Raw genomic sequence first — 51,170 nt, forward strand, 5'->3', positions numbered from 1 at the left:
GCAAGTAGCAGTCCTCACGCAGTTGGCAGATCGTATTACGCGTTGCACGCGTCCGCGAGGAACAAAGGGCTATGCCCGCATAGTGACAACCACCAGCTTCGCTGGTGGATGTGTTCATTGGTACTTTACCGAACGCCGTAGGTCTCCCACAGCGCCAGGGTATTCTGATTCATGAGTTTTTCCCCAAACAACTCCCGGAACTGAGCCGTCTTCTGCTTTCCCTGGGCCTTCAGGGCCTCCATTTTGGCGGCGATCTCACTCTGACGGGCGATCAGGCGCTCATAGGCATTCTCGAAGGCGGCCAGACGGGCAGCGGCAGCTTCGCTCTGCTCCAGTGGGATGATCCAGCGGCCGGAGGTTCCCTTTTCGGTGATGCGCTCCATACCTTACTGGGGATTGACGGTGTAGTTGGGGGCTTCCTTGGTGATATAGATGTCGTGGGGATGGGACTCCTTCAGGCCGGCGGCGGTGATCTGCATGAACTGAGCCTTGGTATGCAGCTCCTCGATGCTGTGGCAGCCGGTGTAGCCCATGCCGGCCCGCAGGCCGCCGGTGAGCTGATAGATGGTGTCGCCAGTCAGTCCCTTGTAGGGCACGCGGCCTTCCACGCCTTCGGGCACCAGCTTCTTGTTGTTCTGCTGGAAGTAACGGTCCTTGGAGCCGCAAGCCATGGCGCCCAGAGAGCCCATGCCGCGGTACACCTTGAACTGACGGCCCTGATAGACCTCGGTGTCTCCGGGGGACTCCTCACAGCCGGCCAGCAGGGAGCCCAGCATGACTACGTTGGCGCCGGCGGCCAGAGCCTTGGCGATATCGCCGGAGTACTTCACGCCGCCGTCGGCGATGATGGGAATGTCGTACTCGGCAGCCACACGGGCAGCGTCATAGACGGCGGTGATCTGGGGCACACCGATACCGGCCACCACGCGGGTGGTACAGATGGAGCCGGGGCCAATACCGATCTTCACACAGTCGGCGCCCGCCTCGATAAGGGCACGGGTGCCCTCGGCGGTGGCCACGTTGCCGGCGATCAGCTGCACATCGGGGTAGACGGCCTTGATGCGGCGGACGCAGTCCAGAATGTTGTGGGAGTGGCCGTGGGCGGAGTCCAGACACAGCACGTCGGCACCGGCGTCCACCAGAGCGCGTACCCGATCCAGCACGTCGGGAGTAGCGCCGATGGCGGCACCCACCAGCAGGCGGCCCTTGTCGTCACGGGCGGAGTTGGGATACACAGTGGCCTTCTCGATGTCCTTGATGGTGATGAGGCCCTTCAGACGGTACTCGTCGTCCACGATGGGCAGCTTCTCGATCTTGTGCTTGCGGAGAAGCTCCTTGGCCTCCTCCAGAGTGACGCCCTCCTTGGCGGTGACCAGGTTGTCCCTGGTCATCACGTTGTCCACCAGCTGGCTCATGTCGGTCTCAAACTTCATGTCACGGTTGGTGATGATACCGATGAGCTTGCCGTCCTTACAGATGGGCACGCCGGAGATCCGGTACTTGGCCATCAGGGCGTCGGCCTCGGCCAGGGTGTGGCCGGGAGCCAGCCAGAAGGGGTTGGTGATAACACCATTCTCACTGCGCTTGACCATATCCACCTGCTCAGCCTGAGCGCCAATGGACATATTCTTGTGGATGATGCCGATGCCGCCTTCACGGGCAATGGCGATGGCCATGCGGTACTCAGTCACCGTATCCATGGCGGCGCTCATCAGGGGCACATTCAGCCGGATCTTGCGCGTGAGTCTGGTGTGCAGGTCGATGTCCGCGGGCAGAACGTCGCTCTCCGCCGGGATGAGCAGTACGTCGTCAAAGGTAAGGCCCTGCTTCAGAAACTTCTGGTGCTCGTCAGTGTTGACCATAGTGCATCTCCTTTTTCTTTCTATGAAATTTTATCTATTCTACTTGATTGTAAACACTCTGTCAAGTGGCGTCAGGGCAACCGCGCCTTCAAAGCGGCTTTTTCCCGCCGCATCAGCGCCCCGGATATATCGCAGGCCATCCTGCTCCCCGGTAAAGAGGGTAATGGTCTCCCCCGCCATGCACTCCGCCAGATAGTCCACCTGAAGGGCAGAGACATAAAAATCCTGCCCCAGCTGGTCCATGCGGATGGCGTCGCAGATGAAGTCGGCATAGCGGACATTGTTCACATGGCCGTTAATGTCGGTATCGCTGTAGTGCATGGCCCGATGATCCGCGGCCGCCATTTCCTGAGGCAGCTTGAACCGGGAGAGGGTCTTGTCCTTACACAGCTCGCCGCCATCGGTACCCTGGAACTCCTCTATCTTGCTCATACGGGCCAGGCGGTGGGTATCCGCGTCAGCCAGCACCCACACGGACACAGCTTCACCTACCGGCTTGCCGTCCACAAACAGGTCAAAATCCCGGTAGCTGGAGGCGCCGCCGCCGCCCCGGTGCCAGGTGCGGATGCTGAGGGTCTCATTCCACTTCAGGGGCCGGTCCAGCCGGTACCACATCCGGGCCAGCATCCAAAAAAGACCGTACTTGTCCAGCATTTCCTCCCGGGACGCATGGAGCTCACAGGCCGCGGCCACCGCCGCCTCCTGCAAAATACCCATCAGGCCGGAGGGCCTACAGTGATTCCAGGGGTCTACGTCCCGGGAATCAATGGGGTAGTCGCCCTCAAAATACACCGCTCATCCCTCCTTTTTGCCACGGATAACCAGTTTCGTCTTGCAGCAGATATCGTCAATGTCGTTGTCGGTGGCCGCCGGGATACGCATGGCAGCTCCGCAGTCGGCGCAGAAGAGATCGATGGAACTGTAGTTGACCTGAAGCTTCCAGCGGTGGGACCCGCAGGTGCAGGAAATGCCGTCCCGCTGGGCGATCTCCTTTAACTCGGAGAGTACCTCATGCATCACCAGCTCATCCAAAAAGGCGCCTTTCTCCTCCCCTTCCGCCCGCTCCAGCTTGTCGGCGGCGGCCTCCAGCCGCTGAAGGGCGGCAAACACCGGTCCTTCTTCCCCCACATAGCAGCAGTCCAGGCCGGACTGGGCACAGGAAAAGGCCAGCACCTTCTGGTGCAGGAACGCCTGGGTGGAGCAGGTCACGGTGTGGTCCCGGCCGCAGGAGAGGCAGGGCACCGTCAGTTTGACCCGATCCCCCATCATCTCCACCCGGAGGGCGGACTTGCCGCAGGGGCAGGGCAGCTCGTTGGCGGATGCCGCCAGCTGAAACACGGTGCGCTCCACCGCCACACTCTGGTGGCAGGAAGGGCACAGATAGGCCAGGGTGCGTTTGGATCGTTCTTCCATAGCGGACCTCCCGTTCGGCCCGTAAGGCCGGTTGTGCCGGTGACCCGGCAATATATGTTACATTATAACGCAAACAGAACGGATTGACCAGCCAGTCCGCCTACAAAATCCAGAGTCATATTTTGCGTACTTTTCGTTCAAAATAGTATTTGTCAGGCGGACAGCCGCCCAAGCTAACAGAGGTGAGGATATGGCAAACAAAAAACTGGGCCGTCAGACCGTGGCCCTTCAGGACCCGCCTTCGGTCATCGGCAGCGCCGCCGTGGTGGGTAAAAAGGAAGGGGAAGGCCCTCTGGCCGCCACCTTCGATCACATCAGCCAGGACGATTCCTTTGGAGAGCGGAGCTGGGAAAAGGCGGAGAGCGCCATGCAGAAGCTGGCCCTGGCCGCCGCTCTCAGCAAGGCCGGCCTCAGTGTATCCGGTCTGGACTACCTGCTGGCGGGAGATCTGCTCAACCAGTGTATCGGCTCCGGCTTTGCCGTTCGGGGGCAGGACGTCCCCTTCTTCGGGCTGTACGGGGCCTGCTCCACCATGGCGGAGAGCCTGTCCCTGGCCTCCATGCTGCTGGACGGGGGATATGGCACAAAGATCGCGGCCATGACCTCCTCCCACTTCTGCTCCGCCGAGCGGCAGTACCGCTCCCCCCTGGAATATGGAGGTCAGCGCACCCCCACCGCCCAGTGGACGGTGACCGGTTCTGGCTGCGTCATTCTGGCCGACCAGGGGCCTGGCCCCTATGTCACCCACGTCACCACCGGCAAAGTGGTGGACAAGGGCATCAAGGACGCGGCCAACATGGGAGCTGCTATGGCGCCCGCCGCCTACTCGACGCTCTCAGCCCATTTTCAGGACACGGGCCGCAAGCCCTCCGACTACGATCTGATCGTCACCGGCGATTTGGGTCAGCTGGGCCGGGACATTGTTGCCGACTGGTTTCACCGGGACGGCATGGACCTGAAAAATTACAGCGACTGCGGCACCCTGATCTACGATCTGGAGGGGCAGGACGTCCACTGCGGCGGCTCCGGCTGCGGCTGCTCGGCGGTGGTGCTGGCGGGGATGCTCCTCAACGGCATGGCCGGAGGCCGCTGGAAACGCATCCTGTTCTGCGGCACCGGCGCTCTTCTCTCCCCCACCTCCTCCCAACAGGGGGAGAGCATCCCCAGCATCTGCCACGCGGTGGCGCTGGACATCAGAAAGTGAGGTATATCCATGGAAATTTTCTGGACCTATGCCCGGGTCTTTCTCTGCGGCGGGACCCTCTGCCTCATCGGGCAGATCCTCATTGACAAGACCTCCCTCACCCCCGCCCGCATCCTGGTCTCCTATGTGGTGGCCGGGGTAATTCTGGGTGGACTTGGGATCTATCCCTGGCTGGTGGAGTGGGGCGGAGCTGGGGCCACCGTGCCCCTCACCGGCTTCGGCTATCTGCTGTCCAAAGGCGTGGCGGAGGCAGTGGCGGAAAAGGGCGCCCTGGGTATTCTGACCGGCGGTCTTACCGCCGCGGCGGGCGGAGTCACCGCGGCGGTGCTTTTCGGCCTGCTGGGCGCTCTGCTCTTCAAATCCCGGCCAAAATCCTAAAAGAGGGCCTGCTGCAGGACTGCAGCAGGCCCTCTTTCTTTTATTACAGCGCGGCAATCACCTGATACATCATCATGAAATGGAACAGGGAGCCCGCCAGGATAAACACATGGAAGATCTCGTGGCAGCCGAACCTGGGGTTATTGCGGCCGGGCCACTTAACGGCATAGAGTACGCCGCCGATGGTATAGAGCACGCCGCCGCCCAGCACCCAGAACATTCCCGCCCCAGGCAGCACCTGCATCAGGGGCACCAGAGCGACAATGGCCAGCCACCCCATGGCGATATAGATGCCGGAGGTGAGCCAACGGGGCGCGGAGAGCCATACCAGGGTGAGCACCAGCCCCGCCAGAGCCAGCCCCCAGATCACGCCGAAGAGGCTCCAGCCCCAACCGCCCATCTCCCGCAGCGCCACCAGACACACAGGGGTGTAGCTGCCGGCGATGAGGAAATAGATGGAGGCATGGTCATATTTCCGCAGGGCAATACGTCCGGCCACACTGGTATTGATGCAGTGGTACAGGGTGCTGGCAGTGTACAGGCCCACCATACTGATCCCATAGATCAGGAAGGAGACCAGATGCCACACACTCAGCTCCTCCAGCAGGCAGCGGGCCACCAACAGCACCGTGCCCACAGCAGCCAGCGCCGCGCCCATACCGTGGGTAATGGCTGACCAGGGCCGCAGGCCGTCATAGGGGTCCCGCTCCTGTTTCACCTTCCGGACCGGACGGGCCTTGGGATGATAATAGAGGGCGGAAGGGTTGCCTCTTAAAATGTTCTCCTGATTCATACCATACACCTGCCATTCTGTCAAAGCTGATAGGAGGTATCCTTCCTCCTCTTATAGTATAACTTTCATCTTATAATATTGTCAATATCAAAAGATGATATAATTTTTAAAATTATATCATCTTTTCTGTACAGGATGTCTGTAGCATACCCTTTTCTCCCCTGTCCTATCCTCTTCTCAGAAAAGGCAGCAAAAAGCGGCGGTTTTTACAAAAAACCGCCGCTTTTGATTCAAATCCAATTAACCTTTTTTAATATCCCGGGTGGCGTAAGCGTTCAGGTCCATGCCACCCCGCTTGCCCGCCAGATATTCATAGTAGCCCTGGCAGCCAATCATGGCCCCGTTGTCCCCGCACAGGGACAGAGGAGGCAGGAACAGCTGATCGCCGGACTGACGGCAGGCCGCTTCCAGATCGGCCCGGATACGGGAATTGGCCGCCACACCGCCCGCCACGGCAATTTTGCCATAGCCGCAGCGCTTGGCGGCCTCCATGGTACGGGGCACCAGGGTATCGCTGACGGCGGCGGCAAAGGAGGCCGCCAGACCCTTCATGTCCAGCTCCTCCCCCTTCTGCGCGGTGTTGTGAGCCAGGTTGAGCACTGCTGTTTTGAGTCCTGAGAAGGACATATCCAGAGGGGCGTCCGCCACATGGGCCCGGGGCAGCTCGTAACGGGTATCATCACCGCCCTGGGCCAGCTTGTCCATAGGAGCGCCGCCGGGATAGCCGATCCCCAGCACCCGGGCCACCTTATCAAAGCACTCCCCAGCCGCGTCGTCCCGGGTGGTGCCCAGGATCTCCATGTCGGTGTAGCCCTTTACGTCCACGATCATAGTGTTGCCGCCGGAGACACAGAGGCACACAAAGGGGGGCTCCAGGTCGGGGTGGGCGATGTAATTGGCGGCGATATGGCCCCGGACATGGTGGACCGGGATGATGGGCACATTGAGACCGTAGGCCACCGACTTGGCGAAGTTAACCCCCACCAGCAGGGCGCCGATGAGGCCGGGGGCGTAGGTCACCGCCACGGCGTCGATGTCGCTCCGGGTGACCCCCGCCTGCCGGAGGGCCTGATCGCCCAGACCGGCAATGGCCTCGATGTGCTTGCGGGAGGCGATCTCAGGCACCACGCCGCCGTAAATAGCGTGCATATCCGCCTGGGAGGCGATGGCGTCGGACAGGACGGTGCGGCCGTCCCGCACCACCGCCACGGCGGTCTCGTCGCAGGAGGATTCAATGGCAAGAATATTCATGGTTCATTCCTTCTTTCCGCAGTGAGCCGCCGGAATATGGATCATCCGGCGAAACAGAACAGGGGGCATCTGGCTCTGATACAGCCCCCGGTGGGTCTCCTGGAGGGTCTCTTCGTCCAGTACACAGGACTCTGCCCACACCAGCATGGCATAGCGCACACGGAAAATATCCGCCTGATAAGTCATCAGCCGGAACCCCGCCCGCTGGTAAAAGGCCAACCGGCGGCGGCGCACCCGGTCCTCCTCCGGAGGAAGCCCCGGCTCCGGCGCCTCCGCCTCTGCCAGCAGGGTACACGCCGGTCCATACCGGGCTTTCAGCAGTTCCAGCGCCTGGGTGCCCAATCCCCGGCCCCGTCCCTCAGGACACACAGCCAGATAATCCAGCAGGGCACAGTTACCCTCCGCCGTCCGCCATAAAAAGGCATAGGCCAGCAGCGCATCCCCCTCAAAGACACCCCAGGTATCATAACGCCCAGCCCAGCGGAGGCTGCGGATGGAGGTAAGGGGCCGCCGCTCGCTGCGGGGAAAATCCCGCTTCACATGGACCCGGTAAACCTGTCGCAGCTGGCTGTCGGTGAGCAGACGCAGTTCAGGCATGGTCCCCAAACTCCACCGTCATCAGCAGGGCATCCTCGTGCTCCTCCCGGTAGTAGTTCTTCCGGCGGCCCACCGTCTGAAAGCCCAGCTTTTCATACAGGGCAATGGCAGGAGCATTGCTCTCCCGCACCTCCAGAGTGAGGAAGGCCAGGTGGGCCTGCCCAAACCGGATATAAGCGCCCAGAATAGCCTCTGCCACCCCCTGACGGCGGTAAGCCGGAGCCACCGCAATTTTCTCCAGGGTACCCTCGTCCAGCACGGCCCGCACCTCGCCGTAGCCCAGCACGGTGCCGTCCTCCCCCTCGGCCACCACCAGGGAGATCATATCGTTGTACAGTTCCTGCTCCAGCAGGGCCTCCGACCAGGGATGGGAAAAGCACTCCCGCTCGATGGCCGCCACCTGGCTCAGGTGGGACTTGTCCATGGGGACCAGTTTATAGTTCATGTTGTACTCTCTCCTTCTTTCATCCAGCCCGGTGGGCCGGGCGGCAACTCATCCGGCCCCAGGGGCACCTTCACATCGGTGCGGGCAGGGCCGTAAATAGCCTTATGCAGGGCCATCACCGGGGCCAGATCCGCGGGAATTTCCGGCAGAAAGGTGGTAAACCGCATCCCGCAGGTGGCCATATCGTAGGCGGGCACAAAACCGCACCGCTCATAGAAGGCCAGGCGGCGACGACGGAGCGCATTCTCCACCGGGTCGTCCCCTTCCACTGGCCGCTCCGCCTCGATGAGCAGCATGGACTTCCCCGCCAGCTGCTCCGCCAGCATCCGGACGATCTGACCGCCCAGGCCTCTGTTCCGCCGGACGGCGGTCACCCCCAGATAGTCCAGCAAAATGCAGCTTTTGTCCCCAGGTTCCATCCAAAGGGTGGCGTAGCCCAGCAGGGTGTCACCGTCAAAGAGGCCCCATACCTCATAGCGTCCCCGGTCCATCAGGGCCAGAATATCCCCAAAGGGCTTGCGCTCATTGGGCGGAAATGCCTCGGTCAGTTCCTGTTCATACCAGGGGATCAGCTCCCTGTAGGTCAGTCTCCTCAACTCCACAGCAGGCTCCTTTCAGCCCTTGGCCTCCGCCCAACTCTTCCCGGCATAAGCTTCGGCAATGAGAGGCAGGGCCAGCTGCACCACCTGCTCCATCTCGTTCTCCAGCAGGTTCTTGACCCGCTCGGTCTCCCCCTCGGGGCACTCCACGATGAGTTCGTCGTGGACCTGTAGGATGAGTCTGGCCTCCAGGCCCTCGGCACGCAGCTTGTCCGCCACCCGGATCATGGCCAGCTTGATGATATCGGCGGCGGTACCCTGGATGGGCATATTCAGGGCCACCCGCTCCCCGAAGGAGCGCATATTGAAGTTGGAGGATTTCAGCTCCGGCAGCCACCGCCGGCGGCCCATAAGGGTGGACACATAGCCGTCTGCCTTGGCCTGCTCCACCACCTGGGTCATATAGGCGTGGACGCCGGAATACTTCTCGAAATATTTCTCCATATACTCCTTGGCCTCCGCCCGGGTAACCCCGATATCCTGGGACAGGGAGAAGTCGGAGATGCCGTAGACGATACCGAAGTTCACCGCCTTGGCCCGGCGGCGCATCTCGTGGGTCACTTCATCGGATGACACCCCAAATACCTGGGAGGCGGTGACGGTGTGGATGTCCTCCCCGGAGCGGAAAGCGGATATCATATGCTCGTCCCCGGCGATGTGGGCCAGCAGCCGCAGCTCGATCTGGGAGTAGTCGGCATCCACCAGCATCTTCCCCGCCGGAGCCACGAACATCTTCCGCAGCTCCGCCCCCAGCTCGGTGCGGACGGGGATGTTTTGCAGGTTGGGCTCAGTGGAACTGAGCCGCCCGGTGGCGGTGACGGTATTCTGGAAGGAGGTGTGGATGCGCCCGTCGGCGGCGATCACCTTGGTAAGGCCGTCCACATAGGTGGACTTCAGCTTGGCCAGCTGCCGGTAGTCCAGCACCGCCTCCACGATGGGGTGCTTGTCCCGCAGCTTCTCCAGCACCTCGGCATTGGTGGAGTAGCCTGTCTTGGTCTTTTTCACCGGGGGCAGGCCCAGCTTGTCAAAAAGGATCTTGCCGAACTGCTGGGTGGAGTTGATGTTGAATTTCTCCCCTGCCAGCTCATAGATCAGGGTCTCGTCGGCCTTGATGCGCTCGTCCAGCATCTCGCCAAAGGCGGTGAGGGCCCCCCGGTCCACCAGCACTCCGGCGTGCTCCATCCCGGCCAGCACCGGACACAGAGGAAGCTCCACCTCGTAATAGAGCTTGTCCATGCCCAGTTCGTGCAAACGGGCGGCCATGGGGTCCTTCAGCGCGTCGATGAGGGCACAGTGGGACAGCATGACGCCCAGGGCCTTGGTGGAATCCCCCAGAGGGCTGAAGGCATCCTTGGCCAGGTAGGTGTCCTTGGCCTTGAGAAATTCGTGGTTGAACCACCGCATACCCAGAGTCTCCAGTTCGTAACTGCCGTCGGTTGGGGCCAGCAGATAGGCAGCGATGGCGGTATCAAAGACGAATCCGCCCCCCTCGATGCCCTCATCCAGCAGCCGGGACAGCAGGGTTTTCACGTCGTGGGCGTTCTTCTTGATATCGGGGGCGAAGAGGCCCTTCAGGACCTCGTTGTACCCCTCCAGCTGATCGGCCCTGAGGATGGCGGCGCGACTGTCCCGTTCGCTCTCCCAGTGCTCCACCACCACCACGTCCAGGGAGGGCAGGGCCAGCACATCCACACTGTCCTGCTGCCGCCAGATGGCCAGCAGTTCCTCCGCCCGGGCGCGGTCGGTGACCTCCTCGCTGGTGCAGGTGCCGGTAAATTCCTCCTCCTGCTGTACCTCCCCCTGGGGGGCGCTGAGGCCCAGCTTGTCGATGAGTTTATTGAACTCCAGTTTGAGGAACAGCTCATAGAGGACAGGGGCATTGGGCTCCTTCCGCAGGTTAGCCTCCGGGGTAAAGTCAATAGGTGCGTCACAGTGGATGAGGGCCAGGTCATAGGACATTTTGGCCTGATCCACTCCCTCGGCCAGCTTCTTGAGCACGGCAGGCTTGGCCTCCACGCTGTCCAGATCCTGATAAATGGTTTCCACGCTGTGGTAGCGCTGGATCAGATCCATAGCGGTCTTTTCCCCAATGCCCTTGACGCCGGGGATGTTGTCGCTGGTATCCCCCATCAGGGCCTTCAGGTCCACCATGTGGATGGGATCGAAACCATAGGCCTCCCGGAAGGCCTCGGGGGTCATCTCCTTGGTGGTGGTCTGACCCATGCGGGTGGACACCAGCTTCACCCGGGTGGTGTCGGTGACCAGCTGGAGGGAGTCCTTGTCGCCGGTGACGATGACGGTGTCCCACCCGGCGGCTGTGTCCTTCATGGAGATGGTACCGATGAGATCGTCGGCTTCCCAGCCGTCCAGCTCGTAACGGGGAATATTCATGGCCTCCAGCACCTGCTTCAGGATGGGCAGCTGGGCAGCCAGTTCCTCGGGCATTCCCTTCCGCTGGGCCTTGTAGCCCTCATAGGCCAGATGGCGAAAGGTGGGGGCCTTCCGGTCAAAGGTGACGCACAATGCCTCAGGCTGCTCCTCGTCAATCAGCTTGAGCAGGATGTTCACAAAGCCATACACGGCATTGGTGGGGGTACCGTCCTTGGTGGTGAGCAGCCGGATGCCGTAAAAGGCCCGGTTGATGATGGAATTGCCGTCAATGACCATGAGCTTCATGAAAGGACCTCCTGCCGTCCGGTTTCTGCCGGACATAAAATCTCAGGTTATAGTATACCAGCTTTCTCCGCCCCATACAAGAGAAAAGCCCGCCGGCCCCCATTGGGGACCAGCGAGCTTTTGCCCTCTTTATTTCCGTTGATTATAGAGGCAGTGGAAAAATTCCCGCCGCCAGCTCCAGGTCCTCTCCGCCGGGTCCAGCCACAGGGTCACGTTGGCGCCCGGCGGCAGCGTCAGCCTCAGCCGACAGACACACCGGCAGTTCCGGTCCAACCCCAGCAAATACCGCCCCGGCGGAAGAAAGCCGAACAGGCTCTCCCCTACCGCGGGCCGGCTCCAGCTGCTGCACCCCTTCCAGGGACAAAGGGTCAGCCAGTCGCCGGAACAAAGGGGCCGCACCAGCACCCGTACCGCGCAGAGTGTATACCCCGCACTCAGGCAGAAATTATCCTCCCGCTCCTCCTTGTTTTGCAGGCAGAACGGGGTCCCCCCAATTACCGCTCCAGCTTGGCCTTGACCAGGTACTGACCGCCGGTAACGCCGCCAAAGAGGTATTTCCCCTCGGCATTGGTCTTGGTGGTGGCGATCAGAGTCTCCACCGCAGCGGAACCGATTCCGGTCACCTGATACAAACCCACGAAACATCCGGCTACAGCCGCGCCCTTCTGATCCCGAATGATGCCGCTCACCGTACCGCTGTAAGTGCGGGTGTCCACTGTCAGGGACATGGTCACGTTGGCAATGGACCCGCCGGTAATGGTGACCGTCATGGGCGCCGAAGTCAGGTAGCCCTCAGCCGAAGCCAGCACAGTATAGGTGCCGTCAGCCACATCGTAGAACAGGAACTCACCGTCATCCGCCGAATAGGTGGTGGCTACCACAGTATCAGAACTGTCTTTCAGGGTCAGTTTGGCTCCGGCCAGCGGGGTAACAACGGAACCCTCCGTGGTGGTCAGCACACCCGCAATGGTGCCCAGAGCCAGTGTAGGCTCGGCAATACAGGTCAATGCGATCTGGGTGGTAGAACTGTTGGTCAGCGAGATCCCCCGAGGCACGCTGAGCAGATAACCATTTTTGACCGCACTGATGGTGTAAGTGCCCGCCGGAACATTGTTAAGGGTATAGTTTCCGGCCGCATCAGTCAGGGTATGCTGGAAAGGTGCTCCGGTGCTGTCAAACAGCTTGACGGTGGCATCGGCCAGCGGGTCTGTGCCGTCGGTCACTGTGCCATATACGGTGGCGGAACCACCCGATACCGGAGGCAGCTCCAGATTGATGTCCGCCTCCTGGATGCCTTGCAGCGTAAAGCTGGCGCTGTACTCCAGGCCGAGAAGGTCCTGCTTGATATCCGCCATAACATATCCTCCTGTATGATGGTCTGATCCAATCAGTTTGTGCGCTGCCGGGCAGCACACATCCCATACTATCCAGGAGCAGGCGGAATGGTTCCCACGCTAGGCACGGGTCTGACTTTCGTCTCGTCCATCGGCCTGAGCCCAATAGCGCCGCATATGCCGGCGCACCGATTTACTCAGCGCCGGGATACCCAGCAGCTCCAGCCCGGTCTGCCAGGTACAGCCCGCCTGCCCAAACAGTGCATCCAGTTCCCGGGGCAGTTCCTCCCGGCTGGGAGGCTGACCTGCTTTCTGCACCGCCGCGCAGTACTTCCCCAGTTCCCGCCGGGCGTCCTCATCCAGGCATATCCCCCGGGACGCGCACCGCTCCAGGAAGGGCAGAATATCCACCCGTTCGGGCCAGTCCGCCGGCCACATCCGCTCTGCCGCCTGTTGACGGCTCCGGCCCCGGGCCCGCCAACAGGCATGATGGAGGGAGCCAAAGCGCTTTTCCAGATACCAGCGGTAGACGCACAGCAGCCGCTCCGGACGGGGCGAGCCATTTCGCCCCTCCATGGTCTCCACCAGCGGCGCCAGTAATTCTTCATCGGAAAAGCTGGTATACACCTGTCTGCCAATAGGACATTCCGGAGAAAAATAGAGGGTCAGATCTCCATCCAGCTGCTGAGACAATCCAGGCGTATCAGTCATCTCCTCCTCCAGTTCCATCAGCCATTGACGGTATCCGTTCAATTCCCGCTGGGATAATCTACTCTTTCTAATCTGTTCCATGGCCTTGTTACCTCCCTGCCACTGCAAATGGATTTCGGCGGGGATGTCTCTGGCCCAGGCCGCGGCAAAAGAAAAGAGTTTCCCGGACGGGAAACTCTTTTTCATCGGCTCAAATGCCTGTGCTGCTATCACGCGCCGTTTCCCCGCCGAACACGCGCGTTCTCTGCGCGGCTGGCTGGTCTCCTGGCTTGGATTCCACCTTACGCCCGTCTTCCCATCCGTGCACCGGACAGTGACCTTATGAGCGCTCGTCATCCTTACAGTAGAGAGGGCTGCTGCGGACTTGCACCGCATTCCCATTGAAAGCTCCGCCCATGAGGGCGGACAGCTACCAACCGCTGATTGGATTCAGTTGTTAGTCCTATTATATCATCTCTGGCCGAAAATACAATGCCTACTTTGGTCACATCCCACCGTAGGGTCCGTTCCAGCTACCGGGCTGGGGCTGTTGAGGAAAGGCCCCATACACCACCCAGTTATAAAAATTGGCATTGGCCGCCCCCATATAGGGACCGATCCACAGGCTCAGAATACCCAAGGTGAAGGGAGACAAAATCAGCCATCCCAGAAAGGACAGGTCCTGTACAAACAGTTCCATGATATTGCCCCGCATGGCGCTGCGGCTATGGCCAATGGCCTCCAGGGCACCCATCTCCGGGTGGTCTAGAAGAAAATAGACCGCCAGCCGGTAACGATAGGATATGGCAACCATCCAAACCAGCATGATCAAAGCGCCGATAAGGATCAGGGTGACGCTGTGTGTCAGATAGGCCAGGAACACAAAGCCCGCATAGACCGCCATGCCGATAAGTCCCCACAGGAACACAAACAAAGCGGACAGGAAATTCACAGCCAGCGCCCGGCCCATGGTGTAAAAGCCGTCCAGCAGATTGCGGTAGCTGGGGCCCTCCCGCCGGGCCAGCCGCAGGCAATAGGAGGTATATCCGTAATCCATGACCCAACGATACAGTGCCAGCAGCAGTTCCATCACCAGAATCACCGTGATCCGCTGGGGGGTAAAGATGGCGGTCAGAATCTCTTCCACCTCATAATTGGTTTCCGTCAGATAAAAATAGGCGGCCTGAAAAGGCTCGGCCACAAAATTCAGCACCACACTGCCCAATACGCCGGTCAGCAGCACATACACCAGCGTTACCAGCATAGGGTGGGGATAGGCTCCCCGCATGGCGTCCCGGGCCAGCCACTTGGACTGAGGACGGTTATATCCCATGGTATTCCCTCACAATCACTTTCATATTGTCGAGGAAATGATACCACATCATGTTTCCGATTGCAACCCGGGCAGCACCACCGTAAAGGTCACGCCTCCCGTACGGTTGACCGCCCAGCAGCGGCCTCCGTGGGCCTCCACTACTGCCCGGACAATGGCCAGGCCCAGGCCGGTACCTCCGTCCGCCCGGCCGCGGCCCGCATCTTCCCGATAGAAGGGCTCAAACAGGCGGTCCAGATGTTTTTGCGGAATAGGCGCGCCGTCATTATCCACCGTCAGCGTGATCCGCCGTCTCTTTTGGGCCAGGGCAATGGTCACCGCGCCGCCGGGGGTACAGTGGCGCATGGCATTGTCCGCCAGATTGTCCACCACTTCCTCCAGCCTCAGCCGGTCCCCCAGCATGGACGCCGGGGTCAGTTGGGTACGCAGTTCGATCCCCTTTTCCTCCGCCAGCAGGGACAGTCGGGCAGCCCCGTTCGCCACCAGGGCGGCCAGATCCAGCGGCTCCCGCTCCACCCTGCCGCCGCTCTCCAGCCGGGCCAGGTCCATCAGGTTCCCCACCAGGGCCGCCATCCGGTCGCTCTCGGCCACCACGGTGTCCAGGTACTGGTCCCGTTTGGCGGGGTCAATATCCTCCCGCAGGGCCTCGGCGTGGGTACGCAGCACCGCCAGCGGGGTCTTGAGTTCATGGGCCGCCGCTCGGGTAAAGGCCCGTTCCCGCCGGATGGCCCGGGTCTCCAGCCAGGCGGTGAACAGCGCCAGGGCCACCGCCGCCCCCAGGGTAATCAGAGCAAGGGGGACCATGCCGTAGAAATAATAGCCTTCGGGTAGCTGATAGGTGATGGCCAGGTCCATCTCTCCACAAGTACTCATGGTGGTCACACCATCCCCCAGCACCATGGCACTTCCCTGATGCTCCTCCCAGAACACCTCCAGCTGGTCCAATTTCTCCTCCATGGCCCGGTATGCCTCCAGCCGTTTTTCCGGCCTGCCCGCCCCCACCAGGGCGGCATAGATTTCCACGTCAAGAGCATGATACTCCGTCAGCTCCTTGCCCCGGAAAAAGTCGCTTTCCGACTCCATCAGGGTGACAGGGCCATCGGCAAAGTTCAGTACCACCTTTTGGGGATAGAGCACTGTCCCGTCCTGCCAGCCGGTAATGTCCGCACCGTCAAAGCTATCCCGCTCCGGGTTGCCGTAGGATTCCGACCCGGTGAGCCAGGGGTGCTCCTCCAGGATGCGGGCCGCCGCCACCTGCTTCTCGTCCGTCATCACCGGGTCAAAGAGCAGATCATAGTCCTCAAAACGCACGGTATCGCCTGGCTGCTCCACGGTGATCCAGGCGGTGAGCAGCTGGCTCTGGCCCAGCAGGCTCCCCTCCTTGTCATAGGCCCGGCTCACCAGCTGTCCCCCATAGCGGCCCAGCAGATAGGTATTCCGGCTCAGCAGTACATCTGCCCGCTCCGGGTCCCAGGTCCCGAAGTACACCACCCCGGTATGAGTCCCCGGCGACCAGGTCAGCTGGCTGTTGCGCTGGAACCCTATGCGATATTCATTCATGCGCCGGGAGATATCTTCCCGGCTCCACTGGCTGTTCCGCCAGACGGCGGCCCCCATGACCGCCCCCCACAGCAGCAGAAAGATGCCCAGCATCAGCACAAACCGTTTCAGCAGGAGCCGTCCGTTCTTCATATCAGTTCTCCTCCATTCGATACCCCGTTTTGAACACTGTCCTGATCTGTTTCCCGGCAGTCCCCAGAGCGGAGCGCAGACTCTTGATGCGCACATCCACCGCCCGCTGGCCCCCTTCAAAGTCGATGCCCCACACCTTGTCCAGCAGCTGATCCCGGCTGAGCACCTGGCCTCTGTTGCGGATGAGGCAGAGCAGCAGATCGTACTCCCGGGGCGTCAGGTCCACCGGCTTCCCCGCCACGGTGCAGATATGTCCCGCCAGGTCCAGGGCGATGGCCCCGCACCTCAGGGTCTCACTGTCTCCCACTCCCCGGCTGCGGCGGATCACCGCCTTTGTCTTGGCCAGCAGCACCGCCAGGGAGAAGGGTTTGGTCACATAGTCATCCGCACCCAGGGCGTACCCCTGAAGCACGTCCTCTTCACTGCCCAAAGCGGTGAGAAAGAGAATGGGCAGCTGACTCTTGGCCCGTACCGCCCGGCAGACCGAAAAACCGTCCAGGTTTGGCATGAGTACGTCCAGCAGCATGGCGTCGTAGTCGTGGTCCCGCAGCAGGTCCAGCGCCTCCTCCCCGTCCCGGGCCAGATCGCAGTCCAGACCGTGGGCAGCAAAGTAGTCCCGGATAATATCACGGATACGGGCCTCGTCCTCCACCACCAGAATATGGTCCGCCATGACTCTCCTCTCCTTTCATCCACAGGATAGCAAAAAGATGTGTCCATCTGATGTCAAAAAAGGCGCTGCAATGATATTGCAGCGCCTTTTGGCGTTTCTCAATCAACCCCGCAGCTCCAGCAGCTTTTGCTTCAGCTCGCCCTCGATGCGGCCCAGCTCCGCTTCGGCCTCCCGACGCTTCTGGGCGCCCTCCTGCTGGATATTCATGACCTCATCCAGGGTGGAGATGAGCTGCTGGTTGGTATGCTGGAGGGTCTCCAGGTCCACCACGGAGCGCTCGGCCTCCCTGGCAGTCTCAAGAGTGCCCATCTTCAGCATATCGGCGTTCTTTTGCAGCAGTTCGTTGGTCATGTTGGTCACCGCGCTCTGGGCGGCGGTGGCCTGACGGGAATGCTCCAGCCCCAGGGCCAGCACCATCTGACTCTTCCACAGGGGGATGGTATTGACCAGAGAGGACTGGATCTTCTCCAGCATCAGCGTATCGTTGTTCTGGATCAACCGGGTCTGGGGTCCCATCTGGATGGAGATCATCCGGGTCAGCTCCAGATCGTGGATCTTCTTCTCAAAACGGGTACACATATTGGCCAGGTCGTTGTAAGCCTGGGCATCCTCCTGGGCGCCGCTCTGAGCCGCTTTCTGACGCAGCTGCTCCAGCTCTCCGGCGCGCACCTGGGCCAGGCGCTTCTTGCCCGCCAGGATATACATGGTCAGTTCCTTATAATATTTGGTATTGAGGTCGTACATCTGGTCCAGCATGGCGATGTCCTTCATCAGGGTCACCTGGTGGGCTTCCAGCACCTCCACAATCTTGTTCACATTGGTCTCCGCCTTGGAGTAGGAAGCCTTCATAGCCTCCAGCTGGTTGCGCTTCTTCTTGAAGAAGCCGAAGAAGCCTTTCTCGTCCTCCTCGCCGCCAAAACCTTTCAGTTCCACCACCAGAGAGGACAGGGCCTGTCCCACCTCGCCCAGGTCCTTGGTACGGACCGAGTTGAGGGTGCTTTCTGAGAAGCCGGCAATATTCTTCTGGGCCGCAGCACCATACTGGAGCACCAGATTGGTATCGGTCAGATCGATCTTTTGGGCAAAGTCATCCACCATCTTGCGCTCAGCTTCGGTGAGCTGGCTTTCATCCAGCTGAATGGCCTTGGCCTCCTCACTGGAGTTGGGGTCCAGGCTCAGCTGAGGCGCGGCAGGCGCTTCCGCCGCGGCGGTACCCAGATCCGGAGTCAAAGTCAGCTCCGGGGTAAAATCCATGTTGTCAGCCATGACTGCGTCCCTCCATATTCCATATTCCATACCGGCAACGCCGGCTTGTTCTTCCAAATCATTGTACCGTTCCCCCATTCCCCTGTCAAGAACACGTTGACTTTCCCTCAAAAAGTCAGTATCATTAAAAACACATTTCGATATTCCGTTTTGAGAGAGGAAGTCTTGCCCCATGCTTACCCTGAAAGAATTTAAGGAGGCCCGCAGCGTGCTCTCCGGAGTCATCCGGAACACCAGTCTGGTCTACAGCACCGCCTTTTCCAAGGCAACCGGCAACCATATCTACATCAAGCCGGAAAATATGCAGGTCACCGGCGCCTACAAGATCCGGGGCGCCTACTATAAAATCAGCACCTTGACCGAGGATGAAAAGACCAAGGGTCTGGTCACCGCCTCCGCCGGCAACCATGCCCAAGGCGTGGCCTACGCCGCCCAGCAGGCCGGCGTGAGCGCCACCATCGTCATGCCCACCACCACTCCCCTGGTGAAGGTGAACAACACCAAGGACTACGGCGCCAAGGTGGTGCTCCACGGCGAGACCTTTGACGACGCCGCCGAGCTGGCCGCCAAGCTGTCCGCAGAGGAGGGCCTGACCTACGTCCATCCCTTCAACGATCCCGCCATCGCCACCGGTCAGGGCACCATCTCCTACGAGATCTTCCAGGACCTGCCCGATGTGGACGTGATCCTGGTACCCATCGGCGGCGGCGGACTGGCCACCGGCGTGTCCACCCTGGCCAAGCTGCTCAACCCCAATGTCACCGTCATCGGCGTGGAGCCCACCGGGGCCGCCTCCATGAAGGCCAGCCTGGACGCCGGACACGTGGTCACTCTGGACAAGGTCGAAACCATTGCCGACGGCGTGGCGGTCAAGACCCCCGGCGACCAAATTTTCCCCTACATCCAGCAGAACATCGACGACATCATCACCATCAACGATGACGAGCTGGTGGACGCCTTCCTGGATATGATGGAAAAGCACAAGATGATCGTGGAGAACGCCGGTCTGCTGACCATTGCCGCCCTGAACCATCTCAAGTGTAAGGGCAAAAACGTGGTGCCTGTCCTCTCCGGCGGCAACATGGACGTCATTACCGTGGCCAGCCTGGTACAGCACGGCCTGATCAACCGGGGCCGGGTCTTCACCTTCTCCGTGCAGCTGCCCGACCGTCCCGGCGAGCTGCTGCGGGTGGCCCAGATCGTGGCCGAGGCCAACGGCAACATCATCAAGCTGGAGCATAACCAGTTCATCAACATCAACCGCCAGAGCGGCGTGGAGCTGCGGGTCACCCTGGAGGCCTTTGGCCACACCCACAAGCGGGCCATTCTGGACGCCATGTGCACCGCCGGCTATCAGGCCCGGGAGTGCCACACCAACGACTTCTACAACTGAGCGGCCTGGCAAACCAACTGTGTCCGGGGGAGCGCACTCCCCCGGACACTATATGATGCGGCACGCGATTCCGGAGCATGGACCGCCGGGCCGGCAGCCCGTGGGTACGCGGGGGAGCGGCGGGGCCCCGGGCGTTATCCGCTTGCTGTATCTTATGTCCCCGACTCCCCCTTTGCCCCGGCACATTCGCCAGCGAAGGACAGGCTCTCTGCCCGTTCTCTCTATCTTTTCTGATAATGGAGTGGTAAATGATGATCAAGATCGCCCCTTCCATCCTCTCCGCCGATTTTGTAAACCTGGAGCGGGATATCCGGCGGGTATCCTCCGCCGACTGGCTCCATGTGGACGTCATGGACGGCTGCTTTGTGCCCAACATCACCATCGGCGTACCGGTGGTCCAGTCCATCCGCAAGTGCACCGATATGTTCCTGGACGTTCACTTGATGATTGACAAGCCGGTGCGTTACATTGAAGCCTTTGCCAAGGCGGGCGCCGACCTGCTGTCGGTCCACCTGGAGGCCGACCACCCCACCCGCATTGCCGAGGCGCTCCGCCTCATGGACGAGTTTGGGGTGAAAAAGGCGGTAGCTTTGCGTCCTATCACCGCCGCCAGCGCCATCCTCCCCTATCTGGAGAATCTGGATATGGTGCTGGTCATGACGGTGGAGCCCGGCTTCGGCGGCCAGGCCTTTATGGAACACCAGCTGGACACCATCCACCAGGTCCGCACCCTCATCGACCGCTATAATCCCGCCTGCCGTCTGGAGGTGGACGGCGGGATCAGCCCCAAGACCGCTGGCAAGGTGATCTCTGCCGGCGCCGATACCCTGGTGGCCGGTTCCGCGGTATACGGCGCGGTGGACCCCGCCGCCGCCATCGCCGCTCTGCGGGAGGGTTAAGCCCATGCAGTATTTTCCCCCCGCGCTGGAGCAGCTGGTGGAGCAGTTCGCCCGGCTGCCCGGCATTGGCCGGAAGAGCGCCCAGCGGCTGGCCTTCTATGTTCTCTCCCTGCCGGAGGAGGACGCCGCCGCCTTTGCTCAGGCCATCACTGAAGCAAAGGCCGCCATCCACTGCTGCCCGGTCTGTCAGAATTTCTCCCAGGGAGACGGTCTGTGTCCCATCTGCCAGGACCCCAAGCGGGACCCATCTGTGATCTGCGTGGTGGCAGACCCCAAAGACGTGGCCGCCATGGAGCGCTCCCGGGAGTACCCCGGTGTGTACCACGTGCTTCACGGCGTCATCTCCCCCATGAACCATGTGGGCCCTGATGAGCTGCGGGTGAAGGAGCTGGTAAACCGGGTGGCCGAAGGCGGGGTCAGCGAGGTCATTATGGCCACCAACCCCGACACGGAGGGAGAGGCCACCGCCATGTACCTCTCCCGTCTGCTGCGCCCCTTCGGGGTCAGGGTGACCCGGCTGGCCTACGGTATTCCGGTAGGCAGCCACCTGGAATATGCCGACGACGCTACCCTTATGCGCGCCCTGGAGGGCCGCCGGGAAATATAAAAAAGAGTTCCGCGCCAGTGGCGCGGAACTCTTTTTTATATTATGATCAGCGATTGACAAACAGATAGGACCGCTTCTTGAAATAGATGATCTGCAGGATCAGGATCAGCACATTGACGGCCAGGCCGATCAGGGGGAATGTGATATATTCCATCAAATAGCTGCTGGGGATGTACTGCCCGACCTGTGAAAACAGAACGATCATGTTAATGGCCACAAACGCGGTGGGCAGCGCACTGAGCACCAGGTACAGGCTCCAGCCACCTTTCTGCAGCCGGATCATCTTCACCCAGGCCACCATCAGGAAAATACCGTAAACCAAGCTGCCGAATCCCATGATCATGGGATTCGGGATAAAGGAGGGCAGATACATCATAATCAGGCCCTGGGGCTCTCTCAGCACATTTGCAAAATCCCGATAATAGTATTCCATGCTGGCACTGTAGCCATACATGGCGCCTGCTGCGCCAATCAGCAGAAGCCCAAAAATCATATAGATCACGGCGGTGGGGATCATATTAAAATAGACCTGGAATTTATACCAGTTCATGGGGCAGCCGTAGTCGATGCGCCCGTTGTGATAAACCGGCTGCCTCCGCTCCTCATAGGGGGAGCTGTAGGCGCTCTGCTGGGGTGCGGACTGCCAGCCGCCCTGATAGCCCTGCTGAGGACCGTTCTGCCAGCCGGGCTGCTGATTGTTCTGCCAGCCAGGCTGCTGATTGTTCTGCCAGCCCGGCGCACTCTGCTGCGCGCCGTTCTGCCAGTTGTTTTGCTGCCAGCCAGGGGCAGTCTGCTGGGCATCATGCTGCCAGCCGCTCTGCTGCCAACCAGGGGCGCTCTGCTGGCTGTCCTGCCAGGGGTTTTGCTGGGCTTCCTGCCGGGGTGTATTGGTCTGCCAGGGGTTCCGGGCCTCCTGCTGCGGGGCAGCGGCCTGCCAGGGATTCTGAGGCTCCTGCTGAACAGGCTCCGGCTCAGACTGCACCTGCTCCACCGGCTCCTCCGGCACGGGGTTGAAGGTGCTCCAGTCAAATTCATCATTGGACGGGGTGTTCTCCGGCTCCGCCTGGGTCATTACAGTCTCGGGTTCCTGGGGCGGGATCACATCCTGCCGGGGCTCCTCTGTGACCGCGCCGCCGGACTGCTTCTTGCCGCAGGCAACACAGAATATGCTGCCGTCCGGGATCTGAGTCCCACAGTGTTCACAATACATATGCGCTTACTCTCCTCTACACTCTCTTGCGGTTGCTGGGATACCTTATTTTATTTCATCTTTCGACGTTTGTAAACCCATATCTTCTACAAATTCTCCAGCCTTATCCATTTGTTTCATTCGCTGTCACCGCAACCTTGATCACGCCATCCCGCCGGTTTTCAAAAAGCTCATAGGCCTCCTCGATACGGCTGAGCGGATAGGTGTGAGTGATGAGGGCCGTGGTGTCCAGCTTGCCCTGCGCGATCAGCTCCAGTGTTTGAGCACAGTTGCAACCATCCACTCCACCGGTCTTAAAGGTCAGGTTCTTACCGTACATCTCCGGCAGGGGCAGCACCTGATCCTTGTCATACAGCGCCACCACCGTCACCACGGCATTGGGCCGGGCACACTGCCAGGCCAGGCCGAAGGTGTCTGGTCCACCCGCCACCTCCAGCACCACATCGGCGCCGCCATGGTCGCTGTGAGCCTGCACAAAGGCCTCCGCCTCCTCCGGTCCCACCGTCAGCACACCGGGATAGTGGGACTCCACAAAAGCCCGGCGCAGGGGGTCCCGCTCACACAGGATGATCTGCCGGGGACTCTGAAGCCGGACGCACTGGAGGGTACACAGACCGGTGGGACCGCCACCAATGATAAGCACCGTGTCCTCCGGGCTGATCTCTGAAATGTCCGCCGCCCAATAGCCGGTAGCCAGGATATCTCCCACAAAGAGGGCCTGCCGGTCGGACACTTCATCGGGGATCTTGTTCAGCCCCTGGTCAGCATAGGGCACCCGGACATACTCGGCCTGACCGCCATCAATGCGGCAGCCCAGGGCCCATCCTCCATTGGGATCTGTACAGTTGTTGACCCAGCCGTGGCGGCAAAAATAACAATGACCGCAGAAAGTCTCCACGTTCACCGTCACCCGGTCACCGGGCTTTACCGTGGACACCCCGGCCCCCACCTGCTCCACGACACCTACCATCTCGTGGCCCACCGTGATGCCGGGTACCGCCCGGGGCACCGAGCCGTGCTTGATATGCAGATCGCTGGTGCAGATGCTGGACAGGGTGACCTTCACAATGGCGTCCCCGTCCGCCAGCAGCTGAGGCTTGGGTTTGTTCAGCAGGGCAAACTTTCCCCGCTCCACATAGGTATAGGCCAGCATGACCACCACTCCTTTTTCCACAGTATACCATATTCCCATCCGCAATGCAAAAGGGCGTGCCGCAGTTGCGGCACGCCCTGATATTATGTTTCTTCCTCTGGCTCAGGCCAGGGCAGATCCACCAGGATGGGCTTGTGGCCCACCGCCGGCAGAAAGCGGTCCAGAAAGTCAGACCGGGTCAGCTTGAGGGTGGAGGTGGAAAAGCAGGGATGGCCGCTGATGAAGTCCCCTTCCATCAGCTCCCGGTCCATCACCAGCTGCACCTTTCCCTCCGGATCGTGCATCAGCTCAAAGGCGCTGGCAGAGCCAGGGGCAGCCCCCAGCAGATCCATCATATGCTCCGGCGTGGCAAAGGACAGCCGGGCACAGCCAAGCTGAGCGGTGACATCCTTGGTTTTAAAGGGCTTATCCCCCGGCATCATCAGCAGATAGAAGTCGGTCTGCTTCCGGTTGGTGAGCAGCAGGTTCTTGCAGATGGGCGCCCTCAGTACCCGCTCCACCGCCTTGCAGTCCTCCATGGTGTTGGCATAGTCATGGTCGCACCGCTGATAGGAGATACCCAGCTTGTCCAGATAGGCGTACACCGCCATCTCGTTGGAATGGCGCTCCTCCGCGGGCGGGCCGCTGTATACGTTGGGATCTACCACCATGGCTTACACCTGCTCCAGGGCGTGGGCCACGTCCTCCAGAATGTCGTTGATATCCTCGATGCCCACACTCAGGCGCACGAGGTCGGGGGAGACGCCAGCAGCAGCCAGTTCCTCGTCGGTCATCTGGCGGTGGGTGGTAGAAGCGGGATGCAGGGTGCAGGTCTTGGCGTCGGCCACATGGGTGGCGATGGAGGCCAGTTCCAGACCCGCCATAAACCTGGAGGCCGCCTCACGGCCGCCCTTCACGCCGAAGGAGACCACGCCGCAGGTACCGTTGGGCATATACTTCTGGGCCCGCTCATAGTAGGGGTCTCCCTCCAGACCGGGGTAGCGCACCCAGGCCACCTTGGGATGGTCCTTCAGAAATTTGGCCACGGCCAGGCCGTTGGCACAGTGTCTGGCCACCCGCAGGGGCAGGGTCTCCAGGCCGATGTTCAGATAGTAGCAGTTCTGAGGAGAGGGGATGGCGCCCAGGTCACGCATGAGCTGAACCGTGGCCTTGGTAATGTAGGCCCCCTCCAGGCCGAAGCGTTCAGTATAGGTGACTCCATGGTAGCTCTCGTCGGGGGTGGTCAGGCCGGGGAACTTGTCAGCGTGGGCGCTCCAGTCGAACTTGCCGGAGTCCACGACGGCGCCGCCCACCGCGTTGGCGTGGCCGTCCATATACTTGGTAGTGGAGTGGATGATGATATCGGCCCCCCACTCGAAGGGCCGGCAGTTCACCGGAGTGGCAAAGGTGTTGTCCACGATGAGGGGCACGCCGTGGGTGTGGGCCGCCTTGGCGAACTTCTCGATGTCCAGCACGGCCAGAGCCGGGTTGGCGATGGTCTCGCCAAACACCGCACGGGTCTCCGGCCGGAAGGCGGCGTTCAGCTCCTCCTCCGTGCAGTCCGGGTCCACAAAGGTGAAGTCGATGCCCATGCGCTTCATGGTAACGGCGAAGAGGTTGTAGGTGCCTCCGTAGATGGAGGAGGAGCAAACCACGTGCTCGCCGCAGGAGACGATGTTGAAAACGGCATAGAAGACAGCCGCCTGACCGGAGGAAGTGAGCATGGCCGCAGTCCCCCCCTCCAGGGCGCAGATCTTGGCAGCCACATGGTCATTGGTGGGATTTTGTAGGCGGGTATAAAAATAACCGCTGGCCTCCAGATCAAAGAGAGCCCCCATCTGCTCCCCGGTGGCATACCGGAAGGTGGTGGACTGGATGATGGGGATGTTTCGGGGCTCTCCGTTGCCAGGGATATAGCCGGCGTGGAGACACTGGGTGCTGATACGGTGCTGGCTCATGGGCTGATTTCTTCCTTTCTTTGCGTTGGTTACAGTGCCGAAATAATTTACACACTAACGCTGTAAAGCATCAAATGAATATGTGGTATGGTACACCCGGCAGGAGCGGTTGTCAATACTTACCCTTCCGTGCCCAGGGTGGTGTCTGGGATCAAGGCCCGGTCCAGAGGGAGACTGCCTACAGCTGGCGCTGGCTGGCCTTCGATGTAAAGCTGAACAGCCTCCACCCCATCCAGTTCACACAGGGTATTGACCATGGCGTACACCATCAGGGCCGCCGTTGTCTCATTGCCGGGCAGTCCCTGGATAAACTCAGGGGACAGATCCACCATACACACGCCGTCCTCTACCTGGGCCGACAGGATCTGGCTTCCCTGCGGCAGGCAGGCCTTTAGTCCCGCCTCCTCCGGGCCCTCAGCCCAAGCGGACAGCACAGCCTCCACCACGGTCTGATCCACATTTTTAATGATCTGGCGCCGCTCCACGCCCAAATCCTGTCCTCCCTGCCGCAGATACCATAGATCCACCCCCAGGGACATGGGCTCATCCGCACCGCCGGCCAGCAGGATATTTTCCGCAGACAGCTGCTGAATGGCGCGATAGGGCAATTCACGGCCTTCTACAGTCACATAAACGGAGTCCACCTCTTCCAGCTGGCAGAGAGTCAGCGTGAGGCAGGCGTCAGCCAGGGTCAAGTTGACACCGGAGAGGCTGTAATACTGATCAGACAGGTCCAGGTGAAGCACGCCCTCCTGCAGCTGCCAATCCAGCAACTGCAGTCCACTGGGAAACGGGGTGGTCAGCTCCGGCGACCGGGGCTGCTCCAACAGCAGCTCCATCAGGCCGGGAATGGTCTCCTGCCCCTGAGAAAGGACCCGGCGCTCCCCTTCCACCGCCGACTCTCCCTCTTCATCAGACAGAGCGGAGTAATAGATCAAATAGCTCCGGCTATCCTGATTGCCAGTCCCCGACTCCCGGGCGGCACATCCACCGGCGGTCAGAAGGGCGGCACAGAGCAATACTGATATGCCTCGTTTGCTCACAGGGTCTCGCCTCCCTTCTCCGTCCATCCGGGAAATCGCACTTCGAAGCAGGTGCCCTCCGGTTCCCGCCTCCGGGCGGTCACGGTACCGCCGTGCTGGCGCACCGTATCCCGGACAATGGACAGGCCCAGGCCGGTACCGCCGGCGGCCCGGGAGCGGGCCTTGTCCACCCGATAAAACCGGTCAAAGATCTTGGGCAGATCCGTCTCCGGAATACCCACGCCGGTATCCTCCACCAGCAGAACCACCTGATCGCCCTCCTGCTTCAGCGTAACGGTCACTGTTCCGCCAGGCAGGTTGTATTTCACGGCGTTCTCCATCAGGTTAAAGGCCACCTGATACAGATCGTCCTCAGTAGCCCGAATGATACACCCGTTTTGGAGCGACAATCTCAGCTCCACCTCTGCCGCCCGGGCCAGGGGGGTGAGCATATGCTCCACCCGCTCCACCACCGTTTTGACATCCACCGGAGCGGTATGGATCTCATGGGCGGTGTCCAAGCGGGTGAGGGTGAGCAGTTTTTCCGTAATGCGGGTAAGGCGCTCGGCCTCGTCCCCGATATCAATGAGAAATTCCCGGGCGGTATCGCCGTCCATGTTGTCCGTCTGGAGGATAGAGTCGGTAAGCAGGCGGATGGAGGCCAGCGGCGTTTTCAGCTCATGGGAGGCGTCGGACACAAAGCGCCGGCGCACCTCCTCGGTGGTCTGGAGCCGTCCCGTCAGCTCGTTGAATTCGTCGGCCAGACGGCTGAGCTCGTCTCCACCCTTGACGGTGACCCGGTGGCTGTACTCGCCCTGGCGCACCGTGTGGATACCCCGCAGCAGCAGGGCGATCCGCCGGGTCAGAGCCTTGGAAAACACCACGCCCATGGCCGCCGTCACCAGGCAGATCACAATGGAAATGGTCCGCAGGTTGTTTTGGATTCCCTGGAGCAGGGCCCCCTGTTGGGCGTCGTACTCGTAGAGGTAGACCGCCCCCTGGGTCATGGAACGATAGGTCACCGGCACCGCCGCCCGGCTGCGCAGCGCCCCGTCCTCATACTCCGACCGGAACACATCGTTACCCTGGAGGGCCATAACAATTTCCCAGATCATGGCATATTGTCCAGTGGTGTCCGACCGCTGGCTGCCCTCCTGAAAGTCACACAGCACCAAGCCGTTGGGATCGGTGACCACCACCCGGGTCACCCCCAGGCTGCCCAGCAGCAGGCTGACCGTCTTTGTGGCTCCCTCCTGGGTCAGGGCCTCCGGCCCGGTGGCCAGAGCGGAGGCCAGCACCGAGGCCTGGTTTTGCAGGGAGGTCTGCTTGGACTGGTAGGCCAGAGTCTGGGTCACCATTACCGGATAGGTATTGAGCAGTACCACCACCGCCGCCACAATGACCAGATAGGTCATGGCGTATTTGACCCGGAGGGACCGCCAGAAGGGCACTCGTCTGGCCCTCTCTTCTCTCTTCTGATTATCCATTCTTCAAATAATAGCCCACGCCCCACTTGGTGAGAATGTAGGTCGGATTGGCAGGGTCCAACTCCAGCTTCTCCCGCAGGCGGCGGACGTGTACATCCACCGTCCGGTAGTCGCCGGCGTACTCATAGCCCCACACCACGTTGAGCAGATTCTCCCGGCTGTACACCCGGCCCGGGTTGCGCATAAGCAGCTCCATCAGGTCAAACTCCTTGGCGGTCAGATCCACGCTCTTGCCATCCTTCCAGGCCGCCCGGGCATCCGGATCCAGCATGATGTGCCCCATGACCAGCTTGCGGCTGCCGCCCATCTGCTGGGCGGCCATGCCTGCCCGGCGGAGCAGAGCCCGCACCCGGGCCTTCAGCTCCAGGATGTTGAAGGGCTTGGTAATATAGTCGTCCGCCCCGCATTCAAAGCCAATGATCTTGTCGGTATCCTCGCTGCGGGCGGTGAGCATGATGATAGGCACGTTGGAAAACTCCCGAATCCGCATACAGGCCTGAAGTCCGTCGATCTTGGGCATCATCAGGTCCAGGATGATGAGGTCGAAGCTGCCGCCCCGGGCCAGTTCCACCGCCTCTTCCCCGTCGTAGCCCACTTCCACCTGGTAGCCCTCGCTCTCCAAGTTGAACTTGATGCCTTTGACCAGTACCTTTTCATCGTCAACAACCAATATTTTCAAGGTATATCCTCCTTTTTTCTATTCAAGAGACGGTAACCAGGTCGATCAGTCCGCCTAAAATGCCCTCGCCGATGCCGTCCACCCGAGTTAGGTCCTCCGGCACCCGGAAGGGGCCGTTGGCCTCCCGGTCAGCAACGATGGCCGCCGCCCGCTTCTCGCCAATGCCGGGCAGGGTCATCAGTTCCTCTACTGTGGCAGTGTTCAAATTGATCTTACCGGAGACTGCGGCTGCCGGGCTCTCACGTTCCGGTGCCGGAGTCCCGGCAGCCGCCGGGGAAGCTGACGGCTGAGCAGAAGCGGCTGGGACTGTGACAGCGGTAGGTTGAGCCAGCAAGTTCCCCGTCTCCACCCGTACAGGTTGAGCACCGGATGCGCCCCGCAGAAACCAACCCGCCGCAAAGGCGGCAAAGGCAGCGGCCAACAAGAGGGAAATCAGTTCCAGTTTGGAAATCTTCATTTTTTGTAACCGCCTTCCCGTTGCTTCCAGGTCCGTGGTTTGTTATAATAGATAAGAAAACTTTGACCTTATTATATCATACACAAATGGAGTTTCCTATGAAAAAATCAAGACTGCTCTCCCTGTTTCTTTCTCTGGCCCTGATGACAGGACTGCTTACCACCTTTGCCTCCGCCAGCAGCGGCAGCGCCATTCTGGACGAGATGGATGTCAACGCCAAAGCCGCCGTTTTGGCGGACCCCAATACCAACGAGGTCCTCTATGAGAAAAATGCCCACGAGAAGATGTATCCCGCCTCCATCACCAAGGTAATGACCTGTCTGCTCACCCTGGAAGCAGTGGATCAGGGTAAGCTCACCCTGGATCAAGTCATTACCGCCGGTCCCGGCATCCACACTGGTATTGGCGCCGGCGCCTCCACCGCCGACATCAAGGAGGGCGAGGAGATACGGGTTATCGATCTGCTGTACGCCGCCCTTATCCCCTCCGCCAATGAGGCCTGCAATGTGATGGCCGAGGCGGTCGCCGGCGACGTGGACAGCTTTGTGGCCCTGATGAATCAGCGGGCCGCCGAACTGGGTATGGCGGATACTCACTTTGCCAACACCCACGGCTATCATGATGACAACCACTACACCTCCGCCTACGACGTCTTTCTTATGAGTCAGGAGGCCATGAAGCACGAGACCTTCCGCACCATCGTGTCCTCCAAGAACTACGAAATGCCCGCCACCAATATGCACCCAGAGCCCCGGGTAGTCCGCTCTACCAACGCCCTCATTTCCAACTGGAATGTGACCGGCTACATCTATCCCTATGCCACCGGCGTCAAGACCGGCCATACCCCGGAGGCCGGCTACTGTCTGGCGGCCTCCGCCACCCGCGAGGACCGGAGCCTGATCTCGGTGGTCATGGGCTGCGAGCGGGAACCGGGCTCTACCGGCAGCAAGGGCCGCACCGACTTCTCCGAAACCATCCGGCTTTTCGACTGGGGCTTTAAAAACTTTGCCACCCAGACCATTCTGGACTCCACCAAACGGGATATCCCTGAGGTGGAGGTCACGCTGGGCAAGGGCACCAACTATGTGACCCTGGAACCCCGGGGTGAGATCACCGCGCTGCTGCCCAAGGACGTTTCCACCGAGGATTTCCAATATAACTATACTCTGAACGCCACCGTTGTGGAGGCTCCTGTGGAAAAGGGCCAGATTCTGGGCACCATCACCGCTACCTTTAACGGCAAGGAATATGGTTCCCTTCCCCTGGTTGCCAGCATTTCCGTTGATGCCGATCCCCTGCTCTACAATCTGGACCGCATCCAGCGCTTTTTCTCCCAGCTGTGGGTGAAAATCATCCTGGTGATCCTGCTGGTCTTTATTGTATACCTGATCATCCGCCGCCTCTTCTTCCGGGGCCGGCGGGGCGGACGCCGGGGCGGCTACTCCTACAGCGGCGGTTCCCACTACAGCGGACGCCGCAGAAGAAGATAATTCTATAGAGAGGGTCTGCCGACGGATCGGCAGGCCCTCTCTGTTTTTTGCAAAAAAGCTGAGTGTTTTCCGCCATACAAACGTACTATATATGACCGGTCCAATTCAGTCCACCGAAACGAGGTGACACATTTGAAGGATGAAGCTGTAAGCCAGGCCATCCGAAACGGCGATGAGCGGGTCATCCATGAGGTCATTACCAAACACGCCAAACTGCTCTGGCGCATTGCGCAAGCGGTCCTGCACACGGTCGGTTCTGAGCAGGATGTTGAAGAATGCGTGGCAGACGCCTTTATCTACCTGTGGGAAAACCCGGAAAAATATGATCCCCGGCGCGGGTCCTTAAAAACATGGCTCTCCATCGTGGTCAGAAGCAAAGCCACCGACCGCTGCCGTGCTTTGGGCAGAACCAGCACCCTGTCGCTGGAGGATGAGATCCGGACCGCCCAGGCCGGACCTCTGGACGGCCTGCTGGCCCAGGACACCCGACAGGAACTGCAGGATGCTGTCTGTACCTTGGAGGAGCCTGACCGTCAGATTTTCATCCGCCGCTATGAGTATGAGCAAAAACCCAGGGAGATCGCGCTGGCCCTGGGGATCAGCGCCAAAGAAGTCAACAACCGTCTTTACCGCGCCAAGCGGAAGCTGCGGGATTTGCTGACCCATTGCAGCAAGGAGGTATATCCATGAGTTCTTTCCGAAAAGAGCACCTTCAAGCCATCCAAACCATCTTTACCCGCCGCACCGGCGTTCCAGCTCCCGCCCGCACCCCCGCACGTCCCGCCCTCCGGCGGGTCCTCCTTCTGGCGGCGGTTCTGACCTGCTGTCTAAGCCTGAGCGTATTTGCCTCCAGCCTCTTCTCCTCCCTATCCGGCGACGAGCTGAGCCTGCGCGCCACCTACCAGGGAGACGGGCTGGTATCTATCCAGGTGGAAAACCGCTCCGATCAAGAGCTGGGTTTCCAACCCAAACTGCGGCTGATGCAATGGTCCACCAGCCAGGAAGTGGAACCCCTTTCAGACGCGATTCTTTTTGAGGGCACCACCATTGAGGCCCATTCCAGCGGCACGATGACGGTGGATCTCTCCGACGCCTACGATCTGTCTCTGCTGGAACAGCCCCTGACCAACGACCACTATTATTTTATCCTGACCAATAACAACTTCCTGTTCGGACAGGACTGGATGTGCAGCGTGGAGTTTGCCCCATCCCCGGCATCCAAGCCGGAAAGTCCCCAACCTTTGACGCCCAGTCAGGCTGACTCCACCCTGACCGTACAGGTGGAGGAAGTCCTCCAGCCCTATTTTAACACCTACGTTACCGATCCGGACGCACGCCGTGAGATGCTCCAGGCCTATTATGCCGACTGCCAGACTCTGCTTCAGCCTCCGGCCGACCGACTGGTATCTCCGATGATCTACCCGCCGCTGCCCGACCTGCCCGCTCCCGAGGCGCCCTTTGATGAAAGCGTACCTCCGGAAAATCAACTTTCCTTGGTCGGCTCCAACTTGCTTACACTGGACGCCTATGGTATTCCGGTTGGCGCCGCGGAGGGTGAGCACGCACTGGTCCTGAGCGCATCCATTCCCCAGCACAAAGGCCAGGAGGACGGCGGCGCACCCATCCCCCTGCTCTATCTCATGGCCTATGGACGCTCTGATATCCGCAGTTCAAAGGACTGCACCCTGATCCATGGCCGGCTTCTAACCTTTGCGCAGCTGGAATCCTATAAGGTATATGAGGATGAAAGGTGTATATGTTACGACGTCACCCCGCTGTTTTACTCCGATCTGCGTCAGCACGTGGAGAGTCTTGTGAACCAGCGGACCGATGTTTACTTTGATGAGCAGGTCTGGACGCGGGTAGAGCGTATCTATGCCTATTTTCAGGACTGCATCCATGCAGGCAACTTCACCCACCCCGGCACTTCATCCAACAAATAATAGCACGCAGAAACAGGCGGAAAGCCCGGTCCCTGGTTTAGGGCCGGGCTTTCCGCCTGTCTTTTTTCACTCACCCAGCAGATCCACATACAGCTGGTCCAGCGCAGGGGCCTCGTCGATCAGGCCTTCGCCGAGCAGCCAGTCCACGTTTTCCTGCCAGCACTCCGCGCTCTGGGTCAGGAAGGGGGCATCCGCCGTCTCCATCATGGGCAGCAGAGTTGCCATGCTCTTCTGCTCCACCGTCTTGGACAGAGGGAAGTTCTCCTCGTTCTGGTTGTCCAGCAGGATCTGGAGCACGCCGTCCGGGTCGGCCTGCATATCCTCAAAACCCTTCTCGCAGGCCCGCAGGAAACCCTTTAACACCTTGGGTTCCTCTTCGATCATGGTATCGCTGGCCAAGAACACCCCCTCATAGTAGGTGGGCACGCCGTAGTCGTCCAGATCAAACCAGTTGACCTCGAACCCCTCCTTTTCCAGCTGGGGCACCTCATGGTTCACCAGGCAGCCGATGGTGGCGTCCACATTGCCGGTGGTCATGGAGCTCATCAGATCAAAGCCCACATCGATGAGGGTCACATCGCTGGAATCAGCCCCAACGTAGGCCATGATGGAGTGGATGAGGGCCTCGGACAACTCGGTGCCCGCATAGCCCACAGTCTTGCCCACCAGATCCTCCGGGGAGGTAATGTTCTTGTCCTTCAGAGAGAGGACGATGTTCAGAGGTCCCTGGACCACCGCGCCGATAGACTTCACCGACACATCCTGGTTGGCCCGGGCGATGATCACGTCCTGCTGGTAGTACAGGCCAATCTCCGCCTGACCGGCGGCCACCAGTGAGATGGCGTCGTTGGCGTTGGAGGGGAACTGGATGTTGACCTTCAGCCCTTCCTCCTCGAAGTAGCCCTTCTCAATGGCGTCATAGAGAAAGGCATGGAGGGCATTGGGATACCAGTCCAGCACCACGCTGATCTCCCGCAGGCCGTCCTGTCCGCCGGCGGCGGGAGCGGAGCAGCCGGCCAGAAGGAGCGCCCCGGCCAGGGCAAAAGCAGCAATTCGTTTCATATCCTTCTTTCCTTTCTTGATCAGGACTCACCCCGCCAGCGGACGAACTTCCGCTCCAGCAGGGCCACAATCCCCACCGCTGCCATAGCGGTGACCGACAGGATCACAATGGGCGCGAACACCCCCGCTCCATCCAGCTGGGTCATCATCCGGCGGGAGAAGTAGCCCAGTCCACTCTGTGCCCCCAGCCATTCGCCAATGGCCGCTCCAATGATGCTCATGGGCACCGCCATCTTGATGGCCGAGAAGAAGTAGGGCAGGGCGCAGGGGGCCTTGATCTTCCAAAAGATCTCCCGACGGGCGGCGCCGTAGGTCTGGAGCAGCTCGGCCATTTCCGTCTTGGCGGAGCGCAGACCGTCATACACCGTAATGGTGATGGGGAAAAAGGTGATAAGCACCGTCACCAACACCTTGCTCCAGATGCCGTAGCCGAACCACAGCACAAACAGCGGCGCAATGGCGGTGGTGGGGATGGTCTGGGACACCACCACCACGGGATAGAGCATCCGCCGCACCATGTTGCTGGCGTCCATGGCCACCGCCAAAGCCAGCCCCAGTACCAGGGAGATGGCCAGGCCGATGCCGGTCACCGTCATGGTGGCGGGCAGATGGACGGTAAAGAGGGGTTCCCGCAGCTCCCACAACCGCTGGAGGATCTCAAGGGGGGTGGGCAGGATGTAGGAGGCATTCATGCCCATGGCCCCCGCTTGCCAAATCATCACCAGGGCCAGCAGGAAAATGAGGGCAGGCAGATTGGCTTTGCAGGCTTTCTTCATACCGTCACCTGCTTTCTCAGCAGTATGATGAGACGCTCCTTCAATTCCACCATCTCCGGCTGTTTGAGACAGGAGCGGTCCCGTGGAAAAGCGGCAGGCACCGGGATCTCCGTCAGGGTGTGGATGGGGGTGGATTCCACCACCAGCACGCTGGAGGAGAGGAACACCGCCTCCTCCACGTCGTGGGTGATGAACAAAATCGTCTTTTTGTGCCGTTCCCACTGGTCCAGCAACCACTCCTGCATAGAGATGCGGGTAAGAAAATCCAGGGCGGAAAAGGGCTCGTCCAGCAGCAGCAGGTCGCTGCCCGTCAGCATGGTGCGGGCAAAGGCAGCCCGCTGCCGCATTCCGCCGGACAGTTCGTTCGGCATCTTGTCACAGCAGCCCTCCAGCCCCACGTCGGCCAGAGCTTCCTCCACCTTCTGCCGCCGCTGCACTTTAGACAGTCCTCCGGCGATCTCCAGGGGCAGAGCTACGTTCTCCCCCACCGTACGCCAGGGGAAGAGCAGGTCCTTCTGGGGCATATAGCCGCAGTACCGCTTCCGCCCCCCGATCGGAGCGCCGTCCACCAGGATCTCCCCGCCCTTGGGCTGGAGCAGGCCGTTGGTCATGCGGAAGATGGTACTCTTGCCGCAGCCGCTCACTCCCAGCACACAGTGGAAGGAGCCCGGCTCCACCTGGAAGGACAGCTTGTCAATGATGTCAAAGTCCTCGGAGGGATACCGATAGGACACCTGACGAAATTCCAGGGCGTTCACCGTTCCAGCCTCCACGCCATCTCCCAGAAGCCCAGCTCGTACTTGCTGCACGCCACAAAGATATCCTCCAGCCGCTTATACTCCTCCTCGGTGCAATTCTGAGCCAGAGCATCCATGCGCTCCACCAGAGCGTCATTGGTGCGCTGGTACTCCTCGCTGGAATAGCCCCGCACCCACTCGCCGTAGAAGGGGTGGTCAGCTGCAACCGGGATCTGAGCCAGCCGGGCGCCGATCTCGGCGTAGCTCCAGGAGCAGGCCAGAATGGAGGCCACGATCTCCGCCGGGCCGCCGGCGGCGGCCACCGAGAGCATATAGCTGGTGTAGGACAGGTTGGGCAGGGCAGGCTTCACCTGGAACACCTGCTCCTCGGTAATGCCCAGCTTGGCCATGTAGGCCCGGTGGGTTTTCATCTCGCCCCCCAGAATGGCGTCCACATTGGCGGAGAAAAACCGCATCAGTTCCGGGTCCCTGGCCTTTACCACACCCCAGGCAAACACCTTGGCATAGTCAAAGAGGTAGAGATAGTCCTGAAGCAAAAAGTGCCGGAACTTCTCCCGGTCCAGGGTGCCGTCCCTGATGCCTTTCACAAAGGAGTGGTCGTGGCAGGCCTGCCAGATGGGCTTTGCCGCCTCATACAACCGCTGTGTTACCGTCATAGCGCCTTCCTCCAATCCATGATGGTCTCGTCCGCCAGAGCAGCCAGGGCGGGCCAATCCTGCTCATAGGACGCCTCCGGCACTCCAACGGTATAAAATCCCGCCTCTTTGGCTGTTCGTGCGGCGTAAAGGGCGTCCTCAAAGACGGCGGTATCCGCCGGGGTACTCCCCATCCGGCGGGCCGCCTCCAGATAGACGTCGGGCTGGGTTTTGCCCTTCCCTACCGTCTCGCAGCTGAGGATAAAATCAAAATAGTGTGCCACCCCCAGCCGCTCCAGACAGGCCCGGGCCAGAGGCTCCGCCGTGGCCGTGGCCACGCACATCCGGGTCCCCTGCTGTTTCAGATGTGCCAGATAGTCCTGGATACCAGCCTTCAGAGGGATGTCAGTACGGTAGTGGGCCTCCATAACGGCGTGCATCTCTTCAATAATGTACTCCGGCGGCCCTTCAATCCCAAAGGTCTCCATGAGAAAGGTTGCCCCCTCCAGCATGGTCATAGGGCCCATGGCGGCCAGCTGGGCCTGGGTGGGGTGGTGCCCCCTGGCCTCCAGGTAGTCCTTGCCCAGGGACTTCCAGATGGGCATGGAGTCCACCAGAGTGCCGTCCATATCGAAAATGCAGAATTTTTTATTCACGAGCGGCCACCATCTTGTCCGCCAGGGCCCGCATACGGCGGGCGGCCTCCTCCGGGTCCTTCTGGGCAAATAGGGCGGACACCACGGCGGCCCCGGCCGCCCCTGTTCCCACCAGGTTGGGCAGGTTGTGGGCATTGATGCCGCCGATGGCCACCACTGGAATGGACACCGCCTGGCAGATGGCTTTCAGGGTATCCAGGCTCAGGTTCTTGGCGTTCTGCTTGGTGGTGGTGCCAAACACCGCTCCAGCGCCGATGTAGTCGGCCCCGGCCCGCTCCGCCGCCACCGCCAGCTCCACGGTGTTGGCGGTGATACCCAAAATCTTGTCCGGTCCGATGAGGGCCCGCACGTCCCGGCCCATCAAATCGGCCTGGCCCACATGGACTCCGTCAGCGTCACAGGCCAGAGCGATATCCACGCTGTCGTTGATGACAAAAGGCACATGGTAGCGCCCGGCAATGGCCTGGATCTCTTTGGCCTCCGACAGAATAGCGGCCTGATCCAGCTCCTTCTCCCGCAGCTGAAGGAAGGTTGCGCCCCCCTTCAGCACCTCCTCCACCACCTGGGCCAGAGTACGATCCCCCAGCCAGCTCCGGTCGGTGACGGCATAAAGGGTCATGCCCTGCCGAATTTCATCCTTGGTAAATTTCATAACACACTCCTTGTGTCAGTTGCTCTTCCGTCAGGTTGAACACGCTGTCGATGAGATCGATCCGGAAGGTGGCGTTACCCGTCCCCTTTTTAAGCCGCAGTTCCTCCGCCCGCTCGCCTGCCAGGGCAATACTGGCGGCGGCGGCAGCGGCAGCTTCAAAGGTCCTGTCTGGGCTGGCTCCGCAGAAGGCTCCGGTCAAGGCGGACAGCATACATCCGCTTCCGGTAATGCGGGCCATGGTGGGACTGCCGTTGCGGAGGAAGAGCACCCTCTCCCCCTGGGCAATCACATCCACCGCTCCGGAGAGTGTCACCGCCGCCCCGGTTCGTTTGGACAGGGTACGGGCCAGTTCCGCCGCCTGGGGCAGGCCGGACTCGGTCACTGCGTCAGCCTGGGCTACGTCCACCCCGCTGCCCCCCTCCCTGTCCTCGGTGAGTGAGCGAATTTCCGAGGCATTGCCCCGGATGACGGCAAACTGAACCTCTTCCAACAATTTTCTGGCAGTTTCCCGCCGCAGGCCGGTAAAACCGGCGGCCACCGGGTCAAAGATCACCGGCACACCCAGCCGGTTGGCCTCTTTTCCGGCAATGAGCATAGCTTCCCGTTCACTCACTGCCCCCAGGTTGAGGACCAGAGCCTGGACACCGGCCACCGCGTCCGCCACCTCCAGAGGGTGGTGCGCCATGGTGGCGGAGGCTCCCGCCGCCAGCAGGATGTTGGCACAGTCGTTGACGGTGACAATGTTGGTGATGCACTGGACCAGAGGGGCTTTATTCCGTACCGCCCCCAGCAGGGCGGCAAATTCCATCCGTTCCATGCCTTTCACCGCCTGACCAGAGTCTGCATCACGTCCAGACCGCCGGAGCGCTTCAGGGCAAAGAGCACCGCCCCGGCAATGATGGCACCGCCCACGGTGGAGATCAGGAAGGGGCCCATATAGGCGTACGCCGCCACACTCTGGCCCAAAATCAGGGTGGCGATGGGCCAGGCGGCCAGGCCGCCCAGAATGCCGGTTCCAAAGACCTCACCCACGCAGGTGGCTCCCAGATTACGGGTGCCCCAATAGGTCAGGCCGCACACCAAAGCCCCCACCATACTGCCAGGAAAGGCGAGCAGAGTGCCCAAGCCCAGCAGGTTGCGCAGGAAACTGGCGGTAAAGGCACACGCCACGCCATACCAGGGGCCCAGAAACACGGCGCACAGGATGTTGACCATGTGCTGCACCGGGGAACACCGGGACCCCAGCACTGGGAAGGAGACCAGGCTGCCCACCACTGCCACAGCGGTGAGCAGGCTGGCGATCGCCAGCTTTTTGACTGCTGTCTGCTGCCTCACGCCTCTCCCCTCCCCTGTTGGAAGCCACCTCCCGCCGGAACGGCATAGTTGTGCCACAGGGGGCCGCTGCCCTGGCCCAGATCCAGCTTGGCCTCCATGGCAGCGGTGATGTAGGCTTTGGCCTTCTGTACCGCATTAGGCAGATCCTCGCCCAGAGCCAGGAAGGAGGCGATGGCGGAGGACAGGGTGCAGCCGGAGCCGTGGTTATTGGGATTGTCCACCCGGGGAGCGCGGAACCAGTGAACCTGACCATTATGCCACAGCAGGTCGTCGGCGCTGTCGTTCAGGTGGCCGCCCTTCACCAGCACCGCACCCTTTATGGTCTTACCGATGGTCTCGGCGGCCCGCAGCATATCCGCCTCGCTCTCAATGGCGAAGCCGCACAGCCGCTGGGCCTCAGGGATATTGGGAGTAATGATGGAAGCCAGAGGGAAAAGTTCCTCCATCAGGGCGGTGAGGGCGCTATCCTGCATGAGGGCGGAGCCGCTGGTGGACACCATCACCGGGTCCACCACGATATTTTCCGCACCATACTGCCGCAGCTTGGCGCCGATGGCCCGGATGATGGGAGCGGAGGACACCATACCGATCTTTACCGCCTGGGGCCGGATATCCTCAAAGATGCAGTCCAGTTGCTCCCCCACAAACTCCGGGGTGGCCTCCAGCACATCCTGGACGCCGGTGGTATTCTGAGCGGTGAGGGCGGTGATGGCACTCATCCCGTACACCCCCAGGCAGGTCATGGTCTTGAGGTCAGCCTGGATACCGGCGCCGCCGCTGGAATCGCTGCCGGCAATGGTCAGCACACATTTCATGATTGTTCCTTCTTTCTCTTAATAGGCAAGGGCGCAAAAAAAGCGGCAGGTCCCAACGGGACCTGCCGCTTTTCTGTACGTGAAATAAACTCCTCCGGACGGAGGAGACTCCGCACGGAAATAGTGCTGCGTCCCTACGTTGGCATTACCCAAATCAGGTCAGGTCGAGGGACTCTCCCCTCCTCTCAGCCTCCTCGCGGAAGCTCCCTTGCACGCAAGATTTTAACTTGTTTCGCCTTTTTTGTCAATCCTCAATGATTGAGCACCCGGACGCGGAACACGCCCTCCAAGGCGCGGATCTCGTCGGCCACCGCCTCGCTGATGCGGCTGCCCAGGTCCACCACGGTGTAAGCGTAGTCCTTCTTGGACTTGTTGGTCATGTTCTCCACATTGACGCCGTCCCGGGACAGCAGGCCGGTGATGTTGGCGATGGCGCCGGGGATATTCCGGTGGATGATGCACAGCCGGGCCACACCGCTCCACTCCTGTACCAGGGTGGGCAGGTTGACAGAGTTCTTGATGTTGCCGTTTTCCAGGTAATCCTTCAACTCCTGGGCAGCCATGACAGCGCAGTTCTCCTCGCTCTCGGGGGTGGAGGCACCCAGGTGGGGGATGGCAATGACGTTTTTGCCCTGAAGGATCTTGTTGTTGGGGAAATCGGTAACATAGGCGGCCACCTTGCCGGACTCCAGCGCCACCAGCATATCATCGTCGTTGACCAGACCGCCCCGGGCCAGGTTGAGGATGCGTACGCCGCCTTTCATCATGTGGAAGGCGTCCTCGTTGATCATGCCGCGGGTCTCAGGGGTCTGAGGCACATGGAGGGTGATGTAATCACAGTTTTTATAGATGGTCTCCAGGTCCAGGGCACGGTGGACCATCCGGGACAGGGACAGGGCCGCGTCCACGGAAAGGAAGGGATCGTAGCCGTAGACAGTCATGCCCAGCTTGGTGGCGATGTTGGCCACCTGCACGCCGATGGCGCCCAGGCCGATCACGCCCAGGGTCTTGCCAGCGATCTCGGGGCCAACAAACTGGCTCTTGCCCTTCTCCACCACCTTCTCCACGTCAGCACCGGCGCCGGCCTGGGCCTTGACCCACTCAGCACCGGCGGTGATCTTCCGGGAGGCCAGCAGCAGGGCACACAGGGCCAGTTCCTTCACCGCATTGGCGTTGGCGCCGGGGGTGTTAAACACCACCACGCCCGCCTCGGAGCAGCGGTCAATGGGGATATTGTTGGTGCCGGCGCCCGCACGGGCAATGGCCCGCAGAGAGTCGGGGAACGGATACTCGTGCATATCGGCGGAGCGGACCAGAATGCCGTCCTCATTCTCCACGTCATCGCTGACGGAGAAGCGGGTCTGATCCAGCACGGACAGGCCGGCGGGGGAAATTTTGTTCAGTGTCTTAATACGAAACATAACAACGATGCCTCCTGTCAATGATTCTGATCGAATGCCTTGATGAAGTCACACAGCTTTTCCACACCCTCAGTAGGCATGGCATTGTAGATGGACGCCCGCATACCGCCCACGGAGCGGTGGCCCTTCAGGTTGGTGAAGCCGGCCTCCACGCTCTCCTTGACAAACTTGGCGTCCAGCTCGTCATTGCCGGTGCGGAACACCACGTTCATGTCGGACCGGGAGCCAGGCTCCACAGCGCAGGTGAACAGCTTGGAGTTATCGATCACATCGTACAGCATCTGGGCCTTGGCGTGCTTAATGGCCTCCATGCCGTGGATGCCGCCCTTGGACTCCAGCCAGTCCAGCACCAGGCCCAGAACGTAGATGCACCAGCAGGGCGGGGTGTTGTACATGGAATCCTTGTCAATCATGGTCTTGTAGTTCATCATCAGGGGGGTGTAGGGCAGTTCGTTGCCGGCCAGCTCCTCCTTGATGATGACCACCGTCAGACCGGCGGGGGCCATATTTTTCTGAGCGCCGGCAAAGATGATGCCGTACTTGCTCACGTCCACCGGGCGGGACAGAATATCAGAGGACATATCGCACACAATAGGTACCCCATTGGTCTCGGGGACGTACTGCCACTCGGTGCCGTAGATGGTATTGTTGGCGCAGTAATAGAAATAGCTGGCCTCGGGGTCCAGCTTCAGCTGGTCCTGGGTGGGGATGTAGGTATGGTTCTTGTCGGCGGAAGAGGCGGCCAGATTGATCTCGCCGTACTTCTTGGCCTCCTTGTAGGCAATGTTGGAGAAGTTACCGGTAACGGCATAGTCGGCCTTGCCGGTCTTGCCGATCAGGTTCAGGGGCGCCATGGAAAACTGGGTGGATGCGCCGCCCTGGAGGAACAAAACCTTATAACCCTCAGGCACGTTCATCAGCTTACGGAACTTGGCCTGGGTATCGTCAAAAATCTTCTGAAACACCTTGGAACGGTGACTCATCTCCATGACTGACATACCGGAACCCTGATAATTGGTGATTTCAGATCCGGCGCGCTCCAGCACTTCCAGCGGCAGCATGGACGGGCCCGCAGAGAAATTGTACACTCGCTCGTTACCCATGATAGATGGCCTCCTTGATTCCAAATTTCAAAATAAACTCCAAGATGGCGGTATTTCTGGAACTGTAGCAGTTGACCGCTTTATCTTGATAAAGTATATTATAGACATCAACCTGCCATCATGTCAATACCGTGGAATCACCAAAACCAAGCAGTTTACCGCAAAAACTTTGTGAAAGATTCAACGAACCCTTTGCACTTCCAGTTGTTTTGTGGTACAATGCCCATGAACTGAGAGTTTAGTTTTCCCACGGAAGGGGAGAAGGCAATGCTGCTTTCCGACATCAAACAGATCCTGAATGCCACGGTACTGTGGGGTGAGGATCGTCTGGACCGGGAGGTCATGTCCGCCTGCGGCAGCGATTTTATGAGCGATGTGCTGGCTTTTGTAAAGAATCAGGCTCTTTTGCTCACGGGCCTGGTCAACCCGCAGGTCATCCGTACGGCAGATATGGTAGAGATGAAATGTATCGTCTTTGTCCGGGGCAAGATACCGGGTAAGGACATTCTCAGTCTGGCCGAGGAACGGGACATCGTGGTCATGACCTGCCCCAAGCGGATGTACGAGGCCTGCGGCCTGCTTTACTACAATGGATTGCGAGGGAATTGCGATGGAAACGATTAGACTGGTGTATCCTGTGGAGGGGGGCGACCTCATCGAGGCCGGCGAAGCCTCCAGCAAAATGAAGCTTACCCTGAAAAAACTGGGCCTGCCCCAGGACGTGATCCGCAGGGCCTCCATTTGTATGTATGAGGGCGAGATCAATATGGTCATCCACGCCGACGGCGGCCAGGCCGAGGTAGAGGTGGAGATGGACCAGATCGTCATCCGCATGATCGATTCCGGTCCCGGCATTCCCGATGTAGAGCAGGCCATGCAGGAGGGTTACTCCACCGCCGGTTCCACCGCCCGGGAGCTGGGCTTCGGCGCCGGTATGGGTCTGCCCAACATGAAGCGCTATTCCGACGAGATGACCATTGACACCGAGGTGGGCAAGGGTACCACCGTCACGGTCAGAATCAAGGTCCCCCAGTGAATCAGGTCTCTGGCGAAGGGAGGTAAGACAGTGCCATGGCCATGAAGCATTCCGTGGTACTGGACAGCCGCCGCTGCCGGGGCTGCACCTCCTGCATCAAAGGCTGCCCCACCGAGGCCATCCGCGTCCGGGGCCGCAAGGCCACCATTTTGCCCGACCGCTGCATTGACTGCGGCGAGTGTATCCGCATCTGTCCTCACAAGGCCATCAAATCGGTGGGCGACAGCCTGGACGTATTGTCCCGGTATGAATACTGTGTTGCCCTGCCGGAGCCTGCGCTCTATGGGCAATTCCACAATCTGGACAACATTGATATTGTGCTCAACGCCCTCTTGCAGATCGGCTTTCACAAGGTCTACGAGGTGGCCAAGGCCGCTGAGATGCTCTCCGATTTTGAGCGCCAGTGTATCTGCCAGGGTCCGGCCTCCGTTACGCCGCTGATCTCCTCCTCCTGCCCTACTGTACTCCGACTCATCCGGATGCGCTTTCCCAAGCTGATGGGCCATGTGGCCTGCACCATCCTGCCCATGGAGCTGGCGGCCATTCTGGCACGACGGGAGGCAGCGGAGGAAACCGGCCTGCCGCCGGAGCGGATCGGTGTCTTTGCCATCGTCCCCTGCTCCTCCAAGGTGACCGCCGCCCGGGAGTCCGAGGGCCTGAGCCAGCCGGTGCTGGACGGCGCCTTTGCCATCCGGGACATCTATCTGCGGCTGCTCAGCCCCATGAAACATCTGGAGAGCGTGGAGCCTATGACTTCCGCCGGCATCATTGGAATGGGCTGGGCTTCCTGCGGTGGAGAGAGCGCCGCCCGGCTGCGGGAGCGCTGTGTGGCGGTGGACGGCATCAACAACGTGATCCGGATGCTGGAGGAGATTGAGGACGGCCGTCTTCCGGAGGCCGATTTCCTGGAGTTGTCCGCCTGCACCCAGGGGTGCGTGGGCGGGTGCTTTACAGTGGAAAATCCCTACGCCTCCAAGATGCGTCTGAAAAGTCTGATGAAAGGTCAGCCTGTATCCCGGAATCGCTTCCGGTTTGAAGGCGCGGAACGGGATATCGTCCGGCGGGACAAGGAATTACAGTACTTACCCACTTTTGTTCTGGATCAGGACCTGGGTGCCGCCCTGAACAAGCAGCTGCGGATCCAGGAGCTGGAGTCCCACCTGCCCGGGCTCCACTGCGGGTCCTGCGGCGCCCCGTCCTGCCACGCCTTTGCCGAGGATGTAATTTTGGGCCGGGCTACAGTGGAGGATTGTATCTTCAAGGTACGGGAGCGGATGCGCTCCATGGCCGGCAAAGAGGAAGCGGACGATTATCTGCCGCCCCCCTTCCGCCGCTGTCAACCGAAACCATCGAACAAGTAGGCCATTGGGCGCGTTGCAGAACTGTTTCTCTGTGACGCGCCCTTTTGTTTCACCAACCAAAGGAGGCATAGGATGATGACAGTACAGGAATTGATCCATTCCATGGAGCTGACGGTATTCCACCTGGCTCAGCCGGAGCGTTCGGTGACCGGCGGCTATGTAGGTGACCTGCTCAGCTGGGTCATGGGCCGTGCCGGTCAGGACTGCGCCTGGCTGACCATCATGTCCAACCAGAACGTGGCCGCTGTGGCTCTGATGGCCGATGTAGCCTGTGTAATTCTCACGGAAGGGGTCCAGCCTGATGCCGATCTGCTCCGCCGTGCCCAGGAAAAAGAGGTAAACCTGCTGGGAGCAGGTCAGGATACCTTTGCCGCCGCCTGCCGCTTGGGGCAGCTGCTGGCCTGATCCCATCATGATTGGAGAGGGGGGGCTCTCTATGCAATTTTATTACGATCTTCATTTACATTCCTGCCTATCACCCCACGGGGCGACAGCCCCGCGGGGGCCCCTTTTTTCACTTCCTCGGGCGGAATAAATCCGCCCTGCGGCAAGGTTTTTACCTGCGGTAAAAACACTTGGACGCGCCTGCGGTGCGGATGGGCGACAGCCCCGCGGGGGCCCCTTTTTTCACTTCCTCGGGCGGAATAAATCCACCCTGCGGCAAGGTTTTTACCTGCGGTAAAAACACTTGGACGCGCCTGCGGCGCGGATGGGCGACAGACCCGTATATCTCTCTATGTCCAAAAGGGGGTATCTCCGTGCAGTTTTATTATGATCTACATTTACACTCCTGTCTGTCGCCCTGCGGCAGCGACGAGATGACCCCCGCCAATCTGGCCGCGATGTGTGCTCTGGCCGGGCTGGAGATCGTAGCCCTCACCGACCACAACAGCTGCGGCAACTGCGCCTCCTTCTGCCGGGCCGCCCAGGCCCACGGCCTCACAGCTTTGGCCGGCATGGAGCTATGTACCCAGGAGGAGATCCATGTGGTCTGCCTCTTCCCTGACCCAGAGCGGGCGGAAGACTTCTCCCGGGAGATTGGCAGGCACCTCCCTCCTATCCGCAATAATCCCGACCGGTTCGGTAAACAGCTGCTCATGGACGACGAGGATGGTATTCTGGGCGAGGAAACCGCCTTTCTGGCCGGCAGCACCGATATTCCCCTCTATGAGGTCCCTCGTCTGGTGTCCCACTGGGGCGGCACCGCCTTTCCTTCCCACATCGACCGCCCCTCCTTCTCCCTGCTGGGGGTATTGGGTCTTTGGGACCCTGACATGGGCTTCTCCGCCGCGGAGTTGTCCCACCGCTGCCCCCCGGAGCTGCCCCAGCGGCCTGATCTGAAGGACCTGCTGCTGCTCACCAATTCCGATGCCCACTATCTGGATCAGGTGTGGGGTGCGGAACATATGCTGGACCTTCCGGAATGTACTCCCCAGGCCGTAATCCAGCGCCTGTCCTGCCGGGTCTAACCCGCTCTGGACAACTTTCTTTACAAGCAAAGTTTGATGTGCTATACTTTCCATAAAGTAACGATTGCCCTGTTGGCCCCATCCGTATTTTCTTCTCATCAGAAAAAGTACCGATGCAACAACAGGGCTGTTTTTTATCCCCCATCTTTTTGTGCAATACTTCAAATTAAACTCAATGGTTTTTCATTTTTAACTATGGAAAGTCTTTACAAATAGCTTTTTTCCGCTATAATAATGCTTTGAAAAGTGAAACTAAACTAATTGTTTCAGAAAGGAAGGACGCACCTATGCCAAACTGCAAGACTGTGGTCCCCTATCGTGGGACACCGGAGCAGGAAGAACGCCTGCGGAAGGTCATCGCCGAGCACAAGGGACAGCCAGGCGCTACTATGCCTGTTCTCCAGGCCGCCCAGGAAATCTTCGGCTATCTGCCTGAAGAAGTTCAGATCATTGTGGCGGAAGGTCTGGAGATTCCTCTGTCCGAAGTGTACGGGGTGGCCTCTTTTTATGCTCAGTTCACCCTGAACCCCAAGGGAAAATATCAAATTTCTGTCTGTCTGGGCACCGCCTGCTATGTTAAGGGTGCCGCCGCTATTTTGAACGCGGTGGAACAGAAACTGGGCATCGTCCCCGGCTCTATCACCGCCGACGGCAAGTTCTCTCTGGACTCCTGCCGCTGCGTAGGCGCCTGTGGTCTGGCTCCCGTGATGATGATCAACAACGACGTGTACGGCCGTCTCACCCCCGACCAGGTGGGTCCCATTCTGGATATGTATAAGTAAGGAAGAAGCGCGGAGGTGTGCGGAGGAGCCGCACAGTGTGTCAGTCTGGCCACGGAGGTAACGAACGTGAAAGAAATTGCGCTGTATATTCTGGATATTGCCCAGAACTCCATTTCCGCCAAGGCCTCTCTGGTAGAGCTCACTGTGTCGGAAACGCCTGAGTCCATCACCTTCACCATCGTGGACAACGGCAAGGGCATGAGTCCGGAACTGCTGGCCCAGATCAGCGATCCCTTCACCACCACTCGTACCACCAGAAAGATGGGATTGGGGATCCCGCTGCTTCGCATGGCTGTGGAGCAAACCGGCGGCAGCCTGACCATTCACAGCACGGAGGGCATGGGGACCACCGTCAACGCTCTTTTCCGCCCCACTCATATCGATTGTCCGCCAGTAGGCGACATGGCCGGTACCATCACCCTCCTGCTCCAGGGCACGCCCCAGCTGGAGCTGCACTACATCCACACCATTAATAACAACTGTTTCCAGCTGACCACAGAAGAACTGCGGGCCCAGCTGGGACCTCATATCTCCCTGGCGGAGCCGGAGGTCATCCTCTGGATCAGGGATTATCTTCAGGAACAAGAAATGCTGTTACGAGAAAATAAGGGGATGAAAGCATGAAAACACTTGCAGAACTGCAGGCCATCCGGGATCGGATGCGCAGCCAGATCGATCTGCGGGACGCCGGGGACGACCGCATCCGCGTTGTGGTTGGTATGGCCACCTGCGGCATCGCCGCCGGCGCCCGCCCTGTTCTCAACGCTTTGCTTGAGGAAGTAAATAAGCGGGACCTGAAGAATGTAACGGTATCCCAGACCGGCTGCATCGGCGTCTGCCGTCTGGAGCCCATCGTGGAGGTCTATGTGCCTGGTCAGGAAAAGGTCACCTATGTGAAGATGACGCCCGACAAGGTAGCCTCCATTGTCAGTGAGCATCTGGTCAACGGCCGGGTGGTGGAAGACTACACCATCGGCGCAGCCGAATAAGGGAGGGTGAAGAGATGAGTTTTATCCGTTCCCACATCCTGGTCTGTACCGGCACCGGCTGCTCCTCCTCCAACAGCCTGAAAATCATAGAGGAGTTTGAAAAGCAGCTTGTGGCGCAGGGCATGGAAAAGGAGGCCAAGGTAGTTCGCACCGGCTGTTTTGGCCTGTGCGCTCTGGGTCCTATCGTCACTATCTATCCCGAGGGTGCCTGCTATACCCACGTTACCGTAGACGACGTGGAGGAGATCGTCTCCGAGCATATCGTCAAGGGCCGTATTGTCAAGCGTCTGCTCAACAAAAACAGCGGTGAAGAGGGTGCTGTCACCTCTCTGACCGAAACCCAGTTCTATAAGCATCAGCAGCGCATCGCGCTGCGCAACTGCGGCGTCATCAATCCTGAAAGTATTGACGAGTACATCGGCGTGGACGGCTATGCCGCCCTGGGTAAGATCCTCACGGAGCAGATCCCGCCTCAGCAGGTCATCGATACCGTGCTGGCCTCCGGCCTCCGTGGCCGGGGTGGTGCCGGCTTCCCCACCGGTCTGAAGTGGCAGTTTACCCACGATGCGGTCAGCCCTGACGGCATCAAGTATGTCTGCTGCAACGCCGACGAGGGCGACCCCGGCGCATTCATGGACCGCTCCGTGCTGGAGGGCGACCCCCACACGATTATTGAAGCCATGACCATCGCCGGCTACGCTGTTGGCGCTCACCAGGGCTACATCTATGTCCGGGCCGAGTACCCCATCGCCGTCAAACGGCTGGAGACCGCCATTGCCCAGGCCAAGGAGTACGGCCTGCTGGGCAAGAACATCTTTGATTCCGGCTTTGACTTTGATCTGGAACTGCGGCTGGGCGCCGGCGCCTTCGTCTGCGGCGAGGAGACTGCCCTCATGCGTTCTATCGAGGGTCACCGTGGCGAACCCAAAACCCGCCCCCCCTTCCCCGCTGTCAAGGGCCTGTTTGACCGGCCCACCCTGCTCAACAACGTGGAGACCTACGCCAACATCACCTGGATCTTCAACCACGGAGCCGAGGCTTTCGCCGCCATCGGCACCGAGAAGAGCAAGGGCACCAAGGTCTTTGCTCTGGGCGGCAAGATCACCAACACCGGTCTGGTGGAGGTCCCCATGGGTACCACCCTTCGTACGGTGGTGGAAGACATCGGCGGCGGCGTCCCCGGCGGCAAGAAATTTAAGGCCGCCCAGACCGGCGGCCCCTCCGGGGGCTGTATCCCCGCTTCTCTCATTGATACCCCCATCGACTACGAGTCCCTGGCCTCCATCGGCTCCATGATGGGCTCCGGCGGCCTCATCGTCATGGATGAAGATAACTGCATGGTGGACATCGCCAAGTTCTATCTGGAGTTCATTGTGGACGAGTCCTGCGGCAAGTGCGCCCCCTGCCGGATCGGCACCAAGCGGTTGCTGGGCCTGCTCACCAAGATCACCGAAGGCAATGGCGAGCCGGAGGATCTGGACACCATCGAGGAGCTGTGCAACCACATCAAGCAGTCCGCCCTGTGCGGTCTGGGTCAGACCGCCCCCAACCCGGTGCTCTCCACGCTAAAGCACTTCCGGGAGGAGTACGAGGCCCACATTTACGAGAAGCGCTGTCCTGCCGGCGTGTGTAAGGCTCTGATCCAGTATGTGGTGGATCCTGCCAAGTGTAAGGGCTGTACCCGCTGTGCCCAGGGCTGTCCCACCGGCGCCATCTCCGGCGCGGTGCGGGCCCCCCATATCATCAACCAGTCCAAGTGCATCAAGTGCGGCGCCTGTATGGATCACTGCCGCTTTGGCGCCATCAGCAAGCAGTAAGGGAGGGAACGGACATGGACGAAAAGATGGTATCTCTGCGCATCAACGATATTCCCGTCACTGTTCCCGCTGGGACCACGGTACTGGAAGCAGCTCGTTCCGCAGGCTTTAATATTCCTTCTCTGTGCTTTCTGAAGGATGTCAACGAGATCGGCGCCTGCCGCATCTGCGTGGTGGAGGTCAAGGGCGCCAAAAGCCTGGTTGCCTCCTGCGTTTACCCCGTAGCCGAAGGTATGGAAGTATACACCAACACGGAACGGGTCCGCAAATCCCGACAACTCACCCTGGAGCTGATCCTGTCCAACCACCGCATGGATTGCCTGACCTGTGCTCGGAACAGCCACTGTGAGCTGCTTCAGCTGGCCAGCGATCTGGGTATCGACGCGGTGCGCTATGCCAGCGACAATATGTATCCTCAGATTGAAGACTCCGCCCCCCACTTGGTACGGGACAACTCCAAGTGCGTTCTCTGTCGCCGCTGTACCGCTGTGTGCCGGGCCACCCAGGAGGTGGGCGTCATCGGTCCCAATGACCGAGGCTTTTCCACCCACATTGGCTGCGCCTTTGATCGGGATCTGAATGAAGTAGACTGTGTTTCCTGCGGTCAGTGCATCGTGGCCTGCCCCACCGGCGCGCTGTCCGAAAAGGATGATACCGGCAAGGTATTGGCCGCCCTGGCCGATCCCTCCAAACACGTGGTGGTGGGTCCCGCCCCCTCCATCCGCATCACCCTGGGTGAGTGCTTCGGCCTGCCCATCGGCACCAACGTGGAGGGCAAAATGGTCACCGCCCTGCGCCGCTTGGGCTTTGACAAGGTGTTCGATGTGGATACCGCTGCCGACTTCACCATTATGGAAGAGGGCACCGAGTTCCTCCACCGGCTGCGGGGCGACGGAGTACTCCCCCTCATCACCTCCTGTTCCCCCGGTTGGATCCGGTATATGGAGCAGCACGCCCCTGAGATGATCCGCAACGTATCCACCTGCCGCTCTCCCCAACAGATGTTCGGCGCACTGGTCAAGACCTACTACGCCGAGCAGGCCGGCATCGATCCCCACGATATCTTCGTGGTATCTGTCATGCCCTGTACCGCCAAAAAGTACGAGGTCCGCCGGGAGGAGCAGCGTCTGCCCAATGGCTGTATGCCGGTGGACGTGTCTCTCACCACCCGTGAGCTGGGCCGCATGATCACCCAGGCCGGAATGCTCTTCGATCACCTGCCTGACAGCGAATTTGATGAGATGCTGGGCATCTCCACTGGTGCCGCCACCATCTTTGGCGCCTCCGGCGGTGTTATGGAAGCAGCGCTCCGCACTGTGGTGGAGGAACTGACCGGCGACGGTATGGCGCCCCTGGAGTACCACGAGGTCCGCGGTATGGAGGGCGTCAAGGAGGCCAGCTATGAGCTTCCCGGCCGCACCGTCCGTGTGTGTGTGGCCTCCGGCCTCCACAACGTGAAGCTGGTGCTGGATGGCATTAAGGACGGCACCCTGCATTACGACTTCGTGGAATTCATGGCCTGTCCCGGCGGCTGCATCAACGGTGGCGGACAGCCCATCCAGCACGCTGACGTACGCAATTTTACCGACGTCAAAGCGCTGCGTGCCGCCGCCCTCTACAGACAGGATCAGGATATGGAGTATCGCCGCAGCCACAAGAATCCGGTAGTCCAGACCGTCTACCACAGCTATCTGGGCGAGCCTGGCAGCCCTCTGGCCCACGCCCTGCTCCACTGCTCCTACATCAAGCAGAAGCGTTATCGAGTATAAAGGGAATACAGACGGAAGGCCCCCGCCAGCGGCGGGGGCCTTCCGTCTTCTAAATAGGAAATGCTGAGACATGGATTTTACACAAAAATATCAACAACAGCAAAAAGCGGACAGCTTACACTGTCCGCTTCCTGTGTTGGCGTTACCTATCTTCCCGGTCCGTCTCCAGACAAGTATTTTCGGCGCAGGTGAGCTTAACTTCCGTGTTCGGGATGGGAACGGGTGGACCCTCACCGCAATCAACACCAACT

At 60.2% G+C, this 51,170-nt stretch carries 54 protein-coding genes, 1 rRNA gene and 1 riboswitch; of the genes, 18 read left to right on the forward strand and 37 right to left on the reverse strand.

Annotation, left to right across the window (positions count from 1 at the left end):
• Positions 1-125 precede the first annotated feature (125 nt).
• Genes WHJ28_RS14835 through WHJ28_RS14850 form a run of 4 tightly spaced genes read right to left on the reverse strand, consistent with a single transcriptional unit; the run spans position 126 to position 3,275 of the window.
• Positions 126-383 (reverse strand): hypothetical protein, encoded by a 258-nt coding sequence (locus WHJ28_RS14835; RefSeq protein WP_340042839.1) that lies wholly within the window; start codon positions 381-383, stop codon positions 126-128.
• A gap of 3 nt (positions 384-386) precedes the next feature.
• On the reverse strand, positions 387-1,862 hold the full coding sequence (gene guaB, locus WHJ28_RS14840; RefSeq protein ID WP_340042840.1) for an IMP dehydrogenase: 1,476 nt from the start codon (positions 1,860-1,862) through the stop codon (positions 387-389).
• Between the two features lie 39 nt (positions 1,863-1,901).
• Entirely contained in the window at positions 1,902-2,654 is a 753-nt protein-coding gene (locus WHJ28_RS14845) for an acyl-[acyl-carrier-protein] thioesterase (protein ID WP_340042841.1), read from the reverse strand.
• Positions 2,655-2,657: 3 nt separating this feature from the next.
• Positions 2,658-3,275: a hypothetical protein gene (locus tag WHJ28_RS14850; RefSeq protein ID WP_340042842.1), complete on the reverse strand. Its 618-nt coding sequence runs from the start codon at positions 3,273-3,275 to the stop codon at positions 2,658-2,660.
• 190 nt (positions 3,276-3,465) lie between these two features.
• On the opposite strand from WHJ28_RS14850, the gene spoVAD reads away from it, so the two are divergent.
• Together spoVAD and spoVAE are read left to right on the forward strand one after the other, a co-directional pair.
• Positions 3,466-4,479 carry a stage V sporulation protein AD gene (gene spoVAD / locus WHJ28_RS14855; protein WP_340042843.1) on the forward strand — a complete coding sequence of 338 codons (1,014 nt, stop codon included), beginning with the start codon at positions 3,466-3,468 and terminating at the stop codon, positions 4,477-4,479.
• 9 nt (positions 4,480-4,488) lie between these two features.
• Positions 4,489-4,857, forward strand: a complete 369-nt coding sequence (spoVAE, locus tag WHJ28_RS14860; protein ID WP_340042844.1) for a stage V sporulation protein AE — start codon at positions 4,489-4,491, stop codon at positions 4,855-4,857.
• Between the two features lie 43 nt (positions 4,858-4,900).
• Here the strand turns inward: spoVAE and trhA are convergent, their stop codons facing one another.
• The 13 genes from trhA to WHJ28_RS14925 all read right to left on the reverse strand — a co-directional run bounded on the left by trhA (position 4,901) and on the right by WHJ28_RS14925 (position 18,206).
• Complete coding sequence (trhA, locus tag WHJ28_RS14865) at positions 4,901-5,650, reverse strand: PAQR family membrane homeostasis protein TrhA (protein ID WP_340042845.1); 750 nt, start codon at positions 5,648-5,650, stop codon at positions 4,901-4,903.
• 240 nt (positions 5,651-5,890) lie between these two features.
• Complete coding sequence (gene tsaD, locus WHJ28_RS14870) at positions 5,891-6,901, reverse strand: tRNA (adenosine(37)-N6)-threonylcarbamoyltransferase complex transferase subunit TsaD (RefSeq protein ID WP_340042846.1); 1,011 nt, start codon at positions 6,899-6,901, stop codon at positions 5,891-5,893.
• Positions 6,902-6,904: 3 nt separating this feature from the next.
• Positions 6,905-7,498, reverse strand: coding sequence for a GNAT family N-acetyltransferase (locus WHJ28_RS14875; protein WP_340042847.1), 594 nt, complete (start codon positions 7,496-7,498; stop codon positions 6,905-6,907).
• Complete coding sequence (gene rimI, locus WHJ28_RS14880) at positions 7,491-7,943, reverse strand: ribosomal protein S18-alanine N-acetyltransferase (RefSeq protein WP_340042848.1); 453 nt, start codon at positions 7,941-7,943, stop codon at positions 7,491-7,493. Before rimI ends, WHJ28_RS14875 begins: the two co-directional genes overlap by 8 nt.
• Positions 7,940-8,545, reverse strand: coding sequence for a GNAT family N-acetyltransferase (locus WHJ28_RS14885; protein ID WP_340042849.1), 606 nt, complete (start codon positions 8,543-8,545; stop codon positions 7,940-7,942). Before WHJ28_RS14885 ends, rimI begins: the two co-directional genes overlap by 4 nt.
• 12 nt (positions 8,546-8,557) lie before the next feature.
• Positions 8,558-11,218: a DNA polymerase I gene (gene polA, locus WHJ28_RS14890; protein WP_340042850.1), complete on the reverse strand. Its 2,661-nt coding sequence runs from the start codon at positions 11,216-11,218 to the stop codon at positions 8,558-8,560.
• 129 nt (positions 11,219-11,347) lie between these two features.
• Positions 11,348-11,623 carry a hypothetical protein gene (locus WHJ28_RS14895; protein WP_340042852.1) on the reverse strand — a complete coding sequence of 92 codons (276 nt, stop codon included), beginning with the start codon at positions 11,621-11,623 and terminating at the stop codon, positions 11,348-11,350.
• Between the two features lie 89 nt (positions 11,624-11,712).
• Positions 11,713-12,573: an MSCRAMM family protein gene (locus tag WHJ28_RS14900; protein ID WP_340042853.1), complete on the reverse strand. Its 861-nt coding sequence runs from the start codon at positions 12,571-12,573 to the stop codon at positions 11,713-11,715.
• Between the two features lie 99 nt (positions 12,574-12,672).
• A complete protein-coding gene (locus tag WHJ28_RS14905) occupies positions 12,673-13,344 on the reverse strand; it encodes a hypothetical protein (RefSeq protein WP_340042854.1) in 672 nt (223 codons plus the stop codon).
• Positions 13,345-13,500: 156 nt separating this feature from the next.
• Positions 13,501-13,695, reverse strand: a riboswitch (cobalamin riboswitch).
• Positions 13,696-13,747: 52 nt separating this feature from the next.
• Positions 13,748-14,575, reverse strand: coding sequence for a DUF975 family protein (locus WHJ28_RS14910; protein ID WP_340042855.1), 828 nt, complete (start codon positions 14,573-14,575; stop codon positions 13,748-13,750).
• Positions 14,576-14,623: 48 nt separating this feature from the next.
• Positions 14,624-16,267, reverse strand: coding sequence for a sensor histidine kinase (locus WHJ28_RS14915; RefSeq protein WP_340042856.1), 1,644 nt, complete (start codon positions 16,265-16,267; stop codon positions 14,624-14,626).
• A gap of 1 nt (position 16,268) precedes the next feature.
• On the reverse strand, positions 16,269-16,940 hold the full coding sequence (locus tag WHJ28_RS14920; protein WP_340042858.1) for a response regulator transcription factor: 672 nt from the start codon (positions 16,938-16,940) through the stop codon (positions 16,269-16,271).
• A 102-nt stretch (positions 16,941-17,042) separates the two neighbouring features.
• The gene (locus tag WHJ28_RS14925; RefSeq protein ID WP_340042859.1) at positions 17,043-18,206 is read right to left on the reverse strand and encodes a toxic anion resistance protein; all 1,164 of its coding nucleotides are present in this window, start codon (positions 18,204-18,206) and stop codon (positions 17,043-17,045) included.
• 172 nt (positions 18,207-18,378) lie between these two features.
• Here WHJ28_RS14925 and ilvA point away from each other — a divergent pair, with 172 nt between their 5' ends.
• The 3 genes from ilvA (at position 18,379) to recR (ending at position 21,105) form a co-directional block, all read left to right on the forward strand.
• Positions 18,379-19,599 carry a threonine ammonia-lyase gene (ilvA, locus tag WHJ28_RS14930; protein WP_340042860.1) on the forward strand — a complete coding sequence of 407 codons (1,221 nt, stop codon included), beginning with the start codon at positions 18,379-18,381 and terminating at the stop codon, positions 19,597-19,599.
• Positions 19,600-19,850: 251 nt separating this feature from the next.
• Complete coding sequence (gene rpe, locus WHJ28_RS14935) at positions 19,851-20,498, forward strand: ribulose-phosphate 3-epimerase (protein ID WP_340042893.1); 648 nt, start codon at positions 19,851-19,853, stop codon at positions 20,496-20,498.
• 4 nt (positions 20,499-20,502) lie between these two features.
• Entirely contained in the window at positions 20,503-21,105 is a 603-nt protein-coding gene (recR, locus tag WHJ28_RS14940) for a recombination mediator RecR (protein ID WP_340042862.1), read from the forward strand.
• Positions 21,106-21,151: 46 nt separating this feature from the next.
• Here the strand turns inward: recR and WHJ28_RS14945 are convergent, their stop codons facing one another.
• The 8 genes from WHJ28_RS14945 to WHJ28_RS14980 form a co-directional block, all read right to left on the reverse strand.
• Complete coding sequence (locus WHJ28_RS14945) at positions 21,152-22,315, reverse strand: zinc-ribbon domain-containing protein (protein WP_340042864.1); 1,164 nt, start codon at positions 22,313-22,315, stop codon at positions 21,152-21,154.
• A gap of 103 nt (positions 22,316-22,418) precedes the next feature.
• A complete protein-coding gene (locus tag WHJ28_RS14950) occupies positions 22,419-23,468 on the reverse strand; it encodes an alcohol dehydrogenase (protein ID WP_340042894.1) in 1,050 nt (349 codons plus the stop codon).
• A gap of 83 nt (positions 23,469-23,551) precedes the next feature.
• Positions 23,552-24,118, reverse strand: a complete 567-nt coding sequence (locus tag WHJ28_RS14955) for a prolyl-tRNA synthetase associated domain-containing protein (protein WP_340042865.1) — start codon at positions 24,116-24,118, stop codon at positions 23,552-23,554.
• 3 nt (positions 24,119-24,121) lie between these two features.
• Positions 24,122-25,405: an O-acetylhomoserine aminocarboxypropyltransferase/cysteine synthase family protein gene (locus WHJ28_RS14960; protein ID WP_340042866.1), complete on the reverse strand. Its 1,284-nt coding sequence runs from the start codon at positions 25,403-25,405 to the stop codon at positions 24,122-24,124.
• Between the two features lie 119 nt (positions 25,406-25,524).
• Positions 25,525-26,448 (reverse strand): GerMN domain-containing protein, encoded by a 924-nt coding sequence (locus WHJ28_RS14965; RefSeq protein WP_340042867.1) that lies wholly within the window; start codon positions 26,446-26,448, stop codon positions 25,525-25,527.
• Entirely contained in the window at positions 26,445-27,878 is a 1,434-nt protein-coding gene (locus WHJ28_RS14970) for a sensor histidine kinase (protein WP_340042868.1), read from the reverse strand. Before WHJ28_RS14970 ends, WHJ28_RS14965 begins: the two co-directional genes overlap by 4 nt.
• A gap of 28 nt (positions 27,879-27,906) precedes the next feature.
• Positions 27,907-28,593: a response regulator transcription factor gene (locus tag WHJ28_RS14975; protein ID WP_340042869.1), complete on the reverse strand. Its 687-nt coding sequence runs from the start codon at positions 28,591-28,593 to the stop codon at positions 27,907-27,909.
• A gap of 22 nt (positions 28,594-28,615) precedes the next feature.
• Entirely contained in the window at positions 28,616-29,050 is a 435-nt protein-coding gene (locus WHJ28_RS14980) for a ComEA family DNA-binding protein (protein WP_340042870.1), read from the reverse strand.
• A 98-nt stretch (positions 29,051-29,148) separates the two neighbouring features.
• Here WHJ28_RS14980 and WHJ28_RS14985 point away from each other — a divergent pair, with 98 nt between their 5' ends.
• The 3 genes from WHJ28_RS14985 to WHJ28_RS14995 all read left to right on the forward strand — a co-directional run bounded on the left by WHJ28_RS14985 (position 29,149) and on the right by WHJ28_RS14995 (position 32,483).
• The gene (locus WHJ28_RS14985) at positions 29,149-30,540 is read left to right on the forward strand and encodes a D-alanyl-D-alanine carboxypeptidase family protein (protein WP_340042871.1); all 1,392 of its coding nucleotides are present in this window, start codon (positions 29,149-29,151) and stop codon (positions 30,538-30,540) included.
• A 132-nt stretch (positions 30,541-30,672) separates the two neighbouring features.
• Positions 30,673-31,230, forward strand: a complete 558-nt coding sequence (locus WHJ28_RS14990; protein ID WP_340042872.1) for an RNA polymerase sigma factor — start codon at positions 30,673-30,675, stop codon at positions 31,228-31,230.
• Positions 31,227-32,483, forward strand: coding sequence for a hypothetical protein (locus tag WHJ28_RS14995; RefSeq protein ID WP_340042873.1), 1,257 nt, complete (start codon positions 31,227-31,229; stop codon positions 32,481-32,483). Before WHJ28_RS14990 ends, WHJ28_RS14995 begins: the two co-directional genes overlap by 4 nt.
• Before the next feature lie 66 nt (positions 32,484-32,549).
• On the opposite strand, the gene WHJ28_RS15000 is transcribed toward WHJ28_RS14995, so the two are convergent.
• From WHJ28_RS15000 to serC, 11 genes are all read right to left on the reverse strand, one after another.
• Positions 32,550-33,545: an ABC transporter substrate-binding protein gene (locus WHJ28_RS15000; protein ID WP_340042874.1), complete on the reverse strand. Its 996-nt coding sequence runs from the start codon at positions 33,543-33,545 to the stop codon at positions 32,550-32,552.
• A 20-nt stretch (positions 33,546-33,565) separates the two neighbouring features.
• Entirely contained in the window at positions 33,566-34,321 is a 756-nt protein-coding gene (locus WHJ28_RS15005) for an ABC transporter permease (RefSeq protein ID WP_340042875.1), read from the reverse strand.
• Positions 34,318-35,130, reverse strand: coding sequence for an ABC transporter ATP-binding protein (locus WHJ28_RS15010; RefSeq protein WP_340042876.1), 813 nt, complete (start codon positions 35,128-35,130; stop codon positions 34,318-34,320). The genes WHJ28_RS15005 and WHJ28_RS15010 overlap by 4 nt, the downstream gene beginning before the upstream one ends.
• Complete coding sequence (gene tenA, locus WHJ28_RS15015) at positions 35,076-35,735, reverse strand: thiaminase II (RefSeq protein WP_340042877.1); 660 nt, start codon at positions 35,733-35,735, stop codon at positions 35,076-35,078. The genes WHJ28_RS15010 and tenA overlap by 55 nt, the downstream gene beginning before the upstream one ends.
• Complete coding sequence (locus WHJ28_RS15020) at positions 35,732-36,370, reverse strand: HAD family hydrolase (protein WP_340042878.1); 639 nt, start codon at positions 36,368-36,370, stop codon at positions 35,732-35,734. Before WHJ28_RS15020 ends, tenA begins: the two co-directional genes overlap by 4 nt.
• The gene (gene thiE / locus WHJ28_RS15025) at positions 36,363-37,022 is read right to left on the reverse strand and encodes a thiamine phosphate synthase (RefSeq protein ID WP_340042879.1); all 660 of its coding nucleotides are present in this window, start codon (positions 37,020-37,022) and stop codon (positions 36,363-36,365) included. The genes WHJ28_RS15020 and thiE overlap by 8 nt, the downstream gene beginning before the upstream one ends.
• Positions 37,003-37,839: a hydroxyethylthiazole kinase gene (gene thiM / locus WHJ28_RS15030; RefSeq protein WP_340042880.1), complete on the reverse strand. Its 837-nt coding sequence runs from the start codon at positions 37,837-37,839 to the stop codon at positions 37,003-37,005. Before thiM ends, thiE begins: the two co-directional genes overlap by 20 nt.
• A 5-nt stretch (positions 37,840-37,844) precedes the next feature.
• On the reverse strand, positions 37,845-38,357 hold the full coding sequence (thiW, locus tag WHJ28_RS15035; protein WP_340042881.1) for an energy coupling factor transporter S component ThiW: 513 nt from the start codon (positions 38,355-38,357) through the stop codon (positions 37,845-37,847).
• On the reverse strand, positions 38,354-39,172 hold the full coding sequence (gene thiD, locus WHJ28_RS15040) for a bifunctional hydroxymethylpyrimidine kinase/phosphomethylpyrimidine kinase (protein ID WP_340042882.1): 819 nt from the start codon (positions 39,170-39,172) through the stop codon (positions 38,354-38,356). The genes thiW and thiD overlap by 4 nt, the downstream gene beginning before the upstream one ends.
• Before the next feature lie 251 nt (positions 39,173-39,423).
• On the reverse strand, positions 39,424-40,593 hold the full coding sequence (locus WHJ28_RS15045) for a phosphoglycerate dehydrogenase (RefSeq protein WP_340042883.1): 1,170 nt from the start codon (positions 40,591-40,593) through the stop codon (positions 39,424-39,426).
• 17 nt (positions 40,594-40,610) lie between these two features.
• Positions 40,611-41,696, reverse strand: coding sequence for a 3-phosphoserine/phosphohydroxythreonine transaminase (serC, locus tag WHJ28_RS15050; protein ID WP_340042884.1), 1,086 nt, complete (start codon positions 41,694-41,696; stop codon positions 40,611-40,613).
• Between the two features lie 267 nt (positions 41,697-41,963).
• Between serC and WHJ28_RS15055 the strand changes: the two genes are divergently transcribed.
• The 10 genes from WHJ28_RS15055 (at position 41,964) to WHJ28_RS15100 (ending at position 50,919) form a co-directional block, all read left to right on the forward strand.
• Positions 41,964-42,320, forward strand: a complete 357-nt coding sequence (locus tag WHJ28_RS15055) for a DRTGG domain-containing protein (protein WP_340042885.1) — start codon at positions 41,964-41,966, stop codon at positions 42,318-42,320.
• The gene (locus WHJ28_RS15060; protein ID WP_340042886.1) at positions 42,307-42,732 is read left to right on the forward strand and encodes an ATP-binding protein; all 426 of its coding nucleotides are present in this window, start codon (positions 42,307-42,309) and stop codon (positions 42,730-42,732) included. Before WHJ28_RS15055 ends, WHJ28_RS15060 begins: the two co-directional genes overlap by 14 nt.
• A 35-nt stretch (positions 42,733-42,767) precedes the next feature.
• Entirely contained in the window at positions 42,768-44,093 is a 1,326-nt protein-coding gene (locus WHJ28_RS15065; protein ID WP_340042887.1) for a [Fe-Fe] hydrogenase large subunit C-terminal domain-containing protein, read from the forward strand.
• A 72-nt stretch (positions 44,094-44,165) separates the two neighbouring features.
• Complete coding sequence (locus WHJ28_RS15070; protein ID WP_340042888.1) at positions 44,166-44,498, forward strand: DRTGG domain-containing protein; 333 nt, start codon at positions 44,166-44,168, stop codon at positions 44,496-44,498.
• A gap of 353 nt (positions 44,499-44,851) precedes the next feature.
• The gene (locus WHJ28_RS15075; protein ID WP_340042889.1) at positions 44,852-45,562 is read left to right on the forward strand and encodes a PHP domain-containing protein; all 711 of its coding nucleotides are present in this window, start codon (positions 44,852-44,854) and stop codon (positions 45,560-45,562) included.
• 287 nt (positions 45,563-45,849) lie between these two features.
• Positions 45,850-46,344 (forward strand): NADH-quinone oxidoreductase subunit NuoE, encoded by a 495-nt coding sequence (nuoE, locus tag WHJ28_RS15080; protein WP_087187457.1) that lies wholly within the window; start codon positions 45,850-45,852, stop codon positions 46,342-46,344.
• A gap of 66 nt (positions 46,345-46,410) precedes the next feature.
• Positions 46,411-46,968 carry an ATP-binding protein gene (locus WHJ28_RS15085; RefSeq protein WP_340042890.1) on the forward strand — a complete coding sequence of 186 codons (558 nt, stop codon included), beginning with the start codon at positions 46,411-46,413 and terminating at the stop codon, positions 46,966-46,968.
• Entirely contained in the window at positions 46,965-47,333 is a 369-nt protein-coding gene (locus tag WHJ28_RS15090) for a (2Fe-2S) ferredoxin domain-containing protein (RefSeq protein WP_087266401.1), read from the forward strand. Before WHJ28_RS15085 ends, WHJ28_RS15090 begins: the two co-directional genes overlap by 4 nt.
• Positions 47,334-47,347: 14 nt before the next feature.
• Positions 47,348-49,150: an NADH-ubiquinone oxidoreductase-F iron-sulfur binding region domain-containing protein gene (locus WHJ28_RS15095; protein ID WP_340042891.1), complete on the forward strand. Its 1,803-nt coding sequence runs from the start codon at positions 47,348-47,350 to the stop codon at positions 49,148-49,150.
• A 14-nt stretch (positions 49,151-49,164) separates the two neighbouring features.
• A complete protein-coding gene (locus WHJ28_RS15100; RefSeq protein ID WP_340042892.1) occupies positions 49,165-50,919 on the forward strand; it encodes an NADH-dependent [FeFe] hydrogenase, group A6 in 1,755 nt (584 codons plus the stop codon).
• 134 nt (positions 50,920-51,053) lie between these two features.
• Here the strand turns inward: WHJ28_RS15100 and rrf are convergent.
• A 5S ribosomal RNA gene (gene rrf / locus WHJ28_RS15105) occupies positions 51,054-51,169 on the reverse strand.
• Position 51,170: the final 1 nt, after the last annotated feature.

Origin of the sequence: Flavonifractor porci, from assembly GCF_037572415.1 — a bacterium.
Lineage (GTDB): Bacteria > Bacillota > Clostridia > Oscillospirales > Oscillospiraceae > Flavonifractor > Flavonifractor porci.

Excerpts from the sequence above, each read along its gene's own strand:
- WHJ28_RS14835 (WP_340042839.1), bottom strand. The coding sequence starts at position 383 with ATGGAGCGCATCACCGAAAAGGGAACCTCCGGCCGCTGGATCATCCCA.
- guaB (WP_340042840.1), bottom strand. The coding sequence starts at position 1,862 with ATGGTCAACACTGACGAGCACCAGAAGTTTCTGAAGCAGGGCCTTACC.
- WHJ28_RS14850 (WP_340042842.1), bottom strand. The coding sequence starts at position 3,275 with ATGGAAGAACGATCCAAACGCACCCTGGCCTATCTGTGCCCTTCCTGC.
- spoVAD (WP_340042843.1), top strand. The coding sequence starts at position 3,466 with ATGGCAAACAAAAAACTGGGCCGTCAGACCGTGGCCCTTCAGGACCCG.
- spoVAE (WP_340042844.1), top strand. The coding sequence starts at position 4,489 with ATGGAAATTTTCTGGACCTATGCCCGGGTCTTTCTCTGCGGCGGGACC.
- trhA (WP_340042845.1), bottom strand. The coding sequence starts at position 5,650 with ATGAATCAGGAGAACATTTTAAGAGGCAACCCTTCCGCCCTCTATTAT.
- tsaD (WP_340042846.1), bottom strand. The coding sequence starts at position 6,901 with ATGAATATTCTTGCCATTGAATCCTCCTGCGACGAGACCGCCGTGGCG.
- WHJ28_RS14875 (WP_340042847.1), bottom strand. The coding sequence starts at position 7,498 with ATGCCTGAACTGCGTCTGCTCACCGACAGCCAGCTGCGACAGGTTTAC.
- rimI (WP_340042848.1), bottom strand. The coding sequence starts at position 7,943 with ATGAACTATAAACTGGTCCCCATGGACAAGTCCCACCTGAGCCAGGTG.
- polA (WP_340042850.1), bottom strand. The coding sequence starts at position 11,218 with ATGAAGCTCATGGTCATTGACGGCAATTCCATCATCAACCGGGCCTTT.
- WHJ28_RS14900 (WP_340042853.1), bottom strand. The coding sequence starts at position 12,573 with ATGGCGGATATCAAGCAGGACCTTCTCGGCCTGGAGTACAGCGCCAGC.
- WHJ28_RS14905 (WP_340042854.1), bottom strand. The coding sequence starts at position 13,344 with ATGGAACAGATTAGAAAGAGTAGATTATCCCAGCGGGAATTGAACGGA.
- WHJ28_RS14910 (WP_340042855.1), bottom strand. The coding sequence starts at position 14,575 with ATGGGATATAACCGTCCTCAGTCCAAGTGGCTGGCCCGGGACGCCATG.
- WHJ28_RS14915 (WP_340042856.1), bottom strand. The coding sequence starts at position 16,267 with ATGAAGAACGGACGGCTCCTGCTGAAACGGTTTGTGCTGATGCTGGGC.
- WHJ28_RS14920 (WP_340042858.1), bottom strand. The coding sequence starts at position 16,940 with ATGGCGGACCATATTCTGGTGGTGGAGGACGAGGCCCGTATCCGTGAT.
- WHJ28_RS14925 (WP_340042859.1), bottom strand. The coding sequence starts at position 18,206 with ATGGCTGACAACATGGATTTTACCCCGGAGCTGACTTTGACTCCGGAT.
- ilvA (WP_340042860.1), top strand. The coding sequence starts at position 18,379 with ATGCTTACCCTGAAAGAATTTAAGGAGGCCCGCAGCGTGCTCTCCGGA.
- rpe (WP_340042893.1), top strand. The coding sequence starts at position 19,851 with ATGATCAAGATCGCCCCTTCCATCCTCTCCGCCGATTTTGTAAACCTG.
- recR (WP_340042862.1), top strand. The coding sequence starts at position 20,503 with ATGCAGTATTTTCCCCCCGCGCTGGAGCAGCTGGTGGAGCAGTTCGCC.
- WHJ28_RS14945 (WP_340042864.1), bottom strand. The coding sequence starts at position 22,315 with ATGTATTGTGAACACTGTGGGACTCAGATCCCGGACGGCAGCATATTC.
- WHJ28_RS14950 (WP_340042894.1), bottom strand. The coding sequence starts at position 23,468 with ATGCTGGCCTATACCTATGTGGAGCGGGGAAAGTTTGCCCTGCTGAAC.
- WHJ28_RS14955 (WP_340042865.1), bottom strand. The coding sequence starts at position 24,118 with ATGGTGGTAGATCCCAACGTATACAGCGGCCCGCCCGCGGAGGAGCGC.
- WHJ28_RS14960 (WP_340042866.1), bottom strand. The coding sequence starts at position 25,405 with ATGAGCCAGCACCGTATCAGCACCCAGTGTCTCCACGCCGGCTATATC.
- WHJ28_RS14980 (WP_340042870.1), bottom strand. The coding sequence starts at position 29,050 with ATGAAGATTTCCAAACTGGAACTGATTTCCCTCTTGTTGGCCGCTGCC.
- WHJ28_RS14985 (WP_340042871.1), top strand. The coding sequence starts at position 29,149 with ATGAAAAAATCAAGACTGCTCTCCCTGTTTCTTTCTCTGGCCCTGATG.
- WHJ28_RS14995 (WP_340042873.1), top strand. The coding sequence starts at position 31,227 with ATGAGTTCTTTCCGAAAAGAGCACCTTCAAGCCATCCAAACCATCTTT.
- WHJ28_RS15000 (WP_340042874.1), bottom strand. The coding sequence starts at position 33,545 with ATGAAACGAATTGCTGCTTTTGCCCTGGCCGGGGCGCTCCTTCTGGCC.
- WHJ28_RS15005 (WP_340042875.1), bottom strand. The coding sequence starts at position 34,321 with ATGAAGAAAGCCTGCAAAGCCAATCTGCCTGCCCTCATTTTCCTGCTG.
- tenA (WP_340042877.1), bottom strand. The coding sequence starts at position 35,735 with ATGACGGTAACACAGCGGTTGTATGAGGCGGCAAAGCCCATCTGGCAG.
- thiE (WP_340042879.1), bottom strand. The coding sequence starts at position 37,022 with ATGAAATTTACCAAGGATGAAATTCGGCAGGGCATGACCCTTTATGCC.
- thiM (WP_340042880.1), bottom strand. The coding sequence starts at position 37,839 with ATGGAACGGATGGAATTTGCCGCCCTGCTGGGGGCGGTACGGAATAAA.
- thiD (WP_340042882.1), bottom strand. The coding sequence starts at position 39,172 with ATGAAATGTGTGCTGACCATTGCCGGCAGCGATTCCAGCGGCGGCGCC.
- WHJ28_RS15045 (WP_340042883.1), bottom strand. The coding sequence starts at position 40,593 with ATGTTTCGTATTAAGACACTGAACAAAATTTCCCCCGCCGGCCTGTCC.
- serC (WP_340042884.1), bottom strand. The coding sequence starts at position 41,696 with ATGGGTAACGAGCGAGTGTACAATTTCTCTGCGGGCCCGTCCATGCTG.
- WHJ28_RS15055 (WP_340042885.1), top strand. The coding sequence starts at position 41,964 with ATGCTGCTTTCCGACATCAAACAGATCCTGAATGCCACGGTACTGTGG.
- WHJ28_RS15060 (WP_340042886.1), top strand. The coding sequence starts at position 42,307 with ATGGAAACGATTAGACTGGTGTATCCTGTGGAGGGGGGCGACCTCATC.
- WHJ28_RS15065 (WP_340042887.1), top strand. The coding sequence starts at position 42,768 with ATGGCCATGAAGCATTCCGTGGTACTGGACAGCCGCCGCTGCCGGGGC.
- WHJ28_RS15070 (WP_340042888.1), top strand. The coding sequence starts at position 44,166 with ATGATGACAGTACAGGAATTGATCCATTCCATGGAGCTGACGGTATTC.
- nuoE (WP_087187457.1), top strand. The coding sequence starts at position 45,850 with ATGCCAAACTGCAAGACTGTGGTCCCCTATCGTGGGACACCGGAGCAG.
- WHJ28_RS15090 (WP_087266401.1), top strand. The coding sequence starts at position 46,965 with ATGAAAACACTTGCAGAACTGCAGGCCATCCGGGATCGGATGCGCAGC.
- WHJ28_RS15095 (WP_340042891.1), top strand. The coding sequence starts at position 47,348 with ATGAGTTTTATCCGTTCCCACATCCTGGTCTGTACCGGCACCGGCTGC.
- WHJ28_RS15100 (WP_340042892.1), top strand. The coding sequence starts at position 49,165 with ATGGACGAAAAGATGGTATCTCTGCGCATCAACGATATTCCCGTCACT.